We start from the raw sequence: 57,671 nt of genomic DNA on the forward strand, positions 1-57,671 counted from the left end.
TTATTGATCACTCTCGTCAAACTGCGTTCCAGCGCACGCTGCTCCTCTTCATTCAGACCACTGACGATGCGCTTATTCACCTCATCCATCACGGTGCGAATATCGCCAATATGGCGGTCAATGACATCAAACCCATGAGATGAGAGCGACAACACCACTTGCCTGCGGTCACTCTGCAGATGCGATATGTCAATAAGCGTGGCAGCTTCAAGGCGCCGCACTATACCGCGCATAGTTGGATGGCTGAGTACAAAGCGGTCAGCGACTTCCTTCTGCGTCACCGTGCGCCCTTTGGAATCATAGAGATACACCAGTAACGTCACTTGGGGGCCGGTCAAGTCAAGACCCGGCACCAGTCCCGATACCCTGTTGTTGAGCTCGCGTTCGATAAGCGTGTTCGCAACTTTGATGCGCGGCCCAATAGTGCCCAAGGCGGTGTCTTCCATGGTCTACCCCTTTATGTAGCTGACTACGCTTGCCTTATTCTTTACATCGCGCAGACGTGCCTTTCTTTCCAGCTTATCGGTGGGTGTCGGACAGTAACAAACAGCAGCAGAAATCGCCCTGCCGAGAGCCACACACCAGCATTGTTCATAGCAAAAATTCGTAGCATGCCAAGTTCTTTACCTGCGTATTCTCATCCACCAGTTCTGCGTTCTACGCTCCATACGGCGCAAGCGTGAGCACTCGCCTATTGTCCGCCGCCTCAACACTCACCTCGCCTATTGTTCGTGCCACCTCGGCCACATCGACGTTTCTCCCCCTGCCGCCCGCAGGTTCACCACCGACGGCATCCTTCTGCGCATCAAGCAGTGCTCTCGTCAACCTGCCACGGTAACGCTTGGCCATGTGCGAGACGACTTTGCTATCACTGTTCAGCACTCGCACAGTCCACCATGGCACATCACGATATTGCGTGACTTGGTATGCCTCGGAACGCATATCGACAATATCCTGTCCATCATTGCCAACGCATTGCGCCATACCGCCACCCTGTTCTCCCGCCGCTTGTCTTTCCACCCTACGAGCTTCCTGCTGCGCAAACACACGCTTCCAGTATGCCTTCACGCTGCCCAGTTCAGGCAGTTTGGCGCCCATCGCAAGCCGGTAGGCCGGAATGAGATCCTCCCCACTCGTCACGCCGAACAATCCCGAGAATATGAACACGTCATCTCCGGCGTGCAACTGTGCCGCTTCATACAGCACCCCGGTGTATACCTCTCGCGCCGGAGCGCACGGCAGCTCGCACAACCGCCTCTGCGCCAACACTTCAGGCTCCACGCGCGCACCCACGCCAAGTACCCGTGCGCCATCCTCCCGACAGGAGACCTCAACCAGCTCCTTTACCACTCGCGCCCTGGCATCGCCAAGCTGCGGGCAGAGCAATGCTGCATAGTCGAGTTTCGGTCCGGCTGCCGGCGCGGTCTTACCTTCTGAAGGCGGAAGCAATATGTGCATGAGGCCATGGTAATCCAGCCCACACCGGCAAATATGCCTGCAGCTCACATCGGCACGCACCTGCCTCACTCGTCACCGCTCACAGCTAAGCTCGGAAGCCTAATCAACCATATAAATGTGGCTTCCGAGCAAGGCCGGAATCCATGTTTCCATCGAACCGGCCGAAGGCATGAGAGGGAAACCATGAAAGAACTGGAAGACAGGATTCGCCAAGACGGTACCGTCAAGCCTGGTGACGTGCTCAAAGTGGACGCCTTTCTGAACCATCAATGCGATGTGACCTTGTTCGACCACATGGGAGCAGAATGGGCACGCCTGTTCGCCGGGAAACGTGTGGACAAAATCCTCACCATCGAGGCCTCCGGCATCGGCATCGCATGCTGTGTGGCCAGCCACTTCGGCAACGTACCTGTTGTGTTCGCCAAGAAGACCCAGTCCATCAATCTTGACGGAGACCAGTACCAAGCCAAGGTCTACTCCTACACCAAGCAAAAAGAGTTCCCCGTCATTGTTTCCAAGCGATTCCTCTCTGCCGGTGAACATGTGCTGCTCATTGACGATTTCCTGGCGAACGGCAAAGCCATGAGGGGCCTCATCGACATCTGCAAGGAAGCAGGCGTGGTGATTGAAGGCATCGGCATCGCCATCGAAAAGGGCTTCCAAAGCGGAGGCAAGGAGCTGCGAGACGCAGGATACGATGTGGAATCACTCGCCGTGGTCAAGTCCATGGACGGCGACAAAGGCACCATCGAATTCGCCTGATTGCAAGTCACGCAGGCGCTTCCCCGCCTCCGCTCATTGCAGTTCCCATTCCACTGTGAACACGGGTCTCCCCGAAGCGTAGAATGTTGCAGGTCAGCACTATCTCGTTTTCACTGAAAAGAGACCCTTTTGAGCACTGATCAGCAACGCGGGGATTCTTCCTCGCAATCGGCAAACATATCCACAGCCCCTTCTGCCCAGCCAAAACTTACCACCGCGCAAGCCTTGACCTCGCTAGACGGCAAAATCTCCTTCTGGAGAGGTATCCCGTTCGGCCTCCAGCACGTCATGGCCATGTTCGTGGCCAACCTCGCGCCCATCTTCCTGGTCACCGCCGCCGCGCACCTCACCTCCGAGCAGTCGGCCATGATTATCCAGAACGGTCTTCTGGTGGCGGGCCTGGGCACTTGCTTGCAGCTCTACCCCCTCTGGCGGGTCGGCAGCCGGCTTCCCATGGTCACCGGCATCTCCTTCACCTACGTGGCCGCGGCCACGGCCATCGTCGGCAAGCTTGGCTTCGGTGGCCTCATGGGCGCCGTCATCGCCGGCGGCTTTGTAGAGCTAATTCTTGGACTTACGGCCCAGTGGTGGAAGAAATACGTGCCGCCGATCGTCTCGGCCATTGTGGTCACTACCATCGGCTTCTCCTTGCTCTCCACCGCGGCCTCCTCGTTCGGCGGCGGCAACGGCGCCAAGGACTTCGGAAGCTGGCAGAACTTGACGCTCGGCCTCATCTCGCTGGTGGCCTGCCTGGCCTTCCAGCTGCTCGCGCGCGGCACGGCCAAGCAGCTTTCCGTGCTCTTCGGGTTGGTCGTAGGCTACGTGGTGGCTGTGCTCATGGGCAAGGTCGATTTCTCCGGTTTCTCGCACCTCCAAGTCGTAAGCCTCCCCCATTTCATGCCTTTTACTCCAAAGTTCGACGCCGGCTCGATCATCTCGTTCGCACTGCTGTATGTGGTCTCGTCCGTCGAGGTGCTCGGCGACACCGCGGCCCTGACAAAGGTCGGCCTCGACCGCCTGCCCACCGACAAGGAAACCAGCGGCGCCATCGCAGGCGACGGTCTCATCTCCATCGTTTCCGGCTTTTTCGGCTGCCTGCCGCTCACCTCGTTCGCACAGAACATCGGCCTGGTTTCCGTCACCAAAGTGGTCAACCGCAAGGTCATCCTCTCCGGCGGCCTGCTGCTCATCATCGCCAGCTTCGTGCCCGGCGTGGCCCAGGTGTTCAACTCCATGCCGCAGGCGGTGCTTGGCGGGTGCACCATCATGATGTTCGGCAACATCATCCTCTCCGGCTTCCAGATGATCGCCGAAGCGGGCTTCACCCAGCGCAACATCACCATCACCGCGCTGAGCCTGACCATCGGCCTGGGCTTCACACAGGTGAGCGCCATCTTCAAGAACTTCCCCGCGCTCTTCCAGTCCATCTTCGCCACCAACCCGATTGCCATCTCGTTCGTGGTGGCGGTGATTCTGTGCCTGGTCCTGCCGAGCGAAAGGCACTTCCTCGCCACCCCGCACCGCGAGGGGTAGGCGCGAGGAATAAGTGCAGGATTACAACGACTGAGATAAAATGAGGCGATGCCAGCTTAGTGATGGCATCGCCTCATTTTATTTGCGGACTTGCGCAACGAAACTACTTGGCTTCAACCTTGACCAGCTGAACGGCAACGGCGGTCAGAGCGCACACCACTGCCAGGAACATGAACGCCGGGGTGAACGAGCCACCGGACATGTTCACGATCTGACCGGTCACCATCGGGGCGATGAAGCCGCCGAGCGTGCTGCCGGTGTTGATGACGCCGATGGCCGAGCCGATGGTGCGTTCTGCCAATATGCGGTGAGGCCAGGCGAACGTGGCCGTGAAGGCGAACATGACCGCCAGGCTGGAGCACATCATCAGCAGCGCCGCCACCGTAAGGTCGCTTGCCGCCGCGAACGCCGCAGTGAACCCCGCACCGATAAGCGAGGAAACGGCGATTGCCGCCTTCTCGCGGCCTGCAAAGAAACGAGTCATCACACTGCCGGAACACAACGAAGCCACGGCGCACACCACGGTATTGAGCGAAAGAATCCAAGTGCTCTGCACGGCGGTGATGTGGAATTTGGTCGTGATGAACGAGGCCTGCCACGACATGTCGCCGAAGAGCACCACGTTGAGCAGCAGCATGACTGCGAAGAGCACGATGACGTTGCGGTCCCTGATGACCTCACGCAGGCCGATCTTCTCACATGCGGACGCGGTAGCATCATCCTGATCCTGCGCCGTTCCGGCAGCAGTCCTTCCATCGTCGGAGCCGGCCCCGACCCGTTTGTGCCCGGGAACAAAAATCCAGACAGCCAGGAAGCCCACCACGTAAAATGCTCCAAGCACCGCGTAAGCCACGCGCCAATTGGCCGCCACCAGCTGATTGCCGAGCGTGTAGGCCAAGACACCGCCAATGCCGGAGGTGGAGACGAGCAGCGACTGGGCAAACGTACGCTTACCCGGCGCGAAGCAGTCGGCGACGGTGCGGCTGCTGGCCGCCGGATAGCCGCCGTGACCCATGCCGGAGACGATGCGGATGAGGATGAACAATGCGAACCCGCCGACGACACCAAAGAGGAATGCCGCTATGCCGCACGCCGCCAGCGAGGCCATAAGCACCCGTTTGGAGCCGAACCGGTCGGCAAGCCAACCCGCGGGGATCTGGGTGAGTGAGAAACCCAGGAAGAAGAGCGACATGATCAGGCCCGTCTGCCCGGTGTTGAGACCGAATTGCTTTTCAAGCGGCATCACAGTCAGGGAAAACATGCTTTGATCCATATAAGCGACGGAATAGCCGGCCATCAGTGCCGCGATCAGCGAGGCACCTCCCCTGCCGGCCATTTTAGCCGGCGATGTTGCCGCTGCCGTCACTGCTTGCGTTGACGTTCGCTCACTATCGAGTTTATTCATTGAATCCATAATATGCACTTTCTGTCACGAATTGGCATATTCCAAAATACCGTCAGAAACCTCTGATCTCAATGAAAGAATATACAAAATTATAGCCCCACATTGTAGCAGGGCTATAATTCATGCAGCACTTAGTGCCATATATACGTTACTGGTTTCGCGTCCGGTCACTCCGCCCCAAGATAGCGAGCGGCAATCTCCTCGTACATGCCGATGAACTCGAAATACATGGCCTTCGGCAGGCTTTCGTTGACGCAATGCATGGTGTCATTGCCCGGCCCGAACATGGTGCACGGCTGCCCCAGAGGCTTGTCGACCAGCAGTTTGCTGGCATCCGTACCACCGGAAACTCCGACGAGCTCAATGGAAGCCGGCTTGCCCTGCTTAGCCAGGCTTGCCTCGCCCACCTCACGGATGATGTCGTTGAGCCGCGCTTCCTTGGCTCCGATGACCGGCACGATGTCCATACCGATTTCGTAGCTCACCTGCGCCTTGTGATCGGCGTTGAACTTTGCCACCTCTTCATCGATTGCCTCAAGGATGGCCTTGTTGGAGAACTCGGGGATGATGCGCATGTTGATTTCGGCGTGCGCGGTCTCGGGAATCGTGTTGACCTGGCTGCCGCCGCGAATCACGTCGATGTTGAACAGCGTCTCGCCAAGGTCTGCGTTCTTCACACCGGCAACCTCACCGCGGATACGCGTCTTGAGCGTCTCCAGGAACTCGACCAAACCCTCAACGGCGTTGGCGCCGAGCTCGGGCATGGAGCTGTGGGCGGCCTTGCCGTTCACGGTAACGTCGAGGTTGAGCTCGCCCTTGGTGGCATAGACCATCGTGTATCCGGAAGGCTCGCCAATGATCGTGGCCTCCACGTCCTTCATGTATCCGGCATCGTAGAGACGCTCGGCACCCGGCATGCCGACTTCCTCACCGGCGGTGGCCAGCAGGCGAACCGTGCCGTTCAGCTCGTTTTCGCGCTGTTTGAGGTGCAGCATGGCGATGACCATCGCCGCAAGCCCGGCCTTCATGTCGGTCACGCCGCGTCCGAACAGCAGGTCGCCGTCCTCCACCACCTCGAACGGGTCGGTGTTCCAGCCGTCCTGTTGCGCGGAAACCGTGTCCATATGGCCAGTGAGCACCAGAACCGGAGAGCCATGGCCCACCTCGGCCACCAGGTTGGCGCGTGTCGGGTCGTCATCGAACGGCAATACCTCGCTGTGCACTCCAGCACCTTCGAAGATGCGCTGTATTTCGTCGGCCACGACCTTCTCATTGCCGTTTTCGGTGTGGAAGCCTACGAACTTGCGCAGCAGTTCCATCTGAGACATTTCATCAGTGAATAGTTCAGCCATTATTGCTCCTTGCATATCGATATTGATAGCCTTGTTAGACACTCTACCAATTATTTATCTGATACATTCTCGAATGGAGAACAAATTATATTGCGTGTGGAACCAGACGCCGCTCGTAGATATCGCGGTGCTTAATAATGACAACGCCCGCAACGAACAGCAACACCACCAAAACAAACACCATGACGATCACCGGTGTCCACGAATGCAGCGCCTCATCGACCCAGCCGAACGCCACCGGCCCGATGGCGGCAAGCACGTAGCCGCCGGACTGCGCCATGCCGGAGAGCCGGGCGGTGTCGTCCGCGGAGGATGCACGCCGCTGGAAGAATACGATGCAGATGCTGAAGGCCGCTCCTTGGGCGAGTCCCATAAGCACAGCGCACACTACGTTGAGCGTCATGTTGGCCCCCGGCATCAGCAGACCGGCAATCGCGAGCACATAGCAGCCGGCGATGATGGCGTTGACCCAGGCCATGCCGTGCTGATGTTTCGCGATGGTAGGCACGCTCAATGTCATAGGCATGCCGAGCAGTTGCAGGATGGTTGCCAACGTGCTTGCAGCGGCCGGGCTGAAGCCTTTGGCCTGCCAGACGCTCGGCATCCACGTGACCAGCGAATAGTAGATCACCGACTGCAGGCCGAAGAACGCCAGAATCACCCACGCCAATGGAGAGCGCCATGGCGAGCGCCTCGGCGAACTGGTTTCGACAGTATTGCCCGCAGCCTCCCCATGAGTCGAATTCGATGCTGCATTACGCGCGACATCGACTGCCTGCCCTTCAAGTCCGGCTCGATCCGCCTTGCGGTCACCGACCCATACCACAAACCAGACCGCCAGCGCCAACGGAGCCACCAACGAGAGCAACGCTATCGCCGACTGCAGGCCGACCTTGCCCGCAAGCACACCGGACGCCGCGGTGCCAACCGATGCCATCAGACCCATGACTGTGGTGTACAGCGTGGTCTTCGAAGCGGTGGAATTTACGAAACGCTCCTTGATGACCGCAGGCAGCAGCACATTGCCACCGGCGATGCCGATACCGACCACAGCCGTGCCTACCATGAGTGCCAGCGAAGTGGGAATAATGCGCATGTAGCTGCCTATGGTGAGCAACGCGAGCGTGCACATCAGCGTGAACTCATTGCCGTGGCGCGACCCCAATCTGCCGATCAGTGGCGAGACAAGGGCAAACATGAGCAGCGGTATGGTGGTGAGCAGCCCGGCCCATGAGGTAGGCAGCCCGATGGCGTCTTTGAGGTCTCCCAGTATCGGCGGCATCATGGTGATCGGCAATCGCAATACTGCCCCTGCCAGTACCAAGCCGGCCACCGCCAACACCGTTCCTGACCGTTTGACGACTTTCACCTATGCCCCCTGTCATAAAAAAATCCTGTGACGCAACCGTACTGGTATGCGTCACAGGACATCGAATCCATATATTCACCGTATCACGGCAAGAACGTCGTGAAACGTCTAATATCCCACATCTGGGCTCACTCCCACTCGATGGTGGCCGGCGGCTTGGAGGTGCAGTCGAGCGCCACGCGGTTGATGCCGGGGCATTCGTTGGTGATGCGCGTGGAGATGGTGGCCAGCACGTCGTAGGGCATGCGGTACCAGTCAGCGGTCATGGCGTCCTCCGATGTGATCGGGCGCAGTACCACGGGAGAACCGTACGTGCGCTCGTCGCCTTGCACTCCCACGGAATGAACGTCGGCAAGCAGCACCACCGGGCACTGCCATACGTCGCGGTCAAGCCCGGCCTTCGTCATCTCCTCGCGCGCGATGGCATCGGCCTCGCGCAGCAGATCGAGGCGCTCTCGCGTAATCTCTCCGATGATGCGAATACCCAGACCTGGGCCGGGGAACGGCTGACGCCATACCATCGCTTCCGGCAAGCCCAGCTCGGTGCCGATGGCGCGCACCTCGTCCTTGAACAGCGCGCGCAGGGGCTCGATGAGTTCAAAGGTGATGTCGTCGGGCAGGCCGCCCACGTTGTGGTGCGACTTGATGTTGGCGGCCCCGTCACCGCCGCCGGATTCCACTACGTCTGGGTAGAGTGTGCCCTGTACCAGGAACTTTACTTCCTTGCCCTGCGCTCCGGCCTCTTCGATGACGCGCAGCTGCGCTTTTTCGAAGGCGCGGATGAACTTCTCGCCGATGATCTTGCGCTTGCGCTCGGGCTCGGTGACACCTTTCAAAGCGTCGAGGAAGTCTTCTGAAGCATCAACGGCGATGAGCTTGATGCCTGTGGCCTGAACGAAATCGTGACGCACCTGCTCGGCCTCGCCCTTGCGCAGCATGCCGTGGTCGATGAAGACGCAGGTGAGCTGGTCGCCTATGGCCTTGTGCACGAGCGCAGCGGCAACGGCAGAGTCCACGCCGCCGGACAGACCGCAGATGACCTGTGCGTCACCCACCTGCTCACGGATCTTCGCCACCTGGTCGTCTATGATGTTCGAGGCATTCCAGTCGTCATCCAACCCGGCGCACCGGTGCAGGAACGTGGAAATAAGCTCCTGTCCGCGCGGCGTGTGCTTGACTTCCGGGTGCCACTGCACACCGTACAGTTTGCGCGATTCGTCCTGCATGGCAGCGACCGGCGCACCTTCGGTATGCGCCAGCACCTCAAAGCCTTCCGGCGCCTCTTCGACGGCTACACCGTGGCTCATCCATGTGTCTTGATCTGCTGGAGAATCAGCCAACACGCCTTTGGCATCGTCGATGACTGCCTCGGTCTTGCCGTACTCCCCCAGTGCCGCTTTATCAACTTTGCCGCCAAGCTCGTGAGCCATCACCTGGAAGCCGTAGCAAATGCCCAGCACGGGCACGCCTGCCTCAAAAACCTTCTTGTCAATGCTCGGCGCCCCAGGCGTGTACACCGAAGCTGGGCCACCGGAGAGAATAATGGCTTTGGGGTCCTTGGACAGCATCTCGTCCACAGGCATGGAGTGCGGCACCAGCTCGGAATAGACGTTTGCTTCGCGTACGCGCCGAGCGATGAGCTGGGCGTACTGAGCGCCGAAATCAACGACGAGCACTGGACCGTTTGCCATGAGTTCTCCTTTAATACCGTATGTCATGTGGAGTCGGACCGACTGTATATGCTGACCATTGTCTCGGTGCAAGCCGACAAAGAAGCGCAATATCGTGGCGAGCGAAGTACACAAAACAACACGTTTCGAACTACAACACACAGCATGTACTTGTTTGAAACGAACATGAACATTTGTCAAAATCGCCTCGTGTCCCAACTGGGACAAGGATTAAGTGACGATTGTTTTCAAAAATCGAATGAACAAATCCGCTGGAATAGTACACAAATTCTACCAAAAACAACACAAAAACAAACTTAGCCGCAAAAAATCGTTCAAAAGTCCCCGAGACACCGTAAAATCTCTTGCGACAGGGGTTGAATATGAACGGCGCTTCGGCACCGGGAACTTCACCCCCAGCAGAAAACAAACAATCGCACAGACATGTGCAGAAGTACAGGAGTACACATGACAAGTCCTGTTATTGGCACCCCGTGGAAGAAGATGAGCTCCCCGGTCTCCGAGGAAGCTCTCGCGGGCGTCGACAAGTATTGGCGCGCCTCGAACTACCTTTCCATCGGCCAGATTTACCTTCGCAGCAACCCGCTGATGAAGGAGCCCTTCACCCGCGACGACGTCAAGCACCGTCTCGTTGGCCACTGGGGCACCACTCCGGGCCTGAACTTCCTGTTCGGCCACATCAACCGCCTCATCGCCGATCACCAGCAGAACACTGTGTTCATCATGGGCCCTGGCCACGGCGGCCCCGCAGGCACCTCGCAGTCCTACCTTGACGGCACCTACAGCGAGTACTACCCGAACATCACCAAGGACGAGTCCGGACTGCAGAAGTTCTTCCGTCAGTTCTCCTACCCGGGCGGCATCCCCTCCCACTTCGCTCCTGAGACCCCCGGCTCCATCCACGAAGGTGGCGAGCTCGGCTATGCTCTGAGCCACGCCTATGGCGCCGTCATGAATAACCCCAGCCTCTTCGTGCCCGCAGTCGTGGGCGACGGCGAAGCTGAGACCGGCCCTCTGGCCACCGGCTGGCAGTCCAACAAGCTCGTCAACCCCCGCACCGACGGCGTCGTGCTGCCGATCCTGCACCTCAACGGCTACAAGATCGCCAACCCGACCATCCTCGCCCGCATCCCCGATGAGGAGCTCCACGAGTTCTTCGAGGGCATGGGTTACGAGCCCTACGAGTTCATCGCCGGCTTCGACGACGAGGACCACATGTCCATCCACCGTCGCTTCGCTGACCTGCTCGAGCAGATCTTCGATGAGATCTGCGACATCAAGGCCGCGGCGCAGACCGACGACATGACTCGCCCCACCTACCCGATGATCATCTTCCGCACGCCCAAGGGCTGGACCTGCCCGAAGACCATCGACGGCAAGAAGACCGAGGGTTCCTGGCGCGCCCACCAGGTGCCGCTTGCTTCCGCTCGCGACACCGAGGAGCACTTCGAGGTGCTCAAGGGCTGGATGGAGTCCTACAAGCCTGAAGAGCTCTTCGACGACAAGGGCGCAGTGCGTCCCGAAGTCACCGCGTTCATGCCTGAAGGTGAACTGCGTATCGGCCAGAACCCGAACGCCAACGGCGGCCGTATCCGCGAAGAGCTGGATCTCCCCGACATCGCCAACTACGAAGTCAAGGAAGTTCAGCAGTTCGGCCACGGCTGGGGTCAGCTCGAAGCCACCCGCAAGCTGGGCGACTACACCCGCGACATCATCAAGAACAACCCGGATTCGTTCCGCATCTTCGGACCTGATGAGACCGCTTCCAACCGTCTGCAGGCTTCCTACGAAGTCACCAACAAGCAGTGGGACAACGGCTACCTCTCCGAGCTGACCGACGAGCACATGGCCGTCACCGGCCAGGTCACTGAGCAGCTCTCCGAGCACCAGATGGAAGGCTTCCTGGAAGCCTATCTGCTCACCGGCCGCCACGGCATCTGGAGCACCTATGAGTCCTTCGCTCACGTGATCGACTCCATGCTCAACCAGCACGCCAAGTGGCTCGAGGCTACCGTTCGCGAGATTCCGTGGCGCAAGCCCATCTCCTCGGTCAACATGCTGATCTCCTCGCACGTGTGGCGTCAGGATCACAACGGCTTCTCTCACCAGGATCCGGGCGTGAGCTCCGTCCTGCTGAACAAGACGTTCAACAACGATCACGTTGTGGCCGAGTACTTCCCCGCCGACGCCAACATGCTGCTGGCTGTCTCCGAGAAGGCCTTCAAGTCCACCAACAAGATCAACGCCATCTTCGCAGGCAAGCAGCCCGCCGCCACCTGGCAGACTCTCGACGAAGCTCGCGCCGAGCTCGACAAGGGTGCCGCTGAGTGGGAGTGGGCTTCCACTGCCAAGAACAACGATGAGACCCAGGTCGTGCTGGCTGGCGTCGGCGATGTGCCGACCCAGGAGATCATGGCTGCCTCTGACAAGCTGAAGGAATTCGGCATCAAGTTCAAGGTCGTCAACGTGGTGGACACCATCAAGCTGCAGTCCCCCAAGGACAACGACGAGGCTCTGAGCGACGCTGAGTTCACTGAGCTCTTCACCGCCGACAAGCCGGTGCTGTTCGCGTACCACTCCTACGCCAACGACATCCACGCGCTGATCTTCAACCGCCCGAACCACGACAACTTCAACGTTCACGGTTACAAGGAGCAGGGTTCCACCACCACGCCGTTCGACATGGTTCGTGTCAACGACATGGATCGTTACGAGCTCGTGGCTGAGGCACTGCGCATGGTCGACGAGAGCAAGTACGCTTCCGACATCGAGAAGCTGGAGCAGTTCCGTAAGGACGCCTTCCAGTTCGCCGTTGACGAGGGCTACGATCACCCGGATTACACCGACTGGGTCTACTCCGACGTCGACACCGACAAGAAGGGTGCGGTCTCCGCGACTGCAGCCACCGCCGGCGACAACGAGTAGTTGTTCCTTCAGGCTGCGCTCCACGCAGCACTGACTGAACGCTGAATAAAATGTGAGGGCATCGGATTTTCCGTTGCCCTCACATTTTATTCTCGCAGCTTTTGCTGCGTACTGGATATGGCAGGGTACGTCCGATGTCCTATTGTCCGATGCCACACGCCACACGCCACACGCCACACGCTCACACATAAGCCTCAACTACCAGTACCAAGCACAGTGAGATGTCGCACACATTATTCTTCGGCACGTTCTACAATAGTTCCGGTATCTATCGGGTACCGTAGGAACAAGGGTGTCCATACAAAGGAGTTCAGCAGTGCCGAACAAGGTCATTTACATCGCCAGCCCAGAGGGCGGCAACGGACGTAACGTCGTAGCGTACGGAGTCACCAGAGCACTCAAAGCACAAGGGAAAACAGCTGTTTTCCGCCCAGTGGCTTGTAAGAAACATGATGAACTGACTCCACTGCTGCTACAAGCGGCGGGTGGCTGGCAGGTGCCTGACAGTGCGCGCGCTTTGTGCCCACGCGTGGCTCGTGAGAACAAAGCCGGTTCCAGAGGTGACATCGTCGCTGCCTTCCACGACGCATTGGACGCAGAAGATCCCGCCTACACTGTGGTGGTGGGTACTGACGGTTCCAAGGTGTTCGACCCGGAAAACTTCACTTTCAATGCCGATATAGCGGCCGATGTGGCAGCGCCTGTGTTCCTCGCCGTGTGCACCATTCCGCGCGACGGAAAGCAGGTCAAAGCCACTGTAGAAGCTTGCACACGCAGCGTGCAGAACGCGGGCAGCATAGTCGCAGGAGTGTTCGTCACCGGTTGCACTGATGAGAAGGCAGCGGACGCAAAAGAGGCTCTCAAGGACTCTCCTGTCCCGGTCTGGACGATTCCGGCCGTCGATTTTCCCAGCAGTAACCCCAATGCAGAGACCGAAGCGGCACAAGCTTTTGACAGCAACGCTCCCAGCAGCCAAATCGTAGCTGCACTCAACACGCCGTTCAATGCACCTACCACTCCCTACGCATTCCAGAACAGCCTGTTGGCCCGAGCCAAGGCGAACAAGAAAACCATCGTGCTGCCGGAGGGTGAGGAAGACCGCGTCATCAAGGCCGCGGATTACCTGTTGGAACGAGATATCGCCAACCTCATCGTGGTGGGCGATAAAGATACCATTCTTGTCCGCGGTGAAGAGCTTGGGTTGCACTCATTGAGCCGAGCTGCGTTCCAGTCCATGGATGACGAATCCGTGCTCAAACCCATGAGTGAGAAACTGTGCGAGCTACGCGCCAAGAAGGGCATGACCGATGAGCAGGCACGCACCCAGCTGCGCGATCCAAGCTATTTCGGCACCATGCTCGTAGTGCTCGGCAAAGCAGACGGTCTGGTTTCCGGAGCCGTCAATTCCACCGCCAACACCGTACGCCCCGCCCTCCAAGTCATCAAAACAAAACCGGGTGCATCGCTCGTCTCCGGATCATTCCTCATGTGCTTCAAGGACCATGTGGCAATTTTCGCCGATTGCGCGATTAACCTCAACCCGAACGCCGAACAGCTGGCCGATATTGCCATCCAATCGGCAGACACAGCTCGTTCCTTCGGCATCGACCCGAAGGTGGGTATGCTGTGTTACTCCACGCTCGGCTCCGGACAAGGCCCGGACGTGGACTTGGTGGAAGAGGCAACTGAGATCGTCAAGGAGAAGGCGCCGAACCTTCCCGTCGTCGGCTCCATCCAATTCGATGCCGCGTGGAGCCCCACTGTCGCAGCAACCAAAGCCAAGGGCAACGACGTGGCCGGGCATGTCAACGTGTTCGTCTTCCCCTCGCTCGCGGCAGGCAACATCGCTTACAAGGCCGTGCAGCGTACTTCTGGGGCTCTTGCCATCGGTCCGGTGCTTCAAGGCCTTAATAAGCCCGTCAACGACCTCTCGCGCGGCGCTCTAGTAGAAGACATCATCAATACAGTGGCTCTGACCGCCGTTGAGGCCCAGTGATGCCATATGCCTGGTGATAGTTAGATGACGGCTAGTCCGCCATGCAAACGCTGAATTATGCGAGTCTGTTTGTTCCTCTGTTTCAGAGAATACAGACTCGCATATTTTTATCATCACTCATCACAGGCTTACACACACGCCGTATGTAACCTCTGGCGAGTAAGCTGAAGCTTGGTAGCCGCACAAGTTCCGTGCGGATCAATTAATCCTATTTGGAGGACGGACAGCAATGGCGAAAACCGTACTTGTCATCAATTCAGGTTCCAGCTCAATCAAATATCAGCTGGTGGACCTCGAGTCAGGCGAAGGCCTGGCTTCCGGTCTCGTCGAGAAGATCGGCGAACCCATCGACGGCCACTACAAGCACGAATACAACGGTGAGAAGCATGAGCTCGAAGAGCCGATTCACGATCACGAGCAGGGATTGAAGCGCGTTCTGGGCTTCTTCGAGGAGTTCGGCCCCAACCTTAGCGAGGCCGGCATCGTTGCCGTGGGTCACCGCGTGGTGCAGGGCGGGTCCATCTTCCCCAACCCCGCTTTGGTCAACGACAAGACCATCGGCCAGGTCAAGGATCTCGCTGTGCTCGCTCCCCTGCACAACGGTCCCGAAGCTGCCGGCGCTGAAGTGATGACTTCCCTGCTTCCCGATGTGCCGCAGGTCTTCGTCTTCGATTCGTCATTCTTCTTCCAGCTGCCCAAGGAAGCCAGCACCTACGCGCTCAACAAGGAAATCGCCGATCAGTACAAGATTCGCCGTTACGGCGCGCACGGCACCAGCCACGAGTACGTAGGCTCTGTAGTGCCGGACTTCATCGGCAAGCCCGCCGAAGGTTTGAAGCAAATCGTGCTGCACATCGGTAACGGAGCCTCCGCTTCCGCACAGATCTCCGGTCGCCCGATGGATACCTCCATGGGTCTGACCCCGCTCGAAGGCCTGATGATGGGCGGCCGCACCGGTGACATCGACCCGGCTGTGGTCTTCCACCTGATTCGCAACGCCCACATGAGCGTAGACGAGCTTGACACGCTCTTCAACAAGCGTTCCGGCATGTTCGGCATGACCGGTTTCGCCGATATGCGCGAAATCGACCGCCTCATCAAGGAAGGAAACGAAGACGCCATCCTCGCCATGGACGTCTACATCCACCGCATCGTGGGCTACATCGGCAACTACACCGCACAGATGGGCGGCGTGGACGTCATCACCTTCACTGCCGGTGTGGGCGAGAACGACGACGAGGTGCGTCGCCGCGTATGCGAGAAGCTTGCACCCTTCGGCGTGAAGATCGACCTGGAGGAGAACGCCAAGCGTTCCAAGGAACCCCGTATCCTCTCCACCCCCGACAGCTCTGTGATCATCGCTGTCGTGCCAACGAATGAAGAGCTGGCCATCGCCCGCAAGTCCGCAGCCATCGCAGCCGAGGGCAAGGACTCCTACGGTAACGAGTTCGCCAAGTAGTTAGGCTGCCTTGTAGTCGCAATGTCCAGTAGTCGCAATGCCCAAGTGGTTTGGCGGCCGCGACTTGTTAGCTAGGCCCCAGCCAATGAGCTGCAACAAGAGTGGTCGTAAGCTGCGCATCGTGAACGGCTTACACTCATCTGGGCGTTGCCGCCGATAAAGTGGCGTTGATTTGGGGTGGTATGCACAAGAACGTACATACCACCCTTTGTTATATTTTCAGACATACTTCGCCATGCCCTGGTCATCTCCGCAGCAAGCCGCAACTACTCAAACGGTGTTCTCATCCCCCCATACTCCACGAGACACTCCGTGCATTCCAAGCAATCGCCCAACGGCCAACGCCGCACGTTCAACGCTGCACGCCCCACCGTCGCCCCACGCAACAGAACCGTCGCTCACATCATCTCAGCGACGGTTTAGGCGCGTACACCACACCAAACGCAACGGAACCGACACTCACACCACCTCAGCGACGGTTATGTTGCATACCACTCGCCTTACGCAACCAAACCGACGCTCACTTCCAATCAGCGTCGGTTATGTTGCGTACACATCCAACACAACGCACCCGCACACTCAACAGTAGTCAAGCCAACACCGGCATTTACTCAGCGACGGTTCCGCTACTTCCCACACACCAAACGCAACCAAACCGACGCTCATATCACCTCAGCGACGGTTCAGACGCTTCAACCTCACGCAACGCAGCGGAACCGACGCTTACACTCGATAAGCGACGGTTCCGCTGCGTTAACGATTAGCCTTCTGCTACCTCACCGAACCATGCGACGGGTACGCCACCAGCGAAACACAGATGTTGCGACCATCAAAACAATCGTCACCAACATCGAAACAGCAATACCCTGACCGCCAGTAAACGGAATCACAGACTGATTCGCTACCCACTGAGCGTATAAGGTCACACCTCCGACCGGTAACCGCTCATATGACTGACTAGGCCAATACAAGTCACCGCTACCATCAGGCTTCGTGTTCCACCCGTTGAACTTAAACCCATGACGATTAAACCCGCTCGATGACACTACAGCGCTCCCATCAGTCACGCCAATGGTAGGATCAGTGGTTCCTGTCACCACACCGTCGCCAGGATTCGGATTGTACGTAATATTCGCCGATAATGGTTGCCACCCGGCATACACCGTCGTATCCGACAGCATCGGAGTCGAAAAATCATAGGCTGTATCCCCATCAAACGAACCGCCAATACCAGAGCCACCAACACCCGAACCTGTGCCAGAAGTCTTCCAACCAGTGAACTTATATCCTGGCACCCTACTCGTATCCCCTACCGTCCAACCAGACTGATCGGTCGCACCAAGGTTAAACCCGATCGTCTGCGCATTCGGAGCGACAGGAGCAGCATGCCCAGTAGGCGTGTTCACATCAAATGACAACGTCTTATCGCTACCCCACACCGCATACACGGTGATACCAGGAAAAACCATCGTCATCGTAGTTTTCATATGAGGTTGAGCATCAGACCATTTGGATGCATTATCAATAAACGGCTGGCGAGTATCAGACCAACCCAAGAATCGCGCACCCGGCTTAGCTAGCATCGAGCTATCCCAACAATCCGAATCCTTCGCACCAGTCGCTAACTCGAACGAGCCACCATCCACATAGCTCGCATAACAGCCCGTCGTGCCAACACCCTCAACCTGAACTGGCAACGAACCGGTACCACCGTTCGCATCATACGTCAACGGATAAGTCCCGATAAACCTGACATCATCCACATCATTGCCTGTACTGTACGAAAGTCCTTCCACACTTTTGAACGCGAAACGCGTCACCGTCTGTCCTTCTGGAATGGTATACGAACCCGTGTAGGTCTCCCACTGTTTGTCGTAGACGTTCGAGTTAAGGGACTTCGTAGCGATTACCGTGCCCACGGGGCCGAGCGCATCCCCGCCCCCGTTCACCGACACACGTACAGCCGGTTGCGCAGCGCCCTCCTGACCGGGAACACCAATAACCACGCTCATCTTATCCACATGCGAACTCTGCGTCGACGCATGCTTGAGACTCCACGTATACACCGTTCCCGGCACGGTCGCAATATCCTGGTAGATGCTTGTACCCGCCTGCGAACCGACAATCTCCGCATATGTATTGTTATTGCCGTATTGAGACTGCAACTCAACCTCGTTGGTGCGCAGCTGCGGGCCTGGACCGAGACTCGTGTTCGTACCGACCTCGGTGGAGTCCCAACCAAACTGATCCGGATCAAATTCAGTGCCGAAGCTGGACCACTTCCAATAATTCGCAGCTCCCGTATTGTTCGGATTGATGCATGCGTACACTTTTCCTCGCCGCTCAATAGCAGTGGCCGCCGCCACAGGGCAATTATACGGTTGAAAATACGACGGATATTCAAAGTCACCGTTCACCAGATGGTCAGGAATCGCCAACCGAACGCCAACACTCATTGCAGCACCAGCCGCATCAGAATCACCCGCACCATCACCGCTGTCGGCGCGCCCCTCGCCAGAAGCGCCGCCCGGCGCTCTATCAAATTCACTTCGCGAAGAGGCAGTTAGATTACTCCCCCCCCCCGCGAATCGCGGAATCACCATCAGCATCCGCCGAAGCAAATGCAGAAATCCCCAACACTGCTACCAACGCCACTGCCGTAGCCGACGCAGCCACCGCGCGACGCCTGACGCCCAAACGAGTCATCTCACACCTCTTCACCAGCAAGCGCGTATGCGCCGTACCGCAATCCTACACTGTCAGCATAACAGAATCCGTATATATTCACCAAACCTCATAGGATACCTTACAAAAAGGTTCCTGCATCTTGGCCATCAAGACGATCCACACCCCACACATCCAATCCCAGAAACCACCGAGGCATCGAAACTGGTGACAGTTTACTCAGCTGAACCGGTACCAGCCAGCATCGCACTCCACATACCGGTGAAATCAGGAATCGTCTTGCGCGTGGTCGCCACATTACGGACTTGCACCCCAGGAATTGCAAGGCCGATCATCGCGGCGAACGTGGCCATGCGGTGGTCTGCATACGTCTCCATCACTGCGCCGTGCAGCTGCTTGCTCGGCACCGGGAGAACTCTGATGCCATCCTCAAGCTCAACTGCATCCGCACCAATGCGCTTGATTTCCATTACAAGCGCCGCCAGTCGGTTCGTCTCATGCCCACGCAGATGCCCGATGCCCACCAGCGAAGTCGGGCCGTCCGCGAGCGCTGCCAAGGCCGCGATGCTCGGCGCAATCTCTCCAGCTGCCGACAGGTCAAACTCCCCTAATCCGTGCAACTCGCCATCACCGGTAACTTGCAATGTGCCGTACGCCGCTGCTGTACCAGCTCCTGTAATATGGGCCGAACTGTCGCCGCAATGCTCATCAAGCGCATAGGGTTGACCGTTCCATGTCACCTGTGCGCCCATCAGCTGCAGCACGGCGGGCAGCAGACCACCTGGCTGCGTAGTATTTGCCGGCCAATACGGCACCTGGACACTGCCACCGGCAATCAACGCAGCCCCTAAGAACGGCGCGGCGTTCGACAGGTCTGGCTCTACCACCACTTCCTGCGGCAACTGCAACGGTCGAGGTTTCACTTCCCATTCGCCAGGCTGCGGAGCTTCCACTTCGCCGCCGGCGAGCGACACGTCGGCCACGGTCATATTGATGTGCGGCATACTGGGCAGTTTGCTACCAGTGTGACGCAGGTGAAGCCCGTTCTGTAGCCGTGACCCCATGAGCAGCAGTGCCGAGATGAACTGGGATGAGGAGGATGAGTCGATGGCAACGTCGTTCGGCTTGGATTGGGTGTCAGCGTGTTGCTCGGTGCACTCTGCAGACTCCGTGTGTGCAGGCGGAGTCAATACGAATGGCAGGCGCCCCGGCTCTCCTTGGTATTCTATGGTCGCACCCAACTGTTCCAATCCGTCTAATACCGGGCCCATGGGGCGTTTGTAGGCTTGCTTGTCACCATCGAAGCGCACCGGACCGTCAGCAAAGAACGCCACACCGGGTACGAACCGCATCACCGTTCCGGCAAGACCGCAGTCGACGGTCACGTTGCCGCGAAATCGGCCACCTGCAGGAGGGGTGACGAGCACCGCGGTGACGTCGTCTTGGCTCGTTTCGATAGTGACACCCAAGCTACGCAGCGCTTCCATCATCAGTTCGGTGTCTCGTGAGCGCAGCAGCCCTTGAATCTGAACCGGTGCTTTGCCCATTGCGGCAAGAATAAGGTAGCGGTTGGAAAGCGACTTGCTGCCGGGAATCGAAACAACAGCGCGCAATGGTCCGGATGCTGTCGGCGCCGGCCACGGGTCGGGTAAGCCCTGCGCGTTGGAAGTTTGGTGTGAAGCTACGTTGGTCATATCAAACTCGATTCTTACGTTTGTCAGCAGAGCGGATGCCCCAGGGTTATGCTCGTACCGTCGCAATCGCCGACAATGCAGTGAGCTCACCACTTATTGAGTATCAATATCGTTGATATTAAGCCGTTCTACCGACTTCATACCGAACACCGCGAACGGTTTCAGTTGCACCCCTTCATTGATCGCTGACACATTGGTGTCACACCTCTTGATATCAAGATATCAGGGCAACATTAATGCTCCTCTCTTATATAATGTTGTATATACCTAATTCAATGACGTTTCAAGGAAAACAATCATGGCGAATTCAGCACCATCTCAACATGAGGATACTGAGACAACAAGCACCATCGCTTTCGAACCAGATTCGACACAACCACAACCACAACCACAACCACAACCACAACCAACAGTATCAATACCCACAGCGGCCGCTTCACCCACTGCCGTGCCACCAAATCCCAATAAGCGCAAGCTTGGTTGGAAATCCGTCGTCGCGGTTATCGTCGCTTTTCTTCTTGGTATCGTAGCCGGAGCCGGCAGTCAAGGCGATCCGAAAGATTCACGGGAATACCGGGAGCTTAAAGATAAATATTCTGCCATCGACGACGAACTGGATACCAGCAAGCATGACCTGAAGAAGGCTGAGAAGAAGCTCGACAAGACACAGTCAAAACTTGACGAGGCGCAGCTCAAGGCCAAACGCTGGGATGACGAGCAAGACGCGAAAGAACAGGCCGAGAAACAGCAGAAGGAGGCGGAAGAGCAACAGAGACGAGACGCAGAAGAACAGCGGCGTCACCAAGATGCAGCCACCCCCGCGCCGCAAGTGCAAATGCCTTCCGCAACACCAGCAGCGCCGTCAAGTGCTCCTGCTCCCTCTCCGGCACCCACCGCTCCAGCGCCGCAGAGCGGTACCGTCGGCACCGCGCACGGAGGCACGTTCTGCTCATCAGAAGGCGCCACTGCACAGTCGGACAGAAGCAGCAACATTCTTACCTGCCGCGTAGCGTCAGATGGCAGACTCCGCTGGAAGAGGTAGAAGCTGGGCGGAATTTCAAGGGTTTTTGGTCGGGACGGCGGGATTTGAACCCACGACATCCTGCACCCAAAGCAGGCGCGCTACCAAGCTGCGCTACGTCCCGATGTGCCACACACTATAAACAGAGCATCAGCACAGCTACTTACTGTAGCGCATCCTCTTCCCAAAATAGAAGGTTAACGCCACACCAGTGCGTGCCGTTAGCCCGCACCTGTATTTTGCGATTACTCCACCGTACCTGGAAGTACCAATTGCCATGGGTCAGTCACTGCGTCGATATGCAGCGTATGCGGCATGAAACCGGTATCTTGCCTTATCGCTGCCGAGACATCTTCCAATGCGTACCGGAACCACAACGATTCGATGGCAGAATGTGGGGTGTTGATCAACGCCGGTCTGGGCTGGCGCATACCCTGATATATCCCGTGCGATTCATCACCATGAGGCAGCACAGCCTCATAACGGGCCTGTTCCAACGCATCCGTAGCCGGGTGGTGGCGCAAATCACTGGTTACATACACATCCGCGCCTGAGGCATGAACCTCATCCAAATTGGAGTCGCCCGATCCCGGCAGCACCGCCACACGTCGTATTAGTGCGTCCAAGTCACCTCCTACCTGCACACCATATGGAGTTTGCGGCAACACCTTGGCCACCCGCTGCGCGAACTCCCGCAACGTCATCGGTTCGGCCAACTCACCAACCCGGCCAAGCCCGATATGATGGCCGTCATATGTTTCCTGGTTGCACAGAGGTTCTTGATCATTCAGTCCGAAGGCATCCGCTGCAGCTTGTGCCACACCACGATATGCCACGTCGGCGTTCGTGTGCCCTACCCATAACGCGCAATGGTTACGGTACAGTTTGCTCACGATGGCTCCGTGCACGCTCATCGCGGACACCTCGTGCACGGAACGGAAGAAGAGCGGATGGTGGCATATGAGCATGTCAGCTCCGGCTGCGATGGCCTTATCAACCACATGCATGGTAGGGTCGACCGCGAAGGCGACGGTAGAGACTCTGTCTTGCGGGTCACCCACTACCAGTCCGGGATGGTCCCACGTTTCGGCGAATTGCAGCGGATACAAACGTTCGAGAGAACGTACTACCGATACGAGCTGTGGCGCGTGAAGGTCTGGATTCATACTCATGTCGTCTTCTCCTCTACCGATCTGATCGCTCGCGCCATGTAGGCGCATCCTGCACATTCAGCGCACTGCAGTCCAAACGTGCAACAGACCAATCTTATGTCAGTGCGCAGCCGCCTGCCAGTCGCCACCGACTCCGATAGACACATCCAACGGCACCGCCAAGTCAACCGCATGCTCCATGGCGTCGCGTACCAGTTCACTTACCTGCTCACGCTCCCCTGGTGCTACTTCAAGCACCAATTCGTCATGGATCTGCAGGATCACACGGCTCTTGACCCCTGCCTGCTGCAGTGCGTCATCGGTACGAATCATCGCGATCTTCATGATGTCTGCCGCCGTGCCTTGGATCGGCGCGTTCAATGCGGCCCGTTCAGCAGCGTCACGCGCTGTACGACGGGTGGATTTCAACCCGGGGAAGTAGCGGCGACGACCGAACATGGTCTCCGTATACCCGTTCACACGAGCGTTTTCGACCAGTGACTCCAAATATTCGTGAACCTTGCCGAAGGTGGCAAAATATTTTGTTTTGAGCACATCGGCTTCAGCTGGGCTGATTTTCAGCTGCTGAGCCAGGCCGAACGTACTCAGACCATAAGCCAGACCGTAGCTCATCGCTTTAACGTGGCTGCGCTGGTCACCGGAAATCTCATCTACAGGCAAATCGTATACCAAACTTGCCACGTAACGGTGGAAATCCGCGCCCGATTTGAATGCATCAATCAACGCCTCATCGCCTGACAGATCAGCCATAATGCGCAATTCGACCTGCGAATAATCGCAGCTCAGCAGTGACTCATACCCTTCTGCCGGCACAAATGCGGAACGAATCTCACGGCCTTCGGCGTTGCGGTTCGGAATGTTCTGCAGGTTCGGGTCCACTGAGCTCAAACGTCCCGTAGCTGCCACCGTCTGCTCGAAAGTGGTATGGATGCGCCCGTCCCGCTTATTGACACTGTCGATAAGCGTCTGCACAATCTGCTTGAGCTTGTTGGTCTCCCGGTGCTGCAACAGTGCCCCGAGGAAGTTACTGGCACGCTCATCATTGGCATATTTAACATACATATTCTGCAATGTTGCGGCATTGGTGGTATATGATCCACCTTTGGTACGCCGCGATGGAGTCAGTGCCATCTCGTCGAACAGCACCACCCGTAGCTGCTTCGGGCTTTGCAGGTTGACTTCGTGACCGGCTGCGTCCCAAGCGATGCGCTGGGCTTGCTCAGCCTGCGACGAGAACTGTTCGAACAGCTCGTTCAATCGTACCTGATCAACTTTGGCGCCTGCCCGTTCAAGCCCCATCAGCACACGTGAAGTCGGCATTTCTATGCTGCGCAGCAGCCCGAACTGGTGACGCGTGTCGATTTGCTGCTGCAAGGTCTGTGCCAAAGCTTGAACTTCGGCTGCATGCAAGGCGTAACGGGTCTCGTCTTCATCTTCTTGCCCGTCTCCGTCCAAATCCAGTTCACCTTGTGCCTCCGGCTCGGGCATGGCGTCGATTTGCAAGAAATGCTGCGCCGCCTTATCAAGGTTTTCGGGATGGAAATCAGGGTGTATCAAGTAGCCTGCAAGCTTGGTGTCGAACGCCGGCTGCGGCAGCGATACACCGATGCATTCCAGCAGGTGCAAGTGCTCTTTATATCCGTGCACCACCAGTGACGAACGGTAATCGTCAACCACTCGCTGCACCACATCGTGACATGCCTGTGCCGTCTTCTGGCCCACCATGGCCAGTTCGCCGGCGACCAAAATCATGATCATGTCCAACGCCGTGTCTCCTGGCTTTGCTTTGCCTTCAGCGTGCAACACCCAGCTATGCTCCAGCGCTTCGGCACAGGTCGCATCTGCATCTACTGAGACCGTGCCGTCCCCAGGCAGAGCAGATTGGTCGTTCTCACCTTGTGCCGCAACGACCTGGGATGCCAAATGCTGCGACACCCAAGCCTCAAGCTCATCTGCATTGCGTATCTGCGTCACGTGAGGAATTTCCAACGCCGGCATTTCCGGCTTGGCAGAGGCATCTGCCAGTTCGAGCTCCACGTGCGCTTCACTGCCCATAAACGCACGGAGCAGACGATTCTTAGAGTTCCTGCCGAACTCGAGCTTGGTGATGACGTCATTCACTGCCTCTAAATCCACGTTACCGAACGTCAAATCGTCGACCGCGACCCCTAAGTCCATGTCCCGCACCACAGCGTTGACTTTGCGGTTGAGCTTGACCTGCTCGATGTTATCTCTCAGAGCTTCGCCTTTTTTCCCGCCGATTTCATCAGCATGATCAAGCACCCCCTGCAAGGAGCCATACTGGTTAATCCATTTTGCGGCATACCCGTCCCCCACTCCGGGAACTCCTGGGATGTTATCGGCACCCTCACCACGCATGGCGGCCAGATCGGGGTATTGCTGGGGTGTCACTTTGTACTTCTCGACAATGACCTCGGGGGTCATATGCTTCAGGTCTTTAAAATGATGCCCGGGATAGAGCACTGTGATGTGCTCGTCAATGAGCTGGAACGCATCCCTGTCTCCGGAAAGCACAAGCGTGCTGTATCCGGCAGCCTCACCCATGCTGGCCAACGTGCCGATAATATCGTCACCTTCGTACCCCTGACGTTCAAGGTACGTCACTCCAAGCGCTTTGAGCAGCTGCTGGATGATGGGAAGCTGAGAGAGCAGCTCTTCGGGAGCGGCATCCCTGGTGCCTTTGTATTGCGGCAACATGTCGTTGCGGAACGTGCCGCCCGACATATCGAACGCGACAGCCAGATGGTCTGGATGCTCAGCGTTGATGACACGGGAGAGCATATCGAAGAAGCCCCACACGGCGTTGGTGGGTTGCCCGGCTGAATTGGAAAAATTCTCCACCGGCAGAGCGTAGTAGGCACGAAAGGCAAGGGAATGCCCATCAATGACCAGCAGCGTCCCCTCACCGCTCATCGTGCCATTTGTCTCACCATTCTCGACCTGCTCGACTGCCACGCCACATCTCCTTATGTGTTGGGTTACTCGCCTTGCTCGGGAGACACCTTGGCATCACCGTACTTGGCGATGATGGCCATTGCCAAACGCTTCTTGGGGATGCGCTGATCCATCGATGTCTTCTGAATCCAACGGAAAGCACCTTGCTCGCTGAAGTCGGCCTTGTCCATGAGCAGACCCTTGGCACGATCCACGAGCTTACGCTCCTCGAGCGAATCTTCAGCAGCCTTGAGCTTTTCTTGAGCCGCTTTGAGGTCATCCTGAGCTTTTTTCAACTCGCTTTCGCCGCGTTCCACAGTGTCCAGCAAATCATTGATTTCAGCAAAACGGCCGATAGCTACTTCCAAGGCCGGAAGCAGTTTCGACTCCTCATAAGGCTTGGTGACATACGCCATCACACCGGCACCGGTTGCCTTGCGCACCAAATCGGTCTGAGAGTATGCGGTAAGAAGCACTACAGGAGCGATATTCTCATCGCAGATAGTCCCGGCCGCGGTAATGCCGTCCATGCCCGGCATCTGCACATCCATGCACACCACGTCCGGACGGTGCTTGCGGGTCAGTTCCACGGCTTCTTCACCATTCGCCGCTTCCCCGACCACCTCATAGTCGTTGTCCTCAAGCATGGCGACCAGATCCATACGGTTCACGGATTCATCTTCCGCCACCACTACAGTGTGCTTGCTTGGTTTCTTGGATTCCTGCGGATCAAACTCGGGAACTTCCTCTTCTACAGCATCCATCGCTGCAGCCGCTTTCAACTCTTCTTCAGTGAGAATCTCTTCCATAGTATCCGCCTCCGCATTCATATGTAATCAACGTCCTTACATCTCCAAATGTAAAGCAAAAAGTAAATACGACGAGTATTTTCAGCCATCGGCTTGCGTCGCTAAGCGTGCCCTTGGTGGGACTCGAACCCACACTGCACAGATTTTGAGGCTGTTTCCTCTACCAATTGGGATACAAGGGCTTGTATCTGTACCGCAGCCATACAACCGCAAGCACTTTGACTAATATAGCATGCTCGTTCGACTGTACACGCCAGAAGCGGTAAGTACATCAAGTAAATTTTGTTCGGTACTGCTCAGTATTGTTTTGCGAACGGAAAACGGAGCCACACCTTGCAGCATGACTCCGCATATTCCCAGTAAAGCGCCGTTACTTAGCAGCGTTCGGCAATGAAGCAATCATTGCGGTTTATGTGACTCAGTCGCAAGCACCCACGGTGTGGATGTAGATTGAATCGGTACGACCGGACTGACGCTCACCTTGTGCAGAGCTGAGCACCACAATCTTATCACCGTCCGAAACCTTGCCCGCGGCGCGCAGCAGCTGATCCGTGGAGATCATGAGGTCCTTGCGGCTCTTGTCGTGGTAGTTCTCCTCAGTGCAGAACGCTTCGGTGCCCCAGCTCAGAGCCAGCCAGTGGAAAGTGTGCTCGTTGTTGGTAATACCGTAGATCGGGGCCTGCGGACGCTCGCGGGAAACACGGTGCACCGTGCTGCCGGTCTGAGTATAAGCCACGATGGCCTTAGCGTTGATCTTGTCTGCCAGATCGACGGCGGCGGAAGACACCGCGCCGGTGCTCGACATGTCAAGGTTGTCGATCTCAGGGATACGGTCGTAGCCGTGCTCGGTGGCATAGCCAGAGATGCGGGACATGGTGTTCACCGTCTCAAACGGGTACTTGCCCACGGCGGTCTCATTGGAAGTCATGGTGGCATCGGCACCGTCAAGCACCGCGTTGGCGCAGTCAGAAGCCTCGGCGCGTGAAGGCACCGGGGAGTTGACCATGGAACCGAGCACCTCGGTGGCCACGATGACCGGCTTGGCATACTGGCGAGAAAGCTCGATGCAGCGCTTGGTGACCAGAGGCACCTCTTCGAACGGCATCTCCACCGCCATGTCGCCACGAGCCACCATGATGCCGTCAAAGGCCTTCACGATGTCCTCAAGGTTCTCGACAGCCTGCGGCTTCTCGATCTTGGCAACGACGGGAATGCGACGGCCTTCCTCGTCCATGATCTCGTGAGCACGGTCGATATCGGAGGCGAAGCGCACAAACGACATGGCGATGATGTCAGCACCGGTCTGCACAGCCCAGCGCAAATCGGACTCGTCCTTCTCGGTGAGCGCAGGCAGGCTCACGGCCACGCCCGGCAGATTGATGCCCTTGTGGCTTGACACCGGGCCGGCCACAATCACCTTGGTGTGCACGTTGTTACCCTCGACCTTGGTGACCTCGAGACGAACCTTGCCGTCGTCAATGAGAATCGGATCCCCTGGGTGGCAGTCGCCCGGCAGGCCCTTGAAAGTGGTGGAGGTGATGTGCTCGTCGCCTTCGATGTCGTCAGTGGTGATGACGAATTCCTGACCGGCCTCAAGCTGAACCTTGTCCTCGCCCTCGGCGTTCTTCTTGAACCAACCGCAACGAATCTTCGGTCCCTGCAAATCAACCAAGACGGCAACGTTACGGCCCGTGGCCTTCGATGCCTGACGAACGTTGTTGTAGACCTTCAAGTGATCTTCAGGGGTGCCGTGCGAGCGGTTGAGGCGCGCCACGTCCATGCCATTCTCCACCAGCTTGGTGAGATTCTCCAGCGATTCGGTCGCGGGTCCTATGGTATCTACAATCTTCGCCTTGCGCATCGATTACCTATCCTGTCTGTTGATGAATGTACCGACCCGTGCATGCCGGGTCTTCTTCCAGCATACTAGGAGGAGGGTCATTTCACTCGTGCGACACCCAAATTCATGTGAGCGCTCACATCACACCTCGCTCTTTGCTTCGATCTCATCTTGTGCACCAGCTCGTTCATCATGACGCATTTTCAGCAGACTCGCCACCGAGGCTGCCACCAGGGCCACAACGATCACAGCCAGCGATACCCAGGTAGGGATCTCCGGCACCTGTTCAATCGGCTTGCCACCATTCAAGAACGGCAACGTATTCCCGTGCAGCGCTTCCATGACCAGTTTCACGCCGATGAAACCCAGAACTACCGCCAACCCGTAGGGCAAATACTCAAGCTTGTCAAGCAGGCCGCCAAGCATGAAGTACAGCTGCTGCAATCCCAACAGGGCAAACACGTTGGACGTAAAGACAATGAATGGGTCTTTGGTGAGACCGAAGATTGCGGGGATCGAATCGAATGCAAACATGACATCGGTGGTACCGATTGCGAGGAAGACAATGAGCAGAGGCGTCCATACCTTTTTACCCGCACGTTCCACACGCAGATGAGTCTCATCGTAATCGTTAGTGATATTAACCACTTTACGCAATGCCCGAATCAGCGCGTTCTCATGGTATTCCTCTTCGTCATCACCGTTACCGCCGACTAGTTTGACTGCCGTGTAGATCAGGAACGCCCCAAAGATGAAAAACACCCATGTGAACTTGGCGATGACGGCCGAACCCACCAGGATAAAGATTCCTCGCAAAACCAAGGCCACTGCGATACCCACACTCAACACATAGCGTTGCAGTCGCTTGGGCACAGCGAAATTCGACATGATGATGACGAATACAAACAGGTTGTCAATGCTGAGCGAATACTCCGTCAACCAGCCTGAGTAGAACTCAATGGCAGGTTGAGAACCGGCCACCCACCATACCAGCACACCGAAAATCAGTGATGCGACTATGAAAAACGCGATATGACGAACGCACTCCTTCATAGAGGGAATGTGTGGTTTGAGGCCGATAACAAACAAGTCAACGACAAAGAAAACGGCAAGCACCACAAAAGTGACCACCATGAATGGCATTGGGGTTTCAGACATACGCCAAGCTTACGGAATGGCGCTGACTGCATCCACACTTGTGACAGCTATTTCTGCGCTTCGGTAATCTGCCTCAGCTCCTTCTTCAAATCACGAATCTCATCTCGCAAACGTGCAGCAAGTTCGAACTGCAGCTGTTCTGCCGCCGTATGCATCTGGTCACTCATTTGACGAATCAGATCGGCCAGATCTTGCGCAGGCAAGCCGGCCTTGATGATGTCGTCATGATGCTTTTGCAAATCAGCATCATCTAGGCCGGTCAGAGCCACAGGCTTGACGCCTGCGCGTTTCTCGTCACGATAACCGCCATCAAGCAGAGCTTGGGTATCAATATCCTCTTTGGCCAGCATGTCATTGACATCACTGATCTTTTTAATCAGTGGTTTGGGATTCACACCATGCTCTTTGTTGTATGCAATCTGCTTGGCGCGGCGGCGGCTGGTCTCATCGATTGCTTTGCCCATAGCCTCGGTGACTTCATCTGCATACATGAGCACTGTGCCCGAAACATTCCTTGCAGCGCGACCAATCGTCTGTATGAGCGAGCGGTAGGAACGCAGGAACCCTTCTTTGTCTGCATCAAGGATGGCAACCAAGGAGACCTCGGGCAAATCAAGGCCCTCACGCAGCAGGTTGATGCCGACAATGACGTCAATTTTGCCTTCGCGCAGTTCGCGCAGCAACTCAACTCGCCGCAGTGTGTCCACATCCGAATGCAGATACTCCACTTTGATGTCGCGTTCCAGCAGGTAATCGGTCAGATCCTCCGCCATCTTCTTGGTCAGCGTGGTGACCAGAACGCGCTCGTTTTTGGCCACACGATCCTTGATTTCGCCCAGCAAATCATCAATCTGCCCTTTGACCGGACGCACTTCGATCTCAGGATCGAGCAAACCTGTGGGACGGATAACCTGCTCCACTACTCCGTCGGAAAGCCCCATCTCATAATCGCCGGGCGTGGCGGAAAGATAGACGGTCTGCCCCACACGTTCCAGGAATTCAGGCCACTTGAGCGGACGGTTATCCATAGCCGAAGGAAGACGGAACCCATGCTCCACCAGTGTGCGCTTACGGCTGGCATCCCCCTCGAACATGGCTCCGATCTGCGGCACAGTGACATGCGATTCATCAATGACCAGCAGAAAATCGTCCGGGAAAAAGTCCAGCAAAGTATGCGGCGCCGACCCAGGCTCTCTGCCATCGAAGTGACGGGAATAATTCTCGATGCCAGCGCAGGAACCAACCTGCTCAATCATCTCCAGATCGTATGTGGTACGCATCGAAAGACGCTGCGCCTCGAGCTCCTTGCCTTGCTTCTTCAGTTCTGACACACGCTGAGCAGTCTCTTCCTTGATGGATTTCACGGCCCGTTCGGTGCGCTCAGGACCTGCGATGTAGTGTGATGCAGGGAAGATATGCACAGAAGGTTCATGAGCCACGACATCACCTGTCAGCGGGTGCAGTGTGGAAATACGGTCGATCTCATCACCGAAAAACTCGATGCGAATAGCCAGTTCCTCATAGACCGGAATGATCTCGACCGTGTCCCCACGCACTCGAAATGTGCCGCGGGTAAACGCAATGTCGTTGCGCTTGTACTGCATGGACACGAACGTACGCAACAGTTCGTCTCGATTGACCTCTTGCCCCTCATGCAGCATCAGCATACGGCCGGCGTACTCTTCGGGAGTACCCAGGCCATAGATACATGAGACTGTAGCCACTACCACACAATCGTTGCGGGTCAACAGGTTGGCCGTGGCCGCATGCCTCAGCCGCTCCACATCGTCGTTGATATTGGAGTCCTTCTCAATGTATGTATCAGTCTGAGGAATGTATGCCTCAGGCTGGTAGTAGTCGTAATACGATACGAAATAGCTCACGGCGTTATCCGGCATCAGCTCGCGAAACTCCGCACATAGCTGCGCAGCCAACGTCTTGTTTGGCTCCAAGATCAGCGTCGGCCGCTGCAGCCGCTCCACCAGCCACGCAGTCGTGGCGGTTTTACCGGTGCCTGTGGCACCCATCAGCACGACGTCGTTCTCGCCGTTTTCTATGCGCGTTGCCAATTCCTCAATGGCTTGAGGCTGATCACCAGACGGCTGGTACGGCGACTTGACCACAAACGGCTTACTGGTACGTTCGATGTTGAAACCCACGACTTACCTCCCCATGTCCCCTCGCTGCCACGATGAATACAGCATATCAACACACTCGAACATTTGTTCGAGTGGCTGTGTTGAGTCAATAATGACGTCGGCCAACGCTTTACGTTCTTGTTCACCCACTTGACTGCGCACCCGCCCTCTGGCTTGTTCCTCACTCGCCCCACGCAATACGACCATGCGCCTCATACGTTCCACTTCAGGCGCTTCCACACTCACTATGCAGTCAAACGTAAACGGCATCTCATTGACCACCTGCGCCAGTAGCGGAACATCATGCACCACCACCGTATAAGTGCCAGCTATCGCTTTTCTTTTAGTCTGCATCACGGCAGAGGAGCGCTGCGCATTGAGCATAATCCGCTCTTCGCGCTGAGCAAGCTGATAAATCAGCGGATGCTCAATGGCGTTCAGCATCTGCACGGCACCACGATCGGCGCCGGTCCCGAATACGCGTTCGGCCATCCACGCACGATTAAGGGAACCATCCGGCAAAGCTGCCTGCTCACCGAACGCCTCCACAATGCGCCGCATCGCTTCTCCCCCAGGCGCAACAACTTTTCTGGCAAGCACATCATAGTCAATCAGCAAAGCCCCAAGCTTGCCCAGTCGTGCGGCAACGGTGCTTTTCCCCGCGGCGATTCCCCCGGTAAGCCCGACCCTTACCATGCGCAAATCAGAATCAACCAGCATACCGGCTCCTCGCCAACTCGATACATATGGTGTTGTTACTGCTCACCATCACCACAACCCGCAACCTGCCATAGATGCAGTCATACCCTGCCATGCCCAGACACAAGTGCATATGCAAAGTGGGTGGCGCAACAATCTGCACCACCCACTCCATGACCGGCTTGCTCAATGCGAGCCGCATCAACGGACTACGCCGCTAGCTCACTTCTTCTCGTTCATGAGCTGCTCACGCAGAGCTGCGAGCTGATCGGAATCAGCAAGCGTGCCCTCGGTAGCCGCCTGAGAGGAGTAGTTCGTGGACTCTTCAGGAGCACTTTCGCTGCTGGAAGCCTGGTTGTCGGCGCTTGCCGAAGCCTCAGCCTTCTCGTTCTCCTTGATGGCGAACTCCTTGTGCTGCTCCCACAGATCGTGGGCCGCTGCGTACTGGCTCTCCCATTCCTTGCGCTGCTCCTCGTAGCCAGCGATCCACTCGTTGGTCTGCGGGTCGAAGCCTTCAGGATACTTGTAGTTGCCCTCGTCGTCGTAGTCGGCAGGCATGCCGTACAGCGCCGGATCGAAGTCCTCGGAGGAGGCGTCAACGGAATCGTTGGCCTGCTTCAGGGACAGCGAGATGCGGCGGCGGTCGAGATCAACGTCAATGACCTTGACGAAGATTTCCTCGCCCTGCTTGACGACGGTCTCCGGGTTGTCGACGTGACGGTTGGCCAGCCCGGAGATGTGCACCAAGCCTTCGATGCCATCTTCGACGGACACAAACACACCGAACTGCACGATCTTGGTGACCTTGCCCTTGACGATCTGCCCGGGCACATGAGTGCGGGCGAAGCGCTGCCAAGGATCTTCCTGGGTGGCCTTGAGAGACAGCGAGATACGCTCGCGATCCAAATCCACATCCAGCACCTCGACAGTGACCTTGTCGCCAACCTTGACGACCTCGGACGGGTGGTCGATGTGCTTCCAAGAAAGCTCGGAGACGTGGATGAGGCCGTCCACCCCGCCCAAATCGACGAATGCGCCGAAGTTGACGATGGAGGAGATGACACCCTCGCGAATCTGGCCCTTCTTAAGCTGAGCCAAGAAGGTCTCGCGAACTTCGGACTGCGTCTCTTCGAGGTACTGACGACGGGAGAGCACCACATTGTTGCGGTTCTTGTCGAGCTCGAGAATCTTGGCCTGAATCTTCTGACCGATGTAGGGAGAAAGATCGCGGACACGGCGCATCTCAACCAAGGAGGCGGGCAGGAAGCCACGCAGGCCGATATCGACGATCAGGCCGCCCTTGACAGCCTCAATGACAGTGCCTTCAACCACACCGTCATCGTTCTTGATCTTCTCGATGTCGCCCCAAGCGCGCTCGTACTGTGCACGCTTCTTGGAGAGGATCAGCCGACCTTCTTTGTCTTCCTTCGTGACGACGAGCGCCTCGATGGTGTCCCCGACTTCGACGACCTCATCAGGACTCACGTCCTTCTTGATAGAAAGCTCACGGGACGGGATGACACCTTCGGTCTTGTAACCGATGTCAAGCAGCACTTCATCATGGTCAATCTTGACGACCGTGCCCTCAACCAGGTCACCGTCATCGAAATTCTTGATGGTGGAATCAACCACCTTGATGAAGTCTTCTTCGGTGCCGATGTCATTGATCGCAACCTTGGCGACTTCGTTATTGTTTTCTGCCATTAACGTGGTTTCTGTTCATGTGTGGATGGATAATATCAGTGTTAAGTTGTAGAAACAGCGACAAACGCTGCAACAATCCCTAAGAATATAGGGAACCCTAGCCAAAATTATGCTGGCATTCCGGGCGTGTCGCATCACTGAGCCGCAGCATCCCTCTCCGCCATCTCCACGACGTTGGTCAGCAGCATGGCACGCGTCATCGGTCCGACTCCCCCAGGATTGGGTGTGTAGGCACTTGAGCGTTCGTAACATGCCTGGTCCACGTCACCGGCAATGCGGTACTTGCCGCTCTGCTCGTCGAACACACGAGAGATGCCCACATCAACCAGTACGGCTCCTTCTTTAACGTCTTGCGGTTTCACGAAGCCTGCCACACCAGTGGCGCTCACCACTACATCTGCACGCGACACCTGCTCCGCCACATTGCACGTACCAGAATGGCAGAGCGTTACCGTGGCATTGACATCCCTACCCGTGAGCAACATGCCGATGGTACGCCCCACAGTAATGCCTCGGCCTATCACGCACACGTTCTTACCATCCAACGACACCCCATACCGGTCAAGCAACGTGACGATGCCTCTGGGCGTGCACGGCAACGGGAACGCTGCACCCGATTGCTCCAGCACCCCGGTTCCCTGTGTGTGCAACGCCAGCTGGCCCAAGTTGTACGGGTGCATGCCGTCAGCATCCTTGGCAGGGTCGATATGCTCGATCACAGCCTGCTGGTCAATGCCCCGAGGGAGAGGCAACTGCACAATATATCCCGTACACGCACGATCGCGATTGAGTGCTTCGACCTCGCCAAGGACATCCTGCAAGGAAGCACTCGCCGGCATGTTCACCGCAATGGAGTGGATGCCCACCTGTGCACAATCGCGGTGTTTGCCAGCCACATACTTCTGCGAAGCGGGGTCATCCCCCACCAGTACCGTGCCCAGTCCCGGAGTGATGCCCCGACTGCGCAAAACATCCACGCGCCGATGCAGATCTTCCTTGATTGCCTTGGCCGCAGCCTTGCCATCCAACACCAACGGCTGATTGACTACCATTTCTTCACTCCTTCGGCGAACCGTGAAACCGCTTCCGCTGAAACGGGTATCGTTTTCTGTATTGTAGAGTGGAAACCATCGTTTTACAATCCGCGTACCGAAAGCAGGTACGGGACTGCGAACCTCGGGAAGGCGCAAGATGAAACATCGCATATTGCTCAAGGCCGTGACGCTTCTGGTGTCCGCCGGCATGCTCTCCTCATTGGCCGCCTGCGGCTCGAAGGGAAACAACGATCTTGACAACGACGAGAAGGCCGCTGCCCAAAGCAGTTCCAAAACCGTCGGCAAAATAGATGTCGTCGCCTCCATCGGTCAGTGGGGTTCCCTCGCCGAGCAAATCGGCGGCAAGCATGTGCAGGTACAGTCCATTGTCAACGGCACCTCCGGGGATGCCCACGATTTCGAGCCTCAGACCGCCGACATCGCCAAGATTCAAAAGGCACAGGTATTGCTCACCAACGGAGCCGGATACGACGACTGGGCCGGCAAAAGCATCGCCAAGAAGACCACCAGCGTCAGCGCCTCGGAGCTGACCGGCACCAGGACAGGCAGCAACCCGCACCTGTGGTTCTCCAAAATCGCACGCCAAGCGGTGGCCTTGTCTCTGAAGAATACGTTTATCGCCATTGAGCCAAGAAACGCGACGGATTTCAAAAACAATTACGAGAAGTGGCAGTCGCAGGAAAAAACCCTCGAAGACAAGATGCAGAGCTTCAAGGACGCACACAACGGCACTCCGTACGTCGCCACAGAATCAGTGGCCCATTACCTGATGGACGACTTGGGCTTGCAAGACGTGACACCAAAAGGTTATGCACGTTCTTCCTCCTCTGAAGGAGAGCCTTCGCCGTCGGACCTGCAGAAGTTCAAGACCATACTCTCCTCCCGTCAAGCCGCTCTTCTGATCAACAACACCCAGGAAGCCAATGACGCTACGAATATTCTGACCGGAACAGCCGGACGCAGCGAAGTACCCGTAGTGGATGTGAGCGAACAGATGCCGGAGAATGAGAAGAATCTCGTTACCTGGGTCACTCATCTGATGAACAACGTAACCCAAGCCCTGAAAAAGTTCGACGGTACCGCTGTTGATCATCCGGTTTCTCCCGACAACACCAGTGGCGCTGGAGATGCATCGAATTCGGCGGGAGACGGCACGGGCAGCACCACACCGCAGCCTTCCCCATCTCCAACGGCGCCGTCGGCACCTTCCAACGAGGGGCAAACCGATCCCGGCAAGTAAACGGACGGGGTGATGCCAGCCGCACTCCAACCGCAAGACGCCGTGTTGTCCAACTCACGTGTAGGCATAACGCTCAGATACCAACTCTGGTCAGCATCTGAGGCAATCATAGAATCAACAACCGCACTATCTCACAGGAGGCCAGTGTGAACGCAGCATGTACCGAAACATCAACCACCACTGCGCCCTCAAACGAGAATGAGGACATGGCCATCTCGTTTACGGATGCGAGCATCAAACGCGGCGACCGCACCATATGGAGTCATGGAAATTTTGGCATCCCCTATGGTTCCGTGACTGCGATTGTGGGCACCAATGGTGCCGGGAAAACCACAATGATGAGTGCGGAACTGGGTCTGCTGCCACTGTCCACCGGTTCGCTGCAAGTACTGGGAGGCAAGCCCGGAACCGTCAACGGACGCATCGGCTACGTGCCGCAGAACTACGCCGGCGACATCGAATCGAACCTAACTGCCGAGCAGTCGGTCTTTCTGGGAATCAACGGCACACAGTTCGGTCTGCACCCGTTGACTGCCGAACAAAAACAGCGTGCGTATGAGGCCATGACGTTCACCGGAGTGAGAGACAAAGCCAAGTATCGTCTCGCGGAGCTGTCGGGAGGTTTGCGCCAACGCGTAGCCATTGCCCAGGCCATCGTCGGTGAACCGGATTTGCTGATGCTCGATGAGCCGCTTGCCAATCTGGATTTGGCTGCCCAGCACGAGACCGTACACGTGCTGGCAAAACTCAACCAGGACTTGGGCATGACCATTCAGGTAGTGGCGCACGATCTGAACATGCTGCTGCCCATTCTCACAGGAGCCGTCTATCTGCTGGACGGACACCCCCATTACGCACGCATGAACGAAGTGCTCGACGCTGACCTGCTCACCCATTTGTATGGCACCACCGTACAAGTGGTAACGACTCCGCAGGGCGACATGTTCGTCACTCCAAGCCCCGATGAGCCGCAGGACATGACGCTTGACACGCACAACCCTGCCGAAGTCGCGCAATTCCATCACCACCATGCAAGGAGCAAGCAATGAGCGCTATCGATTTCCATTTTGAGCGCGACTGGATGGCGGTGCTCAACGAGCCGTTCATGACCAATGCGTTCATCGCCGGACTGTGCATTGCCATAGCAGCCGGAGTCATGGGCTATTTCACCATTGCGCGCAAGTCCACATTCGCAGCTCACTCTCTGGCGCACATCGGTTTGCCTGGTGCCACTGGAGCGGTATTGCTGGGACTCCCTGTCTCGCTGGGAATGGGAGTGTTTGCCTTAGGAGGCGCTCTCATCATCGGTGCTCTGGGCAAGCGTGCCTCACAACGAGAAATCGCCACCGGTACCGTACTGGCGTTCGCCACCGGATTGGGATTGTTCTTCGCCCGACTCTCCAGTTCGGCCTCACAGCAGATGCAATCCATCCTCTTCGGTTCCATTCTGACCATCAGCGACGATCAGATCATCGGCTTTGCAATATTCGATGTGGTGCTGCTCGTCGTGTTGGCGGTAATCTACCGTCCTCTGCTGTTCAGCTCCCTCGACGAACAGGTGGCGCAGGCCAAAGGCGTGCCCGTGGGGCTGATGAATGTGCTGTTCATGTCCATCATGGCAGGTGTCATCACTATTGCCGTGCCTGCGGTGGGCACACTGCTCATTTTCGCTCTGGTAGTCACCCCCGCAGCCACCGCCAACATGATCGTCGGCTCTCCCATCGCATCGATGGTAGTGGCGGGCGTGCTCTGCTTGGTTTCCATCTGGGGAGGACTGGCCATCTCCGCGATGTTCCCGGCGCCCCCAAGCTTTATTATCGTCACCATCTCCACCCTGCTGTGGCTCGTGGCAAAAGGTATACACACCCTGCGTAACCGGTGATGGAATTTGCCGGCACGATGCGCCGCACCCCGGCACTGCGCCCTACACAAAGAGCCGTGTCGAAAACTGCAACAATACAGGAAACTGCAACAATACAGCGAGTGGCGGTACCGTTATGAACACGATACCGCCACTCGTTTTATATTAAGCCGTCGTGTCTTTGGCAGCCCCAAAGACACAGGCCTCTACTTCTTCTTGGCTTTCGCTGACTTCTTCTCTGCCGCCTCTTCTTCAGCCACGCGTTCCAAGGTTCTGGCCGCAGGTTCATCGGGCTCTTTGCTGTGGTGCTTGGCATCGGCCTCTTCCATCGGCACATATCCCAAGTTGACATCCAGCAGATGCTGAGCCTCATCCTCTTCGATGCTTTCGGAAAGCGCAATCTCGGAAGTCAGAATGCTGCGCGCACGGGTAAGCATGCGCTTCTCCCCTGCGGAAAGACCATGCTCATCCACGTCGCGCTGCGCCAGATCACGCACCACTTCGGCGATTTTGTTGACATCACCGGTCGATATCTTCTCGACATTCAACTTGTATCGACGAGACCAGTTCATCTTCTCTTTGTCGACGATCGGGGTGCGCAGAATCTCGAAGACCTTGGATACCTCTTTGCCGTCGACGATATTACGCACGCCGACCTTCTTGACGCTGTCTACAGGCACATCGATGACGAGCCCGTCTGACGACAACACCGAGAGCTGCAAATAGTCGCGTTTGATGCCTTTGACCGTATGTTCCGTGAACGCCACAACCTTCGCAGCGCCATGACGTGGATAGACGACTACATCGCCAATCTCATACCCCATGAATCCTCCATGAGCTTACCATTGAATTCCTGCCATTATGCCACGCCGCTTGGACCAACAAACGGCTATCACTGGCTCCGACACCGCAGATACTGTGCCGCCCATGGGGAGACATACACATCCACAAAGCGCCAAAGGTGCACGGTACGGCTATTCTTGGAAACATTACACAGAAGAAAGGCATCATATGGAGAGCAGCGTCATGCAGGATTCTGGAGCACCTGTCATCCTGGTGGTCGAAGACGAGCCGGATCTGGCCACGGCCATAGCCCAACGCATAGCCGCCCAAGGATGGCAGGCCCAAGTAGCCGGCGATGGGGCTAGCGCGGTGCAGGTGGCTCGCGACTTGAAGCCTGATCTGGTGATTATGGACGTGATGTTGCCGGTGCTGGACGGTATCAGCGCCACCAAACGCATCATCGAAGAACGACCGGTACCGGTGCTCATGCTTACCGCGCGAGATGCAGAATCCGACAAGGTCAATGGCCTACGCGCAGGAGCCGACGATTACATGACCAAACCTTTCTCCCCGCGCGAGCTTATCGCCCGGTGCGAAGCATTGCTCAGACGTGTAAAAAAGGCCGGCATTATTGCTCAGCACCACGCCCAGGAGCAACAGTTGAACTTCGGATCCATCGTCATCAACCCCAAGGAGCGGGCAGTGACCTTGCGAGGTGAGCAAGTGCACCTGACCCCCACTGAGTTCGACCTGCTGGTAACCCTGGCACGCAAGCCCAAAACCGTTTTCCGCCGCGAAGAGCTGCTGAAGACCATCTGGAACTGGTATGATTCCTCAAGCACCCGCACTGTCGACTCGCATGTCAAGGCGCTACGCCACAAGTTGGGCACGGATTGCATTCGTACAGCCCACGGCGTGGGATATGCGTTCATTCCTCCGCAGGACGCCACGGTTGAGCATACCGATACAGGTGCCGGCACTGCTGTTGAGGCAGCCATTGGCAACACCACCTCTCTGCCGTCAGGAAGAGACAACGGCGGGTTGCCGAATCGCTCCATCCCCTCACGGAATTATCTGTCGTAATGCACAAGCCAAGCATCGACGCCGTGAAAAACGGTTCGGAAAAGATTCTCGAGACATCACGACCGATCGGACTGTTCTCCTCACTCAAAATGGAGTTGAGCGTCATCATCGTCTCCTCCACCGGTATCGCATTCGTCATGGCATGGTTTCTGCTCAAAGGCGGTCTGAGCGGGTGGATCGCCATGCCACTGACCTTGGCTGTGGCGCTTGGCATCACGTATCTGTTCTCCCGCGGCCTGACCGCCCCGTTGCGCCAGATGCGCGACGCCGCCGAAGCGATGGCCGAGGGTGACTACAGCGTGCGCGTGAAGACCGACGACACCAGCAAGGACGAGGTCGGTCAGTTGGCGCACTCATTCAACGATATGGCAGAGGAACTTGAGCACGCCGACCAGATGCGCCGAGACATGGTGGCGAATGTGAGCCATGAATTACGCACCCCCGTCTCGGCTTTGCAGGCCATGCTCGAGAACCTTGCAGATGGCGTGGTGGAACCGACGCCAGCCAATTTGGAAAGCATTCTGAACCAGACCCACCGACTGTCGGATCTTATTGCATTTCTGCTTGACCTGTCACGTATGGAGGCAGGCGCGGCAAGCCTGAACATCGAGCAGTTCAACCTTGCGGAGTTTTTGGACGAAACCATCGAGCCTTTGGAAATCGCCGATGCCGGACACAGCCATACGCTGGACATACGAGTGCCGCAATCGCTGAGTCTTGAAGGAGACCGTGACCGTCTGCGCCAGTTGTTCACCAATGTGATCTCAAACGCCTTCAAACATTCCGAGGATCACACCGAGATTCTGATACAGGCGCATGAGGACCGTATTCATGGCACCATTGTGACCAATGTAGTCAATTTCGGCCAGCAGATTCCCAAGTCAGAGCGCACGGACATTTTCCACCGGTTCGTCAAAGGACGAAACGGTATGGGCACTGAATCCGGCGGCACCGGCATCGGACTGTCGATCGCCCGCTGGGCGGCTCAGCTGCACGGCGGCAATGTGAGGGTCGTAGACGACAATCGTGGCGTCGATTTCGAGATCATCCTACCTAAGCATCATATCGCCGAGCGGTAGGCGTCAGTAGCGGTGTCTATGGGAGCACTCATACTGGTATTCGAACATATGTTCGAATACCAGGAGGTGAGATATGCATTCCGCAAACGTGGCGACAACATTTGAGCGAGACTGCTCGGTGACGTCCATATTCCGCTCGCGCCTGTCCCCCACGCCGGTACCGATGGCACTGGAATCGGTACACGCCGGGTTTCCATCGGTCGCACAAGACTACTTTGCAGGCGACTTCAGCTTTGACGAACAGATCATCACCCACCCTGATACCACATTCATCATCACTGTGGCAGGAGATTCCATGGAGGGGGCGGGCATCTGGGATGGCGACTTGCTGGTGGTAGACCGCTCCCTCTCACCCGAAGACGGAGATGTGGTTCTTGCCGTCCTGGATGACGAGCTGACAGTCAAACGCCTGTTGCTCAGCAATCAACAGCCCATCCTGCATGCCGAAAACCCCAACTATCCAGATTTCACCTCATACGACGCCAGCGAACTACGCATTTGGGGTGTTGTGGTGGGCAACTTCCACCAGCAACGACGACATACCAAGCAGTTGTCCACCTTCCCCACGCACCGGCAACGAACCGCTGTTCCCGGCACGATGCGTCCGACCTCCAAGCCAAATCCAAACATTGAGCCTTCATCGGCGAAACGACAGAACAGATGACCATTTCACCGGATTACGAAACCTCATCAAGCCGATATGTGCTTGCCGATGCCGATTCCTTTTTCGCCTCGTGCGAGAGGGTGTTCGACCCATCACTGGAACACAAGCCGGTCGTCGTGCTCTCCAATAACGACGGATGCGTGGTGGCACGATCCAGCGAAGCCAAACAGTTGGGCATCACCAACGGCACACCGTGGTTCAGGCTGCGCACCCGCGCCCAAGAACTTGGCATCGTTGCTCGGAGCTCAAACTACGAACTCTACGCCAGTCTTTCGTCGCGCATGATGTCAGTGATGGATCGCTTCTTGCCTGGGCAGGAGATCTACTCCATTGACGAATGCTTTATGAGGCCCCAATGGGGAGTCGAACACACTATGTCCCAAGCAACGGCAATGCGACAAGCCGTACTCACCGGCGTCGGCATTCCACTCAGCATCGGCATCGCCCCTACCAAAACTCTGGCAAAAATCGCCAACCATTGGGCCAAGGACCACCCATCATCCCACGGGGTAACCATGTGGAGCGACGTGGAACGCCGATACGGCGACCAGGCACTTGCCAGCATTCCCGTAGAACGGGTGTGGGGCGTAGGCCGACATATTACCCGTAAACTGCAGGCCATCGGCATCATAACCGCGTTGGATTTGCGCAACTGCGACCCCGCCGCCATCCGACGACGGTTTTCCGTCACCCTGGAACGTACCGTACTGGAACTCAACGGCGTGCCGTGCATCACTCAGGAAAGCGATGCCAACATGGGCATGAGATCCGGGGAGATACTATGCTCAAGGATGTTCTCACACCCCATCTCCGGTTTCGACGATATGAGTCAAGCACTCAGCGTTTACGCGCAGAAGGCCTGCCGTCGCCTGCGCAGGCAGCACAGCCTATGCTCGTACGTATCTGCATTCTGCTCCAGCAGCCCGTATGGAGAAGAGCGGGAACGCGTAAGCATCAGAGGCACAGCAACCCTGACCAATCCCAGCGACGACCCGTTGATCATCACCAAGGCCGCTTGCGACGCGCTGCGTAACCGGTTCGACCACCATGCCCGCTACGTACGCGCCGGGGTGATGTTGCTCGACCTCACCGACGCAGCACAATACACCACATTCGATGGCCTCGAGCCGCAACGAGACACCCATGAACTCGGTGCGGCACTCGACCAGATAACGCATAAGTTCGGAGATTTTCATGTCGGAATCGGGTACGGTGGCATTCGCGGAACCGGCCGTGGCGATAACGACACTGGTGCCACATGGTCAATGAGAAGGGACATGCTCTCTGCGCGGTGCACCACACGCTGGGATGAAATGGCGGTAGCCCATGCACGATAATCATCATGACGAGCCAACTCGCCCAGCATCCTCAACCTCATGTATTTGCACACAAGGCTTAGTATCAGTCTCTAGACAGTGGCATCGCTGCCGGCAAGAGCCAGGCAATCCACCTGGCATGCACCTGCCAGACGCAGCACTCTGGCACATTGACGCATGGTGGCTCCCGTGGTGACGATGTCGTCGATCAGCAGCACTTTCCGACCGCGGCAATCAGCGTGAGGAACCGGCACTATGTGCCCTTGAATACGTTTGGCACGTCCGGCAGCACCTCCGGTCTCCACCGACTTTGCACTCACCCCATGTATCCGCAACACCGACTGCGCCTGCGCTTCGATACCCACTCTTTGTAATTCGCGAGCCATAATCTTTGCCACATGCAGCATATGATTACGCCCGCGCCGCCGCATCGATCGACTCGAAGACGGGGCGGGCACCACAAGGAGTGCCTGTGATCCTCGACCACCACTGCTCGCAACTCCTGACCTCACAGCAAGACGCGCCAACGCCGCACCGAACACCCGGTCACATTCCTGATCGCCATGATCTTTCCACAGCAGGATGGCCCGCCTCGCCATCCCTCGGTACCGAGCGCAGCAGTAGCCTATCCCTCCGTCTCCTCCAACACCCAACTGCCGACGATGCACACCGTGGAACAGCACAGTACATGTCGGGCACAGCACTTCGTCCGGAGCATCACATCCAGCGCATCCACGCGGTGCGATTACATTCACCAGTGCGGCAATACACCGTCGAATACCATAGGCTAGCCGCCCGCCATATTCTTCATCGGTACCACCGCTCAGGCGAGATGAAAATAGAGGCAATATTGCTGTCGCTCGTATCATGCTCCCAAAATCTATCAGCCTAACGCCAACAACAACGGCGCACACACCTCATGTGGACGAAAGGTCGAAGCCAACGGCGTGTCGCCTGCCGACACAACGTCACCTGCCATTCGTTCCGCGCACATTGTCATCTTCCAATACGGAGATAATGCGGTCACACACACGCAACGTGTCAGCGGGACCCGACACACGTATGGGTCTTGTACCAGCAAGCGCAGCCGCGTAATCGTTGCCGTCAGGATCCATGCGATCACCGACGAACACAACCTGGTCAATACCAATGCCCAACATGTCACACAGCTTGCCTACCGCATACGCTTTATCAATCCCTTTGGCCGAGATATCAATGCTGGTGGACCCACCAGAACGCACCACCAAGTCCGGCACATCAGCGGCCACTGCAGCTGCCAAACGGTCCTTCTTGACGTTGGTGGGATCCCAGCGCTCCTTGGCCTCGACGGGAGCCGACTGTCCCAGAGCCGAGAAGGTGATCTGGCTGCCACGATCTTCGATGCGCTCCCCCCACACATCCTGTTCCCAAACTCCTTGGGCTTTGGCATGCCGTTCAATGGACGCTTTAGCGGCGCTCCGTGCCTCATCACTCAGGTCGAGCGAATACTGACATCGCCACTGCCCATCCGCCCAACGGTAGTAGCGCGTACCGCTGGTCGGCATGATATGCACATGCTCACGGTTTGCGCTGGCCCCAAGCATATCCAACACCTGACTGCGTGCCAAGTCGAAACTGCCACCGGTGATTACCGCCACCGGAACAAGCTTGGTGAGCTCGGTGATACGCGCCGCCATGTCCGGCAGCATCGGCTTCTTGGAACGAGCCAGCGTATTGTCAAGATCGAAGGCGATGGCTTTCATGCCCCGGGCCACGGCCGTCATATCACCATCTTGCCACACCGGTATGTTGACTGGCTCCATCATCGCTCCCGTTCCGGTCAGGCACCGAGCCCGAACTCACTCACTGCACTCTAGCAGCACACAGACCCGTATGCTACAGCAGATGCCCGAGCCTCGTCATAGCATGAAAGCATGCTACAACCCCCTTGGCTCTCCCACACCTACCGCAACCCTCATGGACGAGGAGTGCGAACCCCGCCTTTTGGCGTGCGCCTGCCCCGCTATCGCACCAAGTCGGGCTCATTCGATGATATGGCGTCCTCGCAGATTCGCAGACTGAGCCTGGCCTGGCCCGAACTGACAACTCCAGTACAGTTCGCCGTGGAAGACGTGCCCCCTTCCGGCCCTGTGCCATGGGAAGGCCGGTCACATCTCACATCGCACTGTTTCCCTGCCGGGCGCGGCGTGCCCGCTCGCATCGTGCTGTACCGCATGCCCATGCAGATGCATCACCCTGACCGTCAGGAATTGCAGTGGGCCATTCGAGATGCGCTGGTCTCCGGACTGGCCGAACTGTACGGACGCCGTCCCGAAGATATTGACCCGGACTGGAGCGGTCTGGAATATTGACCGTTCAGCGCACCACCGTCTGACTGGGTTCGGCCCACACCTTCATGCTGTGCGGTTCCAGCGAGGATGGCCCCACAAAAGCCACGTCGGCAAGATTCGCCGCGTCAACGCTGTCGAACCGCAGACGTGCGCCCCACACAACATGGTCACTGCCCGTCATGGTGAACAGCACCGCACCGCCTACATCAGCGGGGTCAAGGCTCGACGCGGCATGACCTGCAAGACTGACATCTTTGGCTCCCACACGTTTGCCATCACCGTCGTAGCCGGTCACATGCACGGATTGCTTTTCGCCGGAAGCATTAACCACGGTCAAATTCCCCGACGCTCCGGACGGCAACGCCAACGCCGAATGACCAGTCTGCGCCAACGCCGGCAAGTAAGCGAAGTCAGCATGGGCACCGTTGGTACGGCTGACTTCCGCCTGCACATGCACTGGGGCCGAGGACTCGACGCGGATACCAAGCGCACCGTCAGGAGCCTGCCCCAAATCCGATATGCTTACCTTGCCACGGGAGACCTGCACATGCTGCTTGTCTTCCAGACCAGAGCCGGTCACCCATGATACATTCAAGTCAGCTGCCTGCTCAGCGGTAGCCAGCAACTTGACCTGATCCCCCGAATTTACGCCCGCGATCAAAGATTCGCGATTCGCTTCGTCTAACGGCACGGCATAATCGGAACCCTTGGATTGCAGCCCATCCATGGAAACACTACGTACCACTGCAGCCACCGGGGTTTCCTTGCTCGTCACCGAAACATACAGGCCTTCCTCATGCGGTGCACCAGCAGCCAAATCCACGCTGGCTTCACCGTGAGCACCCACAGTGAGTGTAGAGCCGGTGGACAGTGCTATCGGATTGCCGGATTTTGTTCCCCAAGCACGAATGACAAGCGACGTCGCCTTCGAAGAAGGATTCGCTGCGACCAGCTGATGCGTCGACCCTTCGTCGGTGGAGCCAATCAAAAAGTCCTGTTCGAGAGCGGGCACGACACAGGCTGCGGCTGACGCTCCGGCCAAGTCGCCTTGTGTGGCCCATGAAGCCACTGCAGATGCGGTACCGGTACCGGCTTTGGCGTCCAACAGTTTGGCGGTCAACACGCGAGAACCGTCGTTGACATCTCCGGCAAGCGCCTTGGCTGTGAGCCCGTCTCCCGAGGCCCTGCCCTTAAGGTCGGTGCTCTCGCTTTCCGTCCCGTCTTTGATCTTGCCGATGCTGACACGGTAAGCTGAGCCAAAGGCGCCATATCGCGATGACGAAGTGATATCACCTTCAGTGGTCTGGAATTGCCCATCACCGTACTTGCCGTTGTCGGGCAGCGACATGCGGCCAGGGCAATAAGCGGTAAGTTCGGTCTGTCGCACTTCTTTCGCCTGTCCGGATTTACCTTGTGCCGTATCCACCGGGCCCAAGCCATTAGGCATGAACATGAGTGCGGCGAGCACCAGTACCACGATGATTATGGTGAGCACGGCCGCGACCCAGCTCAACGGTTTTGTCGGTGCGGAATTGCCATCGGCGGGTTCGAGAGGTGGTGCACCTGCCGGGGTGTCGACGTTCGTCGAGCCTATGGACTCACCAACCATGCCGGAGGATGCCGTGGACATTACATCGTTACCTTGCGGGGACACAGGTGCACCTTCACCGGCATCGTCCTGCCTAAAGTCGAGCATCATCTCGTCGTCTCCCATACCGTTCTTGTTCCTTTTCATGCCTGCTCCTGACCGTAGCGACGCACGCGGGGCAGCGCCAGCAGGAAATACACTACGACGAGCACGATGAGCGTCCACATCCATACATCGCGCCAGGGGTTTTCTTGAGCCTTCGCCTGCCCCGGATTGGAGACGGACTGGGCGCTGGAGCCGTCCGAGATGATTTGGTAATAGGTTCCTGCATCAGCACTCACCACCGACTGCACCCCGTCGCTTGCCCCCACGTTGCCTATAAGCGCCTGCGAGGCGTCTTCGGCACCAGTTGACGTGTCATTGACCACATACAAGCCGCCGAATCCGAGTGCGCCAATCTGTCGAATCGCATCGTCATCGCTGTTGGACAGCAGCTGGGCGGCCGCCGCGGCAAGCGTGGAATCGGCCTGATCGCTCACTCCCGAAACCTGCTGTGCATTCCAACTCGGCGAGGTGTCCATGAGATCCCCCCTGCCGGTACGCATCACGGCATACTCCACTTTGTTCCCGGATTCCGCCCTCAGCGCGAGCACACGGTGATCGCTGTTCTTTTCCAGGTAATCACGCGCCACCATCGGCAGACCGGAGGCGCTGGCATGCACGTCTCGTTCATGCGTCCACAATCCGAAGCACGACCAGATCACAGTGACGGCGAGCAGCACCACCACCAAGACCGCACGCCACATACGTACCGCCACCATCCTCGCGCCGCCAGATGCGGTTGCCGAGGAGCCCTCAATCTGAGCTGCAGCACTCAATGAACTCTGCATATTGCCGGATGGATCTTCGGCAGAACGACGCAGCGGAATGTATTTGCGTACAGCGGCCCCTGAAGCCAGGCAGATGGCGGACAGGCACGCCAATATCATGAACGTCACTCCGGGAAGCACCGAGCCAGACACCAAACCGGCACTCCCCCATGCCGTGGAGACGCGCACTGCGACCAACGACAGCACCGCACCACATATGACCATAACCCACATCATGCGTGCCGCTCTGCACACTTTGGGTCTCAGCAACGCGATCATCGCCATCACCACTACAGCCGCCACCGCTGCCATAACGGCAAATGTCTCCGGGGAGAGGGCCAGTATGTCTTGTGCGGACTCGACATGAGGCAAACCGAACGCGCGTGTGAGCACACCGATAAAATTGATCGATGCGGGAGCAGCATCAGCTCCGCCCGGACCTGCCACATCGCCGAACAGTTCACGCCAGAATCCCAAGCCTGCATAGCGCACAGCGTGCACGAGAGTGGGAACGAGCGCAAATGCGGCAGGCAGAGGTGTGAGCAGCAGCATGGCGCGATGGCGTTTGACCATGATCACGAAGACCAGGAACATGATGATCAAGGGCAGCAACAGTTGCGGCTCAGCACATACGACAGGTATGAAGGACAGCGATGCGCAGGCAGCCATCTGTATGGAAGAGTGAGGGGTGACCGGATCTTCGGTACGGTACAGGCCCACGGCTCTGAAGGAGAATGCGAACGCTGCCGGCAAGAACATCATGACCGTGAGCATCGGCAGGTTCAATGAGTCGAACAGCCCTGTGCCCCATGCCAAAGACACCCACAGCAGTGATACGGCGGCACGTACGAAATTGGAACGGGTGAAAATGCCCGCCAACGCCCACATGGAGAGCGCGGCCAATGGAGCCGAGGCAAAGAACAGTAAGGCAAGAGATGCCGTGGTATGTCCGAGCGTCAGCAGTGAAGCGGCGAACCAAACAAGATTCCAAGGCGAGGGCGGTGCCGCTGCACCGGTACCTACGCCAAATGCCCATGGCGTGGTGGCGGAAGAGAACAGTGCACCCATCGTCGCGGCGGAAGAAGCCACTGAGTCGGAGTACAGTGCCGCACCGGAAAGCACCGAACGGAATACATCCCAGTATGCAGCTACCACGGAAGTGAATGCCACCAAGGCCACAGCCAGAGCGCCACTCCAGCGTTTTATCCGCCGCTCACGCAGATGGGATTTGGCCAGAGGACTCAACAGCACCACATGTTTCTGGCTCTCGAACATGTTGCGGCGTTGACGCCACTGCGACACTTGCCTCGAGTCGGCACGCAACATCGGCAGTTTGGATATGGCGACCTTGCTGCTGCGGCGCACCATGCCGCGTGCTCTGAGTGCCGGGAACAGCGCAGACAGCATGTACCAAGGCATGGAGATGGCGCTCCAAGCGCCAAGCGGGCGTTTGGAGAACAATTCTCGAATCGCACCCGCAACCGAAACAACAAGATGCACCAACCACGCAAGCGGCCACAGGGAACCTGTCATGTCGGTGTAGGCATAGCGTGTGATGGATTTGAAACGTTCGCGCGAGGTGTCCTGCGGATTGCTCTCATCGACCGGCTGACCGGATTTGGTGCGTATGCCCTCGGCACGAGCACGCCGGTGTGCGATTCTGGCCTGCGGCACCACGATCACACGGCCGCCTTCCAAGCATATACGACGGGAGAAGTCGCCGGCCTCCCCCATCGACCCGAACCAGGGGTTGATGCCCCTGAACTGTTTGAGGCTCTGCAACGGCACGAGCGCGCCGGCCAAGGATACGGCGAACACGTCCGTTCTTCCATCGTACTGTTCCTGATCCGGCTCCCCGTCCACCACCAGGCTTTCCAAGCGGTGGCGGCCTTCGTAATAGCCCACGTTGTGCACGTGTTCGCCGTTCCAGTCGAGCTGTTTGGCACCCAACAGCGAGGCCGTTGGAGTGTTGCGCTTGGTGTCGGTCAAGGCCGCAAGGCAGCGGTTGTCCGCCGGGCGCGAATCATCGTGGAGCATCCACAGGCTATGCACGCCACGAGCCAGGTTCGCGTACTGCAACGCCCGGTTCACCGCATCACAGAACGAACGGGCGCCGCTGACCCGCACCATCTGCATATCCACCTGCTCAATCAGCGCGTCCCGGCTGCCGCTCAGGTCTCTCACACGAACGCTGAAAGCGGAGTGCACCGGATGCTTGGTCTGACCGGTACAGTCCGCCACCACGATGGTTCCGGGCATCACATCTTGCTCCAGCACGGCTTTGAGCGTTTCCGGGAGGAAGCGTACGTCGTCTTCCACCACAACAACGGCAGCCACCTCACGGTCCACGCTTTCACGGTACGCGCGAGAACGACCCAGGATCAGGTCGGACACAATCTGTTGGACGTTTCCTTGTGGAGAAGAACTCATAAACCCCCAGTGTACGCGACCCCCACCTGCGCGCGTCGCAGTGAGCACATGAATCGGTTTCTCAGCCCAAAGCCGTACAATGAAAACCGACGCCGGCGCTAGGGTCGGTTCCGGATGCTGAGGGGTAGGCGCCGGGTTGGCAACAGGAAGGTTTTAGCGTGACATCACACCGCAAACAGAACGTGAAGCTTCCCAATGTCAGCGGGTGGAATCCGGACATGCCACGCCACAGCTTCGGGTTTACGGCAATGCATCGCGTGCGCACCACAGTCGCCATGACCATCACCGCAGTGTTGGTGTTCATAGTCTCAGCGGTGGGCATCAGCGCCTATGCGCTCATCACAGCCCCCAATTCCATCAAATCGATTGCGCAAGGCGGCAAACAAGAGGAAATCGTCGATCCCAATGCGGGCAAACCCATCGAATTCCTGCTCATGGGGCAGGACACGCGTGAGGGCGCCGGCAATACCGCCATCGGTGGCCGCAACAGCGACGAGATAGATCTGCACAATGCCGACACCACCATGGTGGTGCAGATCAGCGCTGACCGCTCCTATATCAATCTGGTTTCCATTCCGCGAGATTCCATCGTGGACGCTCCCAGCTGCGACACTTCACAAGGTAAAGTTCCCGCACAATCGAACGTCATGTTCAACTCGATCTTCGCCAGCGGGTGGAGCAAGGGCAACGATCTGGCCTCGGCTGCAGGCTGCACGCTGCACGCCGTCAATTCGCTTACCGGTCTCAATCTGCAACATTTCATTGTGGTCGACTTCCAGGGACTGAAGGACATGATTGATGCCATCGGCGGGGTCAACGTGTGTATCCCTGTAGATATGAAGGACAACTACACCAGTCTTGACCTCAAGCACGGCATGAATCATTTGGACGGCACACAGGCCACGCAATACGCGCGTATGCGCCACGGCACCGGCACTGACGGATCGGACATCATGCGTACCACTCGCCAGCAATACCTCATCAAAGAGCTCATGAACGAGGCACTGTCCAAGAACCTGCTCACCAACGGCACGCAGCTCTACCGTCTGGCAAACTCCGCGCTGAAGTCGCTCAGTATCTCCGAAGGACTTTCCAATGCATCCACACTGGTGGGGCTGGGCATGAGCCTGAAGAACATCAAGCTTGACCACTTGTACATGCGAACGTTGCCCGTGATTCCATCCCCCAGAGACCTGAACCGTGTGGTGTGGTCGAGCGCCGCCGATGACGTTTGGGCCAAGCTTCAGGAAAACAAGCCGCTCAACGCTCAAGAAGCAGCTCCCAGCAATGATTCCGGCACACAGGACAGCACGTCGGCGCCACAGGATTCCGACACATCGCAGGCTCCTCAACCCGATCCCAAGACCGGGCTCATCACCGATCAGAGCGGCAGACTCATCGACCCGGCAACCGGCGGCATCGTTGATCCGAGCGACGGGTCGATCAGAGATCCCAACACCGGCCAGTACATCGGCATCGCCAACCAGTATCTCAACCAGACGATCTGTGCCGTACCTGCGGCACAGTAGCGGCAACAAACCGATCAAGAAGATGCGCACCGCGCCGCAAGACGCACATGGCACGACTGCTCGTACAGTAGAGACACCGAAACCGAGAGAACATAGGAGAGCAACATGGGCAACCGAGCAGGCGCATCCGGAAGCCAAGGCACACCGCCAAGCTTCACGCCCAACGGTCATGGGTACCGCACGCACTCCGACCAGAAGAACAGCGAAGGCTCACTGCCTGCCTTCTCCCCCAATGTCTCCCGTACTCGTCGCACATCCCATCCAGCACGCAGCTCCGCATCCTCCAGAACATCATCTTCAGTGAATTCTCGCTCTTCGGCGGCACCGACTTCGTCTCCTGCCTCCCAACCGAGGCGTTCCTCCGGCTCCACCAGCTCAGCGTCCAAACGACGGCAGCCTGTGGCACAACCTGCCCAACGCGGAACAAATGCCGGCAGAACAGCAGCCCCCTCTGCCTCCCGTACGCGCAGGGCAACGCCTGTTATGCCCAAGCAAACCGGACCCTCACGCACCGCCGCACGCCGGCACAAACCTGTGCGAACACTGCTCGCGCTGCTACTTGCCGTCATCCTTATCGCGCTGATCACCGGTTGGGTATGGGTGAACGGCAAAATCAATAAGGACGACTGGCTCACCAGCGCAACAAACACCGAGGGCACCGCCTGGCTCGTCCTGGGATCCGATGAACGCGACAATTCCGGCATCGGCGGCACTCCCGACGACACCCCCGGGTTCCGTACCGACACCATCCTGGTACTCACCAAACCCTCTCACGGCAACCCTTCGCTCATCTCCATCCCCCGCGACTCGTTAGTCAAAGAGGATAACACTTTGATGAAGCTCAACGCCGTTGCGCAAATCTACGGCAAAAAGAGTCTGGTGTCCCAAGTGGAGAACATCACCGGCAAAAAAATCCGACACGTGGCAGAGGTAAAGTTCGGTGGACTCAAGGACGTGGTCGATGCCATCGGCGGCGTGCATCTATGCTACGACAGCACCGTCAACGATCCGAACTCAGGCATGGATTGGCAAGCCGGATGCCACGATGTGGACGGCGGGCAAGCCCTCGCCTTCTCCCGCATGCGCTACTCCGATCCCCAAGGAGATTTCGGCAGAGCCGCACGCCAACGGCAGGTCATCGGTGCCATCATGACCAAAGCGCTCTCTGCAAAAACACTCAGCAACTTCGGCACCCTCAACAAACTCGCCAACACGGCACTCGCCGCGGTGGAAACCGATAATAAGACCAACCCGGCCACGCTCATCAGTATGGTGTCCGCGTTCAAAAATGCCACTGGGAAGAACGGGGTAAGCGGCAGCGTCTACTGGACCGATCCAGATTATCGAGTCAGTGGTGTGGGGTCGAGTGTACTGCTCGACGACGCAAAAAACCATGCTCTGTTCGACGAGCTGGCCAGTGGATCGCATGCGCCTGGTTCAGTCGGCACACTTGCCGAAAGCAAACAGTGAATCTTCCCACATAAGCCCGTTATGTTCTGAAACTTTCACACTGATTTTTACAAAACTCTTGAAAAAACGAACGTTTCGTGGTTATCTAGAGTAAGACAGATTTTACAAACAGCCGCAACGAAAGGCAGTGGACATGAGTAGTGCTCTTGATTGGCGTGCACAGGCAGCGTGCAGGGACAAGGACCCGGAGCTGTTCTTCCCGGTCGGCAACACCGGTTCGGCGTATCAGCAGGTCGAGGAAGCCAAGGCGATTTGCCGTACGTGCAAGGTGATTGACGCCTGCCTGAAGTGCGCGCTCGACACCAACCAGGACTACGGTGTCTGGGGCGGCATGAGTGAAGACGAGCGTCGCGCGTTGAAGCGTCGCGCCATGCGCGCTCGCCGCACGCAGAGCATGCAGATGCAGGTCTGAGCACTAGCCTAGACACATTAACTTCAAATGTGCGCCACCGTTCCCTTGCGAGCGATGGCGCACTTTCATGCTGCCAGTAGCAGAGCACCGTTTACGACCATGCCGCCTTACAGCAACGCAAACTTACGCAGTATGACACCTCAGCGCGAGGCTGCAGCAGATGTGAAAGCCTAAACGTACTTCTTCGGGCAGTCCGGAGATCCAGCCGCGCCGCTCGCGGGGTTGGTTTCACCGTCCGGCCAACACAGGGCACGCTCCCCACGCTCTGCCCCAGCAACACAGAACTATAGGGAATGAACCACAAAATCGCGCAGCCTCACTCTTCGCCAGTCTGCGTATCATTCCAATCGGCCAGCCATTGGGCCACTTGCGCGTCGCCGTTCACGTACCACTGCGAAAGCAAGTCGTTGAACGTCGAGCGGTCCGGGTCTTCGGTGGGGACGCTGAGCTCGCTACCAGCTCTGCGTGAGACACGAAGGCCGTTGGCGGCAAGCAATGCCGTACGTTTGTTGCCATCACCGAAGGGCTGCATCTTCGCGACGTTGATGAACAGCTTTGCAGCATCAAGGAGGCTACCCTGCGAACCGGCAGCCTTCCCCATCACTTCAACGAGCTTGCGCTCATCAGGCACACCGGGTTTGTAGACCCCGAGCTTGGTTCGCACCTGTACGTCATCGCTGCTACGAATGAAGCCCGGCTGCATGGCCGCAGTGCGGGTCAGGTGTGCGTTGATTTCGCACAGAAAATCCAAATCGAACGGCTTGCCAGCATAGTCGTAGTGCAACACGAACGCCGACGCATCCTTCAAATCAAGCAGCAGCGCCAAATCGGCACGCGAATTGACCACTTCGGGATTGCCTGTGCGCAGGAACTCCTCGGTGGCCATGAAGCTGGACTGCAACCCGTCGAAGGTGCGCCCCATAGAATACAGCAGCCCTGCCAGCCGCTTCGTGCTCAACAAATCGTCTGCTCGCTTCTCAGCATGAACACCTTGCAGAAGCTGGTTGAAGTGCGACTCAATCTCTTCGGAAGTGCGCAGTACGGTTTCGTCGGGCGATTGCCACTCTCCTTGATTGTTATGCATGTCATCTTCCCCAAGCCCAATCAGTGGTTTTCACACGTTGAACTTGAACTCTACGATGTCACCGTCTTGCATGACGTAGTCGCGGCCTTCCTGGCGCAGCTTGCCAGCCTCCTTGATCTCAGCCATAGAACCGCCCGCAGACACGAAGTCATCGTATGAGACGATGTCGGCCTTGATGAACCCACGCTCAAAGTCGGAATGAATCACGCCGGCAGCCTGCGGAGCCGTCCAACCTTGGTGAATCTGCCAGGCGCGCACTTCCTTCTCCCCCGCTGTCAGATACGTCTGCAGACCGAGCACGTCGAACCCTACGCGGGCCAGCTGATCGAGGCCAGACTCCTCCAAGCCGGCATCAGAGAGCATTTCACGGGCATCCGCCTCGTCCAGCTCCGTCAAATCAGCCTCGAACTGGGCATTGAGGAAGATGGCCTGAGCCGGAGCCACAGAGGCGGCGAGGCGCTGCTTGAGCTCGTCGTTGGCCAGCTCGGAATCGTCCACATTGAACACATAGATGAACGGCTTGGCGGTCATCAAGTGCAGGTCGTAGATATCGGCCTTGTCAATCTTGCCGGCCGCAGCCGCGTGGTCGATGGTCTCGCCTTCGCCCAAGATCTTCTGTGCGAGTTTGACCGCGTCCACATATTCCTGTGAAACCTTCTTGCCGCGCAGGTCCTTTTCGAGGCGCGGCAGTGCGTTCTCGATGGTCTGCATGTCCGCCAGCATGAGCTCGGTGTTAATCGTCTCGATGTCGTCCGCCGGGTCGACCTTACCGTTGACATGCACGATGTCGTCGTCCTCGAAAGCACGCACCACCTCGCAGATGGCGTCCGCCTCGCGAATGTTGGCCAGGAACTTATTTCCCAGGCCCTCCCCCTCGCTCGCGCCCTTGACGATGCCCGCGATGTCCACGAACGTGACGGTGGCCGGCACGACCTTCTCGGTGTGCACCAGATCCGCAAGCACCGGCAAACGCTTGTCGGGTAGCGGGACAATGCCCTCGTTGGGCTCGATGGTGGCGAAGGGATAGTTCTCCGCGAGCACGTTGTTACGGGTCAGAGCATTGAACATGGTGGACTTGCCCACGTTGGGCAGCCCGACGATTCCGATAGTTAAAGACATAATCCCAAGTCTACGTGTAGGGGTGACTGCTCGGTGTCAAATCAAATCTCGCGGGTTGTGTTCTGATGAACGCTTACGCGCAACTCAGGTACCCACCCGATAGTGCCGATAGGTAGAACGACGGTGGCAGTTCGCACAAAACCTACGAAGAAATCAGCTCGAAGCGATTAATCCGAGACGCTGCAAGAGAACTGAGCCACTCCGGTATCGGCACCAAGGCACAGCAGGCACTCACACGTCCTATGGCAATGACTCGTTACCACAATGATTCTCTATATGGCATCGCCGTTGAAAATCGAGTTTCGGACAATAACGTAGTCCACGTTGCGCAGCGACGCCAGATCGCTGCCGCCGGCGTATGAGATTGCGGACTGGAGATCCTGCTGCATTTCACGATAGGTGTCGCGCAGAGAGCCTTTGGCTCGCACCCAGATCTTCTTGCCTTCCACGTTTTTGCGTTCACCCTTTTGGAACTCGGAGGCGGACCCGAAATATTCCTTGTAGGTGACGCCGTCCTCCACCTTCGTCTTTCCCGGGGACTCCTTGTGCCCGGCAAACAGTGAGCCGATCATCACCATCGAGGCACCAAACCGCACCGACTTGGCAATGTCACCATGGGTACGGATGCCGCCGTCGGCGATGAGGGGCTTGCGCGCGGCCTTGGAGCACCAGTTCAGCGCAGATAACTGCCAGCCGCCGGTACCGAAGCCTGTTTTGATCTTGGTGATGCACACCCTGCCGGGACCGATGCCGACCTTAGTGGCATCAGCTCCGGCGTTCTCAAGCTCGCGCACCGCCTCGGGAGTTCCGATATTACCGGCAATGACAAACGTGGAAGGCAGACGCTTCCTGATATGCTCAATCATCGAGATGACGCTGTTGGCAAAGCCATGGGCGACGTCAATCGTGATGAAATCAACGCTTAGTCCGGCACTGGCAAGTTCGTCGATGAATTCGAACTCATCTGGTTTAACCCCGACGCTGATTGAGGTGAGCAGGTGTTTGGCGTTCATGGATTCAACAAACGCCAACCGCGCAGCCGTATTGAATCGATGCATGATATAGAAATACCCGTCGGCAGCGAGTTGCTCGCATATACCCTCGTCGACGATGGTCTGCATATTGGCGGGCACAACCGGCATCTTGAACGTGAAATCACCCAAACGCACGCTCGTATCGCACTGCGATCGAGAGTCCACGATGCACTTGTTGGGGATAAGTTGAACATCTTCGTAGTCAAACACCTGAATATTAGACATGGCTGGTACCTCTCACCTATCGTTGCGTTACATTTTCTCGTCAGTCCACGTTCTGGAATTGGAACAGCGACCCAAAAGTAGGAATTGAGACCCAAGACACATTATACCGGGGCATCAGACACACATCACGGCGTAGCCAAGACTGGACGAGCATCGGCCGGCATCCGCAATCCGCTCCTGAAATCCAGGATGTCTTGAAAATCCCATATCATGTTGCCTGTTATCAATCACAGAAGAGGTCGCTGAGTTCATCAGTACCCGAAGCAAGGCACGGCGATGCCGAGGAACTTCGGGAAAAGGGGACCCAGCCGAAATGCCCGTAGTTTGCCGGCGTCGGGTGTTGGGACCGAATCCAACAGGTTCGGGACTGTCGCGACAGGAGCAATCCATGCCGCGGAGCGCTATCGATGAATCAACGAACCTTTGTGCGATGATGCCAAAAGCAGTGTTACCTGCATACCGCATTCCTCCGCATCGGGCCGAATATCACGGTGACTCTTCCTCAGGAGAGAGGATACGGGGCATGCGGGCAGACACCACGCAACCACCGAGCGACACAGACAAATCAGCTGCTGTCCAGAATACGGAGACAACAAGCAACCAGACAGGGGCCGCGCCACATCACGGCGGCGTACAACGCGGTCTCAAAACCCGTCATGTTTCCATGATTGCACT

At 57.4% G+C, this 57,671-nt stretch carries 44 protein-coding genes, 2 tRNA genes, 1 pseudogene and 1 riboswitch (1 of these 48 running past the window's edge); of the genes and pseudogenes, 19 read left to right on the top strand and 28 right to left on the bottom strand.

Annotated elements, in window-relative coordinates:
* Both AC3B5A_RS02265 and AC3B5A_RS02270 read right to left on the bottom strand, forming a co-directional pair.
* Positions 1 to 446: MarR family winged helix-turn-helix transcriptional regulator (locus tag AC3B5A_RS02265; protein WP_489798535.1), on the bottom strand; the 446-nt coding region annotated here is incomplete at its 3' end.
* 211 nt (positions 447 to 657) lie between these two features.
* A complete protein-coding gene (locus tag AC3B5A_RS02270; RefSeq protein WP_489798537.1) occupies positions 658 to 1,458 on the bottom strand; it encodes a YaaA family protein in 801 nt (266 codons plus the stop codon).
* A gap of 183 nt (positions 1,459 to 1,641) precedes the next feature.
* On the opposite strand from AC3B5A_RS02270, the gene AC3B5A_RS02275 reads away from it, so the two are divergent.
* Both AC3B5A_RS02275 and AC3B5A_RS02280 read left to right on the top strand, forming a co-directional pair.
* Positions 1,642 to 2,220, top strand: a complete 579-nt coding sequence (locus AC3B5A_RS02275) for a xanthine phosphoribosyltransferase (RefSeq protein WP_489798539.1) — start codon at positions 1,642 to 1,644, stop codon at positions 2,218 to 2,220.
* Between the two features lie 177 nt (positions 2,221 to 2,397).
* The gene (locus AC3B5A_RS02280) at positions 2,398 to 3,753 is read left to right on the top strand and encodes a nucleobase:cation symporter-2 family protein (RefSeq protein ID WP_489798925.1); all 1,356 of its coding nucleotides are present in this window, start codon (positions 2,398 to 2,400) and stop codon (positions 3,751 to 3,753) included.
* Between the two features lie 103 nt (positions 3,754 to 3,856).
* Here the strand turns inward: AC3B5A_RS02280 and AC3B5A_RS02285 are convergent, their stop codons facing one another.
* The 4 genes from AC3B5A_RS02285 to guaA all read right to left on the bottom strand — a co-directional run bounded on the left by AC3B5A_RS02285 (position 3,857) and on the right by guaA (position 9,570).
* Positions 3,857 to 5,158, bottom strand: a complete 1,302-nt coding sequence (locus tag AC3B5A_RS02285) for an MFS transporter (RefSeq protein WP_489798541.1) — start codon at positions 5,156 to 5,158, stop codon at positions 3,857 to 3,859.
* Positions 5,159 to 5,325: 167 nt separating this feature from the next.
* On the bottom strand, positions 5,326 to 6,510 hold the full coding sequence (locus tag AC3B5A_RS02290) for an ArgE/DapE family deacylase (protein WP_489798542.1): 1,185 nt from the start codon (positions 6,508 to 6,510) through the stop codon (positions 5,326 to 5,328).
* A gap of 85 nt (positions 6,511 to 6,595) precedes the next feature.
* Positions 6,596 to 7,879: an MFS transporter gene (locus AC3B5A_RS02295; protein WP_489798544.1), complete on the bottom strand. Its 1,284-nt coding sequence runs from the start codon at positions 7,877 to 7,879 to the stop codon at positions 6,596 to 6,598.
* Positions 7,880 to 8,007: 128 nt separating this feature from the next.
* Complete coding sequence (guaA, locus tag AC3B5A_RS02300; protein ID WP_489798545.1) at positions 8,008 to 9,570, bottom strand: glutamine-hydrolyzing GMP synthase; 1,563 nt, start codon at positions 9,568 to 9,570, stop codon at positions 8,008 to 8,010.
* Between the two features lie 447 nt (positions 9,571 to 10,017).
* On the opposite strand from guaA, the gene AC3B5A_RS02305 reads away from it, so the two are divergent.
* From AC3B5A_RS02305 to AC3B5A_RS02315, 3 genes are all read left to right on the top strand, one after another.
* Entirely contained in the window at positions 10,018 to 12,495 is a 2,478-nt protein-coding gene (locus tag AC3B5A_RS02305; RefSeq protein WP_489798547.1) for a phosphoketolase, read from the top strand.
* Positions 12,496 to 12,811: 316 nt separating this feature from the next.
* The gene (gene pta, locus AC3B5A_RS02310; protein ID WP_489798549.1) at positions 12,812 to 14,491 is read left to right on the top strand and encodes a phosphate acetyltransferase; all 1,680 of its coding nucleotides are present in this window, start codon (positions 12,812 to 12,814) and stop codon (positions 14,489 to 14,491) included.
* Between the two features lie 229 nt (positions 14,492 to 14,720).
* On the top strand, positions 14,721 to 15,950 hold the full coding sequence (locus AC3B5A_RS02315) for an acetate/propionate family kinase (protein WP_489798551.1): 1,230 nt from the start codon (positions 14,721 to 14,723) through the stop codon (positions 15,948 to 15,950).
* 776 nt (positions 15,951 to 16,726) lie between these two features.
* Here the strand turns inward: AC3B5A_RS02315 and AC3B5A_RS02320 are convergent.
* The 3 genes from AC3B5A_RS02320 to aroA form a co-directional block, all read right to left on the bottom strand.
* Positions 16,727 to 18,406 carry an InlB B-repeat-containing protein gene (locus AC3B5A_RS02320; RefSeq protein ID WP_489798553.1) on the bottom strand — a complete coding sequence of 560 codons (1,680 nt, stop codon included), beginning with the start codon at positions 18,404 to 18,406 and terminating at the stop codon, positions 16,727 to 16,729.
* 112 nt (positions 18,407 to 18,518) lie between these two features.
* A complete protein-coding gene (locus AC3B5A_RS02325) occupies positions 18,519 to 18,656 on the bottom strand; it encodes a hypothetical protein (protein ID WP_489798554.1) in 138 nt (45 codons plus the stop codon).
* A gap of 194 nt (positions 18,657 to 18,850) precedes the next feature.
* Positions 18,851 to 20,329: a 3-phosphoshikimate 1-carboxyvinyltransferase gene (gene aroA, locus AC3B5A_RS02330; RefSeq protein ID WP_489798556.1), complete on the bottom strand. Its 1,479-nt coding sequence runs from the start codon at positions 20,327 to 20,329 to the stop codon at positions 18,851 to 18,853.
* Positions 20,330 to 20,627: 298 nt separating this feature from the next.
* Here aroA and AC3B5A_RS02335 point away from each other — a divergent pair, with 298 nt between their 5' ends.
* Complete coding sequence (locus AC3B5A_RS02335) at positions 20,628 to 21,371, top strand: OmpH/Skp family outer membrane protein (protein WP_489798558.1); 744 nt, start codon at positions 20,628 to 20,630, stop codon at positions 21,369 to 21,371.
* A gap of 26 nt (positions 21,372 to 21,397) precedes the next feature.
* Here AC3B5A_RS02335 and AC3B5A_RS02340 read toward each other — a convergent pair.
* The 11 genes from AC3B5A_RS02340 to AC3B5A_RS02390 form a co-directional block, all read right to left on the bottom strand.
* Positions 21,398 to 21,474 (bottom strand) — tRNA-Pro (locus AC3B5A_RS02340).
* 121 nt (positions 21,475 to 21,595) lie between these two features.
* Positions 21,596 to 22,522 (bottom strand): Nif3-like dinuclear metal center hexameric protein, encoded by a 927-nt coding sequence (locus AC3B5A_RS02345; RefSeq protein WP_489798560.1) that lies wholly within the window; start codon positions 22,520 to 22,522, stop codon positions 21,596 to 21,598.
* A gap of 99 nt (positions 22,523 to 22,621) precedes the next feature.
* Positions 22,622 to 25,456, bottom strand: a complete 2,835-nt coding sequence (polA, locus tag AC3B5A_RS02350; protein ID WP_489798927.1) for a DNA polymerase I — start codon at positions 25,454 to 25,456, stop codon at positions 22,622 to 22,624.
* 65 nt (positions 25,457 to 25,521) lie between these two features.
* On the bottom strand, positions 25,522 to 26,307 hold the full coding sequence (locus AC3B5A_RS02355) for an ANTAR domain-containing response regulator (RefSeq protein WP_489798562.1): 786 nt from the start codon (positions 26,305 to 26,307) through the stop codon (positions 25,522 to 25,524).
* A gap of 87 nt (positions 26,308 to 26,394) precedes the next feature.
* Positions 26,395 to 26,468: transfer RNA gene (locus AC3B5A_RS02360), tRNA-Leu, on the bottom strand.
* Between the two features lie 236 nt (positions 26,469 to 26,704).
* A complete protein-coding gene (pyk, locus tag AC3B5A_RS02365; protein WP_489798564.1) occupies positions 26,705 to 28,147 on the bottom strand; it encodes a pyruvate kinase in 1,443 nt (480 codons plus the stop codon).
* A gap of 120 nt (positions 28,148 to 28,267) precedes the next feature.
* Complete coding sequence (locus AC3B5A_RS02370) at positions 28,268 to 29,284, bottom strand: TerC family protein (RefSeq protein ID WP_489798566.1); 1,017 nt, start codon at positions 29,282 to 29,284, stop codon at positions 28,268 to 28,270.
* Positions 29,285 to 29,331: 47 nt separating this feature from the next.
* Positions 29,332 to 31,443 carry an excinuclease ABC subunit UvrB gene (gene uvrB / locus AC3B5A_RS02375; protein ID WP_489798568.1) on the bottom strand — a complete coding sequence of 704 codons (2,112 nt, stop codon included), beginning with the start codon at positions 31,441 to 31,443 and terminating at the stop codon, positions 29,332 to 29,334.
* Positions 31,444 to 31,446: 3 nt separating this feature from the next.
* A complete protein-coding gene (gene coaE, locus AC3B5A_RS02380; protein ID WP_489798569.1) occupies positions 31,447 to 32,142 on the bottom strand; it encodes a dephospho-CoA kinase in 696 nt (231 codons plus the stop codon).
* A 201-nt stretch (positions 32,143 to 32,343) separates the two neighbouring features.
* Positions 32,344 to 33,825 carry a 30S ribosomal protein S1 gene (rpsA, locus tag AC3B5A_RS02385; RefSeq protein WP_489798571.1) on the bottom strand — a complete coding sequence of 494 codons (1,482 nt, stop codon included), beginning with the start codon at positions 33,823 to 33,825 and terminating at the stop codon, positions 32,344 to 32,346.
* A 134-nt stretch (positions 33,826 to 33,959) separates the two neighbouring features.
* A complete protein-coding gene (locus tag AC3B5A_RS02390; RefSeq protein ID WP_489798573.1) occupies positions 33,960 to 34,877 on the bottom strand; it encodes a bifunctional methylenetetrahydrofolate dehydrogenase/methenyltetrahydrofolate cyclohydrolase in 918 nt (305 codons plus the stop codon).
* Between the two features lie 139 nt (positions 34,878 to 35,016).
* On the opposite strand from AC3B5A_RS02390, the gene AC3B5A_RS02395 reads away from it, so the two are divergent.
* From AC3B5A_RS02395 to AC3B5A_RS02405, 3 genes are all read left to right on the top strand, one after another.
* Positions 35,017 to 36,120, top strand: coding sequence for a metal ABC transporter solute-binding protein, Zn/Mn family (locus tag AC3B5A_RS02395; RefSeq protein ID WP_489798575.1), 1,104 nt, complete (start codon positions 35,017 to 35,019; stop codon positions 36,118 to 36,120).
* Between the two features lie 206 nt (positions 36,121 to 36,326).
* Positions 36,327 to 37,169, top strand: coding sequence for an ATP-binding cassette domain-containing protein (locus tag AC3B5A_RS02400; RefSeq protein WP_489798929.1), 843 nt, complete (start codon positions 36,327 to 36,329; stop codon positions 37,167 to 37,169).
* Positions 37,166 to 38,002, top strand: coding sequence for a metal ABC transporter permease (locus tag AC3B5A_RS02405; protein ID WP_489798577.1), 837 nt, complete (start codon positions 37,166 to 37,168; stop codon positions 38,000 to 38,002). The genes AC3B5A_RS02400 and AC3B5A_RS02405 overlap by 4 nt, the downstream gene beginning before the upstream one ends.
* Positions 38,003 to 38,187: 185 nt before the next feature.
* Here AC3B5A_RS02405 and AC3B5A_RS02410 read toward each other — a convergent pair whose 3' ends face one another.
* Positions 38,188 to 38,805, bottom strand: a complete 618-nt coding sequence (locus AC3B5A_RS02410; RefSeq protein ID WP_489798579.1) for a CarD family transcriptional regulator — start codon at positions 38,803 to 38,805, stop codon at positions 38,188 to 38,190.
* Between the two features lie 187 nt (positions 38,806 to 38,992).
* On the opposite strand from AC3B5A_RS02410, the pseudogene AC3B5A_RS02415 reads away from it, so the two are divergent.
* From AC3B5A_RS02415 to AC3B5A_RS02430, 4 genes and pseudogenes are all read left to right on the top strand, one after another.
* Positions 38,993 to 39,703: pseudogene (locus tag AC3B5A_RS02415) on the top strand (response regulator transcription factor); the annotation flags it as partial.
* A gap of 233 nt (positions 39,704 to 39,936) precedes the next feature.
* A complete protein-coding gene (locus tag AC3B5A_RS02420; protein ID WP_489798931.1) occupies positions 39,937 to 40,926 on the top strand; it encodes a sensor histidine kinase in 990 nt (329 codons plus the stop codon).
* A gap of 73 nt (positions 40,927 to 40,999) precedes the next feature.
* A complete protein-coding gene (locus AC3B5A_RS02425; protein ID WP_489798581.1) occupies positions 41,000 to 41,590 on the top strand; it encodes a LexA family protein in 591 nt (196 codons plus the stop codon).
* A complete protein-coding gene (locus AC3B5A_RS02430) occupies positions 41,587 to 42,927 on the top strand; it encodes a Y-family DNA polymerase (RefSeq protein ID WP_489798583.1) in 1,341 nt (446 codons plus the stop codon). Before AC3B5A_RS02425 ends, AC3B5A_RS02430 begins: the two co-directional genes overlap by 4 nt.
* 71 nt (positions 42,928 to 42,998) lie before the next feature.
* Here AC3B5A_RS02430 and AC3B5A_RS02435 read toward each other — a convergent pair whose 3' ends face one another.
* Together AC3B5A_RS02435 and AC3B5A_RS02440 are read right to left on the bottom strand one after the other, a co-directional pair.
* Positions 42,999 to 43,292 carry a ComF family protein gene (locus AC3B5A_RS02435; protein ID WP_489798584.1) on the bottom strand — a complete coding sequence of 98 codons (294 nt, stop codon included), beginning with the start codon at positions 43,290 to 43,292 and terminating at the stop codon, positions 42,999 to 43,001.
* 582 nt (positions 43,293 to 43,874) lie between these two features.
* On the bottom strand, positions 43,875 to 44,708 hold the full coding sequence (locus AC3B5A_RS02440; protein WP_489798933.1) for an HAD-IIB family hydrolase: 834 nt from the start codon (positions 44,706 to 44,708) through the stop codon (positions 43,875 to 43,877).
* A 111-nt stretch (positions 44,709 to 44,819) separates the two neighbouring features.
* Here AC3B5A_RS02440 and AC3B5A_RS02445 point away from each other — a divergent pair, with 111 nt between their 5' ends.
* Positions 44,820 to 45,257: a metallopeptidase family protein gene (locus AC3B5A_RS02445; RefSeq protein ID WP_489798586.1), complete on the top strand. Its 438-nt coding sequence runs from the start codon at positions 44,820 to 44,822 to the stop codon at positions 45,255 to 45,257.
* 4 nt (positions 45,258 to 45,261) lie between these two features.
* Here AC3B5A_RS02445 and AC3B5A_RS02450 read toward each other — a convergent pair whose 3' ends face one another.
* Together AC3B5A_RS02450 and AC3B5A_RS02455 are read right to left on the bottom strand one after the other, a co-directional pair.
* On the bottom strand, positions 45,262 to 46,971 hold the full coding sequence (locus AC3B5A_RS02450; protein ID WP_489798588.1) for a DUF5719 family protein: 1,710 nt from the start codon (positions 46,969 to 46,971) through the stop codon (positions 45,262 to 45,264).
* Positions 46,968 to 50,123, bottom strand: a complete 3,156-nt coding sequence (locus AC3B5A_RS02455; RefSeq protein WP_489798590.1) for a glycosyltransferase family 2 protein — start codon at positions 50,121 to 50,123, stop codon at positions 46,968 to 46,970. The genes AC3B5A_RS02450 and AC3B5A_RS02455 overlap by 4 nt, the downstream gene beginning before the upstream one ends.
* A gap of 158 nt (positions 50,124 to 50,281) precedes the next feature.
* Between AC3B5A_RS02455 and AC3B5A_RS02460 the strand changes: the two genes are divergently transcribed.
* From AC3B5A_RS02460 to AC3B5A_RS02470, 3 genes are all read left to right on the top strand, one after another.
* A complete protein-coding gene (locus tag AC3B5A_RS02460) occupies positions 50,282 to 51,652 on the top strand; it encodes an LCP family protein (protein ID WP_489798591.1) in 1,371 nt (456 codons plus the stop codon).
* A gap of 105 nt (positions 51,653 to 51,757) precedes the next feature.
* On the top strand, positions 51,758 to 53,122 hold the full coding sequence (locus tag AC3B5A_RS02465) for an LCP family protein (protein ID WP_489798592.1): 1,365 nt from the start codon (positions 51,758 to 51,760) through the stop codon (positions 53,120 to 53,122).
* 133 nt (positions 53,123 to 53,255) lie between these two features.
* The gene (locus tag AC3B5A_RS02470; RefSeq protein ID WP_489798593.1) at positions 53,256 to 53,534 is read left to right on the top strand and encodes a WhiB family transcriptional regulator; all 279 of its coding nucleotides are present in this window, start codon (positions 53,256 to 53,258) and stop codon (positions 53,532 to 53,534) included.
* 316 nt (positions 53,535 to 53,850) lie between these two features.
* On the opposite strand, the gene AC3B5A_RS02475 is transcribed toward AC3B5A_RS02470, so the two are convergent.
* Entirely contained in the window at positions 53,851 to 54,618 is a 768-nt protein-coding gene (locus tag AC3B5A_RS02475) for a Fic family protein (RefSeq protein WP_489798595.1), read from the bottom strand.
* A gap of 30 nt (positions 54,619 to 54,648) precedes the next feature.
* Positions 54,649 to 55,737, bottom strand: a complete 1,089-nt coding sequence (gene ychF, locus AC3B5A_RS02480; protein WP_489798597.1) for a redox-regulated ATPase YchF — start codon at positions 55,735 to 55,737, stop codon at positions 54,649 to 54,651.
* Positions 55,738 to 55,889: 152 nt separating this feature from the next.
* Between ychF and AC3B5A_RS02485 the strand changes: the two genes are divergently transcribed.
* A complete protein-coding gene (locus AC3B5A_RS02485; RefSeq protein ID WP_489760641.1) occupies positions 55,890 to 56,099 on the top strand; it encodes a hypothetical protein in 210 nt (69 codons plus the stop codon).
* On the opposite strand, the gene AC3B5A_RS02490 is transcribed toward AC3B5A_RS02485, so the two are convergent.
* On the bottom strand, positions 56,010 to 56,996 hold the full coding sequence (locus tag AC3B5A_RS02490; RefSeq protein WP_489760619.1) for a GMP reductase: 987 nt from the start codon (positions 56,994 to 56,996) through the stop codon (positions 56,010 to 56,012). The genes AC3B5A_RS02485 and AC3B5A_RS02490 overlap by 90 nt on opposite strands.
* A gap of 225 nt (positions 56,997 to 57,221) precedes the next feature.
* Positions 57,222 to 57,408, top strand: a riboswitch (Lysine riboswitch).
* A 111-nt stretch (positions 57,409 to 57,519) separates the two neighbouring features.
* On the opposite strand from AC3B5A_RS02490, the gene AC3B5A_RS02495 reads away from it, so the two are divergent.
* Positions 57,520 to 57,671, top strand: partial view of an amino acid permease gene (locus AC3B5A_RS02495; RefSeq protein WP_489798599.1) — the beginning only. 1,375 nt of this gene lie beyond the right edge of the window; the window shows 152 of its 1,527 coding nt (coding positions 1-152); its start codon is at positions 57,520 to 57,522; the stop codon falls past the right edge of the window.

It is taken from the genome of Bifidobacterium sp. ESL1133, from assembly GCF_058107325.1.

What these genes read in the sequence shown, in the direction of transcription:
- AC3B5A_RS02270 (WP_489798537.1), bottom strand. Translation starts at nt 1,458, where the DNA reads ATGCACATATTGCTTCCGCCTTCAGAAGGTAAGACCGCGCCGGCAGCC.
- AC3B5A_RS02275 (WP_489798539.1), top strand. Translation starts at nt 1,642, where the DNA reads ATGAAAGAACTGGAAGACAGGATTCGCCAAGACGGTACCGTCAAGCCT.
- AC3B5A_RS02285 (WP_489798541.1), bottom strand. Translation starts at nt 5,158, where the DNA reads ATGAATAAACTCGATAGTGAGCGAACGTCAACGCAAGCAGTGACGGCA.
- AC3B5A_RS02290 (WP_489798542.1), bottom strand. Translation starts at nt 6,510, where the DNA reads ATGGCTGAACTATTCACTGATGAAATGTCTCAGATGGAACTGCTGCGC.
- guaA (WP_489798545.1), bottom strand. Translation starts at nt 9,570, where the DNA reads ATGGCAAACGGTCCAGTGCTCGTCGTTGATTTCGGCGCTCAGTACGCC.
- AC3B5A_RS02305 (WP_489798547.1), top strand. Translation starts at nt 10,018, where the DNA reads ATGACAAGTCCTGTTATTGGCACCCCGTGGAAGAAGATGAGCTCCCCG.
- AC3B5A_RS02315 (WP_489798551.1), top strand. Translation starts at nt 14,721, where the DNA reads ATGGCGAAAACCGTACTTGTCATCAATTCAGGTTCCAGCTCAATCAAA.
- AC3B5A_RS02320 (WP_489798553.1), bottom strand. Translation starts at nt 18,406, where the DNA reads ATGAGTGTTGGCGTTCGGTTGGCGATTCCTGACCATCTGGTGAACGGT.
- AC3B5A_RS02325 (WP_489798554.1), bottom strand. Translation starts at nt 18,656, where the DNA reads ATGACTCGTTTGGGCGTCAGGCGTCGCGCGGTGGCTGCGTCGGCTACG.
- aroA (WP_489798556.1), bottom strand. Translation starts at nt 20,329, where the DNA reads ATGACCAACGTAGCTTCACACCAAACTTCCAACGCGCAGGGCTTACCC.
- AC3B5A_RS02335 (WP_489798558.1), top strand. Translation starts at nt 20,628, where the DNA reads ATGGCGAATTCAGCACCATCTCAACATGAGGATACTGAGACAACAAGC.
- AC3B5A_RS02345 (WP_489798560.1), bottom strand. Translation starts at nt 22,522, where the DNA reads ATGAGTATGAATCCAGACCTTCACGCGCCACAGCTCGTATCGGTAGTA.
- polA (WP_489798927.1), bottom strand. Translation starts at nt 25,456, where the DNA reads ATGAGCGGTGAGGGGACGCTGCTGGTCATTGATGGGCATTCCCTTGCC.
- AC3B5A_RS02355 (WP_489798562.1), bottom strand. Translation starts at nt 26,307, where the DNA reads ATGAATGCGGAGGCGGATACTATGGAAGAGATTCTCACTGAAGAAGAG.
- pyk (WP_489798564.1), bottom strand. Translation starts at nt 28,147, where the DNA reads ATGCGCAAGGCGAAGATTGTAGATACCATAGGACCCGCGACCGAATCG.
- AC3B5A_RS02370 (WP_489798566.1), bottom strand. Translation starts at nt 29,284, where the DNA reads ATGTCTGAAACCCCAATGCCATTCATGGTGGTCACTTTTGTGGTGCTT.
- coaE (WP_489798569.1), bottom strand. Translation starts at nt 32,142, where the DNA reads ATGCTGGTTGATTCTGATTTGCGCATGGTAAGGGTCGGGCTTACCGGG.
- rpsA (WP_489798571.1), bottom strand. Translation starts at nt 33,825, where the DNA reads ATGGCAGAAAACAATAACGAAGTCGCCAAGGTTGCGATCAATGACATC.
- AC3B5A_RS02390 (WP_489798573.1), bottom strand. Translation starts at nt 34,877, where the DNA reads ATGGTAGTCAATCAGCCGTTGGTGTTGGATGGCAAGGCTGCGGCCAAG.
- AC3B5A_RS02395 (WP_489798575.1), top strand. Translation starts at nt 35,017, where the DNA reads ATGAAACATCGCATATTGCTCAAGGCCGTGACGCTTCTGGTGTCCGCC.
- AC3B5A_RS02400 (WP_489798929.1), top strand. Translation starts at nt 36,327, where the DNA reads ATGGCCATCTCGTTTACGGATGCGAGCATCAAACGCGGCGACCGCACC.
- AC3B5A_RS02405 (WP_489798577.1), top strand. Translation starts at nt 37,166, where the DNA reads ATGAGCGCTATCGATTTCCATTTTGAGCGCGACTGGATGGCGGTGCTC.
- AC3B5A_RS02410 (WP_489798579.1), bottom strand. Translation starts at nt 38,805, where the DNA reads ATGGGGTATGAGATTGGCGATGTAGTCGTCTATCCACGTCATGGCGCT.
- AC3B5A_RS02420 (WP_489798931.1), top strand. Translation starts at nt 39,937, where the DNA reads ATGGAGTTGAGCGTCATCATCGTCTCCTCCACCGGTATCGCATTCGTC.
- AC3B5A_RS02425 (WP_489798581.1), top strand. Translation starts at nt 41,000, where the DNA reads ATGCATTCCGCAAACGTGGCGACAACATTTGAGCGAGACTGCTCGGTG.
- AC3B5A_RS02430 (WP_489798583.1), top strand. Translation starts at nt 41,587, where the DNA reads ATGACCATTTCACCGGATTACGAAACCTCATCAAGCCGATATGTGCTT.
- AC3B5A_RS02435 (WP_489798584.1), bottom strand. Translation starts at nt 43,292, where the DNA reads ATGGCTCGCGAATTACAAAGAGTGGGTATCGAAGCGCAGGCGCAGTCG.
- AC3B5A_RS02440 (WP_489798933.1), bottom strand. Translation starts at nt 44,708, where the DNA reads ATGGAGCCAGTCAACATACCGGTGTGGCAAGATGGTGATATGACGGCC.
- AC3B5A_RS02445 (WP_489798586.1), top strand. Translation starts at nt 44,820, where the DNA reads ATGCTACAACCCCCTTGGCTCTCCCACACCTACCGCAACCCTCATGGA.
- AC3B5A_RS02450 (WP_489798588.1), bottom strand. Translation starts at nt 46,971, where the DNA reads ATGAAAAGGAACAAGAACGGTATGGGAGACGACGAGATGATGCTCGAC.
- AC3B5A_RS02455 (WP_489798590.1), bottom strand. Translation starts at nt 50,123, where the DNA reads ATGAGTTCTTCTCCACAAGGAAACGTCCAACAGATTGTGTCCGACCTG.
- AC3B5A_RS02465 (WP_489798592.1), top strand. Translation starts at nt 51,758, where the DNA reads ATGGGCAACCGAGCAGGCGCATCCGGAAGCCAAGGCACACCGCCAAGC.
- AC3B5A_RS02470 (WP_489798593.1), top strand. Translation starts at nt 53,256, where the DNA reads ATGAGTAGTGCTCTTGATTGGCGTGCACAGGCAGCGTGCAGGGACAAG.
- AC3B5A_RS02475 (WP_489798595.1), bottom strand. Translation starts at nt 54,618, where the DNA reads ATGCATAACAATCAAGGAGAGTGGCAATCGCCCGACGAAACCGTACTG.
- ychF (WP_489798597.1), bottom strand. Translation starts at nt 55,737, where the DNA reads ATGTCTTTAACTATCGGAATCGTCGGGCTGCCCAACGTGGGCAAGTCC.
- AC3B5A_RS02490 (WP_489760619.1), bottom strand. Translation starts at nt 56,996, where the DNA reads ATGTCTAATATTCAGGTGTTTGACTACGAAGATGTTCAACTTATCCCC.